Source organism: Oligoflexus tunisiensis, from assembly GCF_001748245.1.
Lineage (GTDB): Bacteria > Bdellovibrionota_B > Oligoflexia > Oligoflexales > Oligoflexaceae > Oligoflexus > Oligoflexus tunisiensis.
In genome coordinates this window covers 6673405-6730933 of sequence record NZ_BDFO01000001.1, presented here as the reverse complement: position 1 = coordinate 6730933, position 57529 = coordinate 6673405, and the positions used below count along the sequence as shown (strand labels likewise).

At 55.5% G+C, this 57529-nt stretch carries 52 protein-coding genes (2 of these 52 running past the window's edge); 27 read left to right on the top strand and 25 right to left on the bottom strand.

Features of this window, described 5'->3' with window-relative positions:
• Window positions 1–320, top strand: partial view of a TatD family hydrolase gene (locus tag OLTU_RS27950; RefSeq protein ID WP_176737032.1) — the final stretch only. Its footprint begins 478 nt before the window's first position; 320 of the gene's 798 nt are visible here — the last part of the coding sequence; its start codon lies off the left edge, out of view; it ends in the stop codon at window positions 318–320.
• Window positions 321–332: 12 nt separating this feature from the next.
• On the opposite strand, the gene OLTU_RS27945 is transcribed toward OLTU_RS27950, so the two are convergent.
• Window positions 333–950: a hypothetical protein gene (locus OLTU_RS27945; RefSeq protein WP_141736015.1), complete on the bottom strand. Its 618-nt coding sequence runs from the start codon at window positions 948–950 to the stop codon at window positions 333–335.
• 538 nt (window positions 951–1488) lie between these two features.
• Between OLTU_RS27945 and OLTU_RS27940 the strand changes: the two genes are divergently transcribed.
• Together OLTU_RS27940 and OLTU_RS27935 are read left to right on the top strand one after the other, a co-directional pair.
• Window positions 1489–2376, top strand: a complete 888-nt coding sequence (locus OLTU_RS27940) for an MBL fold metallo-hydrolase (RefSeq protein WP_218110329.1) — start codon at window positions 1489–1491, stop codon at window positions 2374–2376.
• 89 nt (window positions 2377–2465) lie between these two features.
• Window positions 2466–2777: a helix-turn-helix transcriptional regulator gene (locus OLTU_RS27935; RefSeq protein ID WP_141736014.1), complete on the top strand. Its 312-nt coding sequence runs from the start codon at window positions 2466–2468 to the stop codon at window positions 2775–2777.
• Here OLTU_RS27935 and OLTU_RS27930 read toward each other — a convergent pair.
• The 3 genes from OLTU_RS27930 to OLTU_RS27920 form a co-directional block, all read right to left on the bottom strand.
• Window positions 2724–4712 carry a biosynthetic peptidoglycan transglycosylase gene (locus OLTU_RS27930; RefSeq protein WP_141736013.1) on the bottom strand — a complete coding sequence of 663 codons (1989 nt, stop codon included), beginning with the start codon at window positions 4710–4712 and terminating at the stop codon, window positions 2724–2726. The two genes, OLTU_RS27935 and OLTU_RS27930, sit on opposite strands and share 54 nt — an antisense overlap.
• A gap of 69 nt (window positions 4713–4781) precedes the next feature.
• Window positions 4782–7208, bottom strand: coding sequence for a leucine--tRNA ligase (gene leuS, locus OLTU_RS27925; RefSeq protein WP_141736012.1), 2427 nt, complete (start codon window positions 7206–7208; stop codon window positions 4782–4784).
• Between the two features lie 132 nt (window positions 7209–7340).
• Window positions 7341–8093 carry an MlaE family ABC transporter permease gene (locus OLTU_RS27920; RefSeq protein WP_281181273.1) on the bottom strand — a complete coding sequence of 251 codons (753 nt, stop codon included), beginning with the start codon at window positions 8091–8093 and terminating at the stop codon, window positions 7341–7343.
• Window positions 8094–8211: 118 nt separating this feature from the next.
• Here OLTU_RS27920 and OLTU_RS27915 point away from each other — a divergent pair, with 118 nt between their 5' ends.
• Window positions 8212–9165, top strand: a complete 954-nt coding sequence (locus OLTU_RS27915; protein ID WP_141736010.1) for a hypothetical protein — start codon at window positions 8212–8214, stop codon at window positions 9163–9165.
• A gap of 12 nt (window positions 9166–9177) precedes the next feature.
• Here the strand turns inward: OLTU_RS27915 and rdgB are convergent, their stop codons facing one another.
• The gene (rdgB, locus tag OLTU_RS27910) at window positions 9178–9771 is read right to left on the bottom strand and encodes an RdgB/HAM1 family non-canonical purine NTP pyrophosphatase (RefSeq protein ID WP_141736009.1); all 594 of its coding nucleotides are present in this window, start codon (window positions 9769–9771) and stop codon (window positions 9178–9180) included.
• A gap of 67 nt (window positions 9772–9838) precedes the next feature.
• On the opposite strand from rdgB, the gene OLTU_RS27905 reads away from it, so the two are divergent.
• Window positions 9839–10066 (top strand): BolA/IbaG family iron-sulfur metabolism protein, encoded by a 228-nt coding sequence (locus tag OLTU_RS27905; protein ID WP_218110328.1) that lies wholly within the window; start codon window positions 9839–9841, stop codon window positions 10064–10066.
• Window positions 10067–10110: 44 nt separating this feature from the next.
• Here the strand turns inward: OLTU_RS27905 and OLTU_RS27900 are convergent, their stop codons facing one another.
• On the bottom strand, window positions 10111–10395 hold the full coding sequence (locus OLTU_RS27900; RefSeq protein ID WP_141736008.1) for a hypothetical protein: 285 nt from the start codon (window positions 10393–10395) through the stop codon (window positions 10111–10113).
• Between the two features lie 259 nt (window positions 10396–10654).
• Between OLTU_RS27900 and fabR the strand changes: the two genes are divergently transcribed.
• On the top strand, window positions 10655–11356 hold the full coding sequence (gene fabR / locus OLTU_RS27895; protein ID WP_141736007.1) for an HTH-type transcriptional repressor FabR: 702 nt from the start codon (window positions 10655–10657) through the stop codon (window positions 11354–11356).
• Between the two features lie 75 nt (window positions 11357–11431).
• Here fabR and OLTU_RS27890 read toward each other — a convergent pair whose 3' ends face one another.
• Complete coding sequence (locus tag OLTU_RS27890; protein WP_141736006.1) at window positions 11432–11944, bottom strand: hypothetical protein; 513 nt, start codon at window positions 11942–11944, stop codon at window positions 11432–11434.
• A gap of 231 nt (window positions 11945–12175) precedes the next feature.
• Between OLTU_RS27890 and OLTU_RS27885 the strand changes: the two genes are divergently transcribed.
• Entirely contained in the window at window positions 12176–12415 is a 240-nt protein-coding gene (locus OLTU_RS27885; RefSeq protein WP_141736005.1) for a hypothetical protein, read from the top strand.
• A gap of 4 nt (window positions 12416–12419) precedes the next feature.
• Here the strand turns inward: OLTU_RS27885 and OLTU_RS27880 are convergent, their stop codons facing one another.
• Window positions 12420–12794 carry a response regulator gene (locus OLTU_RS27880; protein ID WP_141736004.1) on the bottom strand — a complete coding sequence of 125 codons (375 nt, stop codon included), beginning with the start codon at window positions 12792–12794 and terminating at the stop codon, window positions 12420–12422.
• Between the two features lie 173 nt (window positions 12795–12967).
• On the opposite strand from OLTU_RS27880, the gene OLTU_RS27875 reads away from it, so the two are divergent.
• Together OLTU_RS27875 and OLTU_RS27870 are read left to right on the top strand one after the other, a co-directional pair.
• Window positions 12968–14152: a tetratricopeptide repeat protein gene (locus OLTU_RS27875; protein WP_141736003.1), complete on the top strand. Its 1185-nt coding sequence runs from the start codon at window positions 12968–12970 to the stop codon at window positions 14150–14152.
• 15 nt (window positions 14153–14167) lie between these two features.
• Window positions 14168–15562, top strand: coding sequence for a response regulator (locus OLTU_RS27870; RefSeq protein ID WP_141736002.1), 1395 nt, complete (start codon window positions 14168–14170; stop codon window positions 15560–15562).
• A gap of 2 nt (window positions 15563–15564) precedes the next feature.
• On the opposite strand, the gene OLTU_RS27865 is transcribed toward OLTU_RS27870, so the two are convergent.
• Window positions 15565–16668, bottom strand: coding sequence for a bifunctional chorismate mutase/prephenate dehydrogenase (locus OLTU_RS27865; protein WP_176737031.1), 1104 nt, complete (start codon window positions 16666–16668; stop codon window positions 15565–15567).
• A gap of 34 nt (window positions 16669–16702) precedes the next feature.
• Between OLTU_RS27865 and OLTU_RS32550 the strand changes: the two genes are divergently transcribed.
• Together OLTU_RS32550 and OLTU_RS27860 are read left to right on the top strand one after the other, a co-directional pair.
• Window positions 16703–16927 (top strand): hypothetical protein, encoded by a 225-nt coding sequence (locus OLTU_RS32550; RefSeq protein WP_218110327.1) that lies wholly within the window; start codon window positions 16703–16705, stop codon window positions 16925–16927.
• A gap of 10 nt (window positions 16928–16937) precedes the next feature.
• The gene (locus tag OLTU_RS27860; protein ID WP_218110326.1) at window positions 16938–17366 is read left to right on the top strand and encodes a hypothetical protein; all 429 of its coding nucleotides are present in this window, start codon (window positions 16938–16940) and stop codon (window positions 17364–17366) included.
• Here the strand turns inward: OLTU_RS27860 and OLTU_RS27855 are convergent.
• Window positions 17363–18934, bottom strand: a complete 1572-nt coding sequence (locus tag OLTU_RS27855; protein WP_141735999.1) for a YifB family Mg chelatase-like AAA ATPase — start codon at window positions 18932–18934, stop codon at window positions 17363–17365. The two genes, OLTU_RS27860 and OLTU_RS27855, sit on opposite strands and share 4 nt — an antisense overlap.
• A 156-nt stretch (window positions 18935–19090) precedes the next feature.
• Between OLTU_RS27855 and argS the strand changes: the two genes are divergently transcribed.
• The 6 genes from argS (at window position 19091) to OLTU_RS27825 (ending at window position 25669) form a co-directional block, all read left to right on the top strand.
• On the top strand, window positions 19091–20878 hold the full coding sequence (gene argS / locus OLTU_RS27850; RefSeq protein ID WP_141735998.1) for an arginine--tRNA ligase: 1788 nt from the start codon (window positions 19091–19093) through the stop codon (window positions 20876–20878).
• A 4-nt stretch (window positions 20879–20882) separates the two neighbouring features.
• Window positions 20883–22850 (top strand): NAD(+) synthase, encoded by a 1968-nt coding sequence (gene nadE, locus OLTU_RS27845; protein ID WP_141735997.1) that lies wholly within the window; start codon window positions 20883–20885, stop codon window positions 22848–22850.
• Window positions 22851–23012: 162 nt separating this feature from the next.
• Window positions 23013–23570 (top strand): type IV pilin protein, encoded by a 558-nt coding sequence (locus OLTU_RS27840; protein ID WP_141735996.1) that lies wholly within the window; start codon window positions 23013–23015, stop codon window positions 23568–23570.
• A gap of 246 nt (window positions 23571–23816) precedes the next feature.
• Window positions 23817–24854, top strand: a complete 1038-nt coding sequence (gene fba, locus OLTU_RS27835; protein ID WP_141735995.1) for a class II fructose-bisphosphate aldolase — start codon at window positions 23817–23819, stop codon at window positions 24852–24854.
• A 63-nt stretch (window positions 24855–24917) separates the two neighbouring features.
• A complete protein-coding gene (locus OLTU_RS27830; RefSeq protein ID WP_141735994.1) occupies window positions 24918–25295 on the top strand; it encodes a DUF423 domain-containing protein in 378 nt (125 codons plus the stop codon).
• Window positions 25296–25408: 113 nt separating this feature from the next.
• Entirely contained in the window at window positions 25409–25669 is a 261-nt protein-coding gene (locus OLTU_RS27825) for a hypothetical protein (RefSeq protein ID WP_141735993.1), read from the top strand.
• A 13-nt stretch (window positions 25670–25682) separates the two neighbouring features.
• On the opposite strand, the gene OLTU_RS27820 is transcribed toward OLTU_RS27825, so the two are convergent.
• Window positions 25683–28169: a GAF domain-containing hybrid sensor histidine kinase/response regulator gene (locus OLTU_RS27820; RefSeq protein ID WP_176737030.1), complete on the bottom strand. Its 2487-nt coding sequence runs from the start codon at window positions 28167–28169 to the stop codon at window positions 25683–25685.
• A gap of 224 nt (window positions 28170–28393) precedes the next feature.
• Between OLTU_RS27820 and OLTU_RS27815 the strand changes: the two genes are divergently transcribed.
• Window positions 28394–31180 carry a 7TM diverse intracellular signaling domain-containing protein gene (locus OLTU_RS27815; protein WP_141735991.1) on the top strand — a complete coding sequence of 929 codons (2787 nt, stop codon included), beginning with the start codon at window positions 28394–28396 and terminating at the stop codon, window positions 31178–31180.
• Between the two features lie 9 nt (window positions 31181–31189).
• On the opposite strand, the gene OLTU_RS27810 is transcribed toward OLTU_RS27815, so the two are convergent.
• Complete coding sequence (locus OLTU_RS27810) at window positions 31190–31843, bottom strand: DUF4360 domain-containing protein (protein WP_141735990.1); 654 nt, start codon at window positions 31841–31843, stop codon at window positions 31190–31192.
• Between the two features lie 20 nt (window positions 31844–31863).
• Window positions 31864–33171 carry a vanadium-dependent haloperoxidase gene (locus tag OLTU_RS27805; RefSeq protein ID WP_176737029.1) on the bottom strand — a complete coding sequence of 436 codons (1308 nt, stop codon included), beginning with the start codon at window positions 33169–33171 and terminating at the stop codon, window positions 31864–31866.
• Window positions 33172–33394: 223 nt separating this feature from the next.
• On the opposite strand from OLTU_RS27805, the gene OLTU_RS27800 reads away from it, so the two are divergent.
• Genes OLTU_RS27800 through OLTU_RS27790 form a run of 3 tightly spaced genes read left to right on the top strand, consistent with a single transcriptional unit; the run spans window position 33395 to window position 37059 of the window.
• Window positions 33395–34249, top strand: coding sequence for an SAM-dependent methyltransferase (locus tag OLTU_RS27800; RefSeq protein WP_141735988.1), 855 nt, complete (start codon window positions 33395–33397; stop codon window positions 34247–34249).
• Between the two features lie 16 nt (window positions 34250–34265).
• On the top strand, window positions 34266–35282 hold the full coding sequence (locus tag OLTU_RS27795) for an SDR family oxidoreductase (RefSeq protein WP_218110325.1): 1017 nt from the start codon (window positions 34266–34268) through the stop codon (window positions 35280–35282).
• A 22-nt stretch (window positions 35283–35304) separates the two neighbouring features.
• Window positions 35305–37059, top strand: a complete 1755-nt coding sequence (locus tag OLTU_RS27790) for a thiamine pyrophosphate-dependent enzyme (RefSeq protein ID WP_141735987.1) — start codon at window positions 35305–35307, stop codon at window positions 37057–37059.
• Here the strand turns inward: OLTU_RS27790 and OLTU_RS27785 are convergent.
• The 6 genes from OLTU_RS27785 to OLTU_RS27760 are packed head-to-tail and all read right to left on the bottom strand — an operon-like array spanning window position 37056 to window position 43722.
• On the bottom strand, window positions 37056–37925 hold the full coding sequence (locus tag OLTU_RS27785) for a cytochrome c oxidase assembly protein (RefSeq protein WP_141735986.1): 870 nt from the start codon (window positions 37923–37925) through the stop codon (window positions 37056–37058). The two genes, OLTU_RS27790 and OLTU_RS27785, sit on opposite strands and share 4 nt — an antisense overlap.
• Window positions 37925–38290, bottom strand: coding sequence for a hypothetical protein (locus OLTU_RS27780; RefSeq protein ID WP_141735985.1), 366 nt, complete (start codon window positions 38288–38290; stop codon window positions 37925–37927). Before OLTU_RS27780 ends, OLTU_RS27785 begins: the two co-directional genes overlap by 1 nt.
• Window positions 38291–38299: 9 nt before the next feature.
• Entirely contained in the window at window positions 38300–40822 is a 2523-nt protein-coding gene (locus OLTU_RS27775) for a cbb3-type cytochrome c oxidase subunit I (RefSeq protein ID WP_176737028.1), read from the bottom strand.
• Window positions 40819–41790 (bottom strand): cytochrome c oxidase subunit II, encoded by a 972-nt coding sequence (coxB, locus tag OLTU_RS27770; RefSeq protein ID WP_218110324.1) that lies wholly within the window; start codon window positions 41788–41790, stop codon window positions 40819–40821. Before coxB ends, OLTU_RS27775 begins: the two co-directional genes overlap by 4 nt.
• A gap of 10 nt (window positions 41791–41800) precedes the next feature.
• Window positions 41801–43243, bottom strand: a complete 1443-nt coding sequence (locus OLTU_RS27765; protein ID WP_218110323.1) for a menaquinol-cytochrome c reductase cytochrome b/c subunit — start codon at window positions 43241–43243, stop codon at window positions 41801–41803.
• 2 nt (window positions 43244–43245) lie between these two features.
• Window positions 43246–43722 carry a QcrA and Rieske domain-containing protein gene (locus OLTU_RS27760; protein WP_141735981.1) on the bottom strand — a complete coding sequence of 159 codons (477 nt, stop codon included), beginning with the start codon at window positions 43720–43722 and terminating at the stop codon, window positions 43246–43248.
• A 135-nt stretch (window positions 43723–43857) separates the two neighbouring features.
• Between OLTU_RS27760 and OLTU_RS32145 the strand changes: the two genes are divergently transcribed.
• From OLTU_RS32145 to OLTU_RS27750, 3 genes are read left to right on the top strand one after another with little or no spacing between them, the layout of a single operon-like run.
• Complete coding sequence (locus tag OLTU_RS32145) at window positions 43858–44331, top strand: c-type cytochrome (RefSeq protein WP_176737025.1); 474 nt, start codon at window positions 43858–43860, stop codon at window positions 44329–44331.
• A 13-nt stretch (window positions 44332–44344) separates the two neighbouring features.
• Entirely contained in the window at window positions 44345–47209 is a 2865-nt protein-coding gene (locus OLTU_RS27755) for an FAD-binding and (Fe-S)-binding domain-containing protein (protein WP_141735980.1), read from the top strand.
• Between the two features lie 13 nt (window positions 47210–47222).
• A complete protein-coding gene (locus OLTU_RS27750; protein WP_141735979.1) occupies window positions 47223–49031 on the top strand; it encodes a glycoside hydrolase family 15 protein in 1809 nt (602 codons plus the stop codon).
• On the opposite strand, the gene aac(6') is transcribed toward OLTU_RS27750, so the two are convergent.
• Window positions 48995–49447, bottom strand: coding sequence for an aminoglycoside 6'-N-acetyltransferase (gene aac(6'), locus OLTU_RS27745; protein ID WP_141735978.1), 453 nt, complete (start codon window positions 49445–49447; stop codon window positions 48995–48997). The two genes, OLTU_RS27750 and aac(6'), sit on opposite strands and share 37 nt — an antisense overlap.
• Before the next feature lie 109 nt (window positions 49448–49556).
• On the opposite strand from aac(6'), the gene OLTU_RS27740 reads away from it, so the two are divergent.
• From OLTU_RS27740 to OLTU_RS27730, 3 genes are read left to right on the top strand one after another with little or no spacing between them, the layout of a single operon-like run.
• Window positions 49557–51023 carry an alkaline phosphatase D family protein gene (locus tag OLTU_RS27740; RefSeq protein WP_141735977.1) on the top strand — a complete coding sequence of 489 codons (1467 nt, stop codon included), beginning with the start codon at window positions 49557–49559 and terminating at the stop codon, window positions 51021–51023.
• A 58-nt stretch (window positions 51024–51081) separates the two neighbouring features.
• Window positions 51082–52185, top strand: a complete 1104-nt coding sequence (locus OLTU_RS27735) for a metal-dependent hydrolase (RefSeq protein WP_141735976.1) — start codon at window positions 51082–51084, stop codon at window positions 52183–52185.
• A complete protein-coding gene (locus OLTU_RS27730; protein ID WP_141735975.1) occupies window positions 52182–52586 on the top strand; it encodes a VOC family protein in 405 nt (134 codons plus the stop codon). The genes OLTU_RS27735 and OLTU_RS27730 overlap by 4 nt, the downstream gene beginning before the upstream one ends.
• Before the next feature lie 163 nt (window positions 52587–52749).
• Here OLTU_RS27730 and OLTU_RS27725 read toward each other — a convergent pair whose 3' ends face one another.
• The 5 genes from OLTU_RS27725 to OLTU_RS27705 form a co-directional block, all read right to left on the bottom strand.
• Window positions 52750–53142, bottom strand: a complete 393-nt coding sequence (locus OLTU_RS27725; RefSeq protein ID WP_141735974.1) for a BC1872 family protein — start codon at window positions 53140–53142, stop codon at window positions 52750–52752.
• 98 nt (window positions 53143–53240) lie between these two features.
• The gene (locus tag OLTU_RS27720; protein WP_141735973.1) at window positions 53241–53900 is read right to left on the bottom strand and encodes an RNA polymerase sigma factor; all 660 of its coding nucleotides are present in this window, start codon (window positions 53898–53900) and stop codon (window positions 53241–53243) included.
• A 129-nt stretch (window positions 53901–54029) separates the two neighbouring features.
• Window positions 54030–56831, bottom strand: coding sequence for a 7TM diverse intracellular signaling domain-containing protein (locus OLTU_RS27715; protein ID WP_176737023.1), 2802 nt, complete (start codon window positions 56829–56831; stop codon window positions 54030–54032).
• Between the two features lie 73 nt (window positions 56832–56904).
• Window positions 56905–57252: a SpoIIAA family protein gene (locus OLTU_RS27710; RefSeq protein ID WP_141735971.1), complete on the bottom strand. Its 348-nt coding sequence runs from the start codon at window positions 57250–57252 to the stop codon at window positions 56905–56907.
• A gap of 23 nt (window positions 57253–57275) precedes the next feature.
• Window positions 57276–57529, bottom strand: partial view of a PAS domain-containing protein gene (locus OLTU_RS27705; protein WP_218110322.1) — the end only. Its footprint extends 2935 nt past the window's final position; only the last 254 of its 3189 coding nucleotides appear in the window; its start codon lies off the right edge, out of view — the gene reads right to left on this strand; its stop codon occupies window positions 57276–57278.

The following is a 57529-nucleotide window of genomic DNA, read 5'->3' as shown; positions in this document are numbered from 1 at the left end:
AGCGGGTGGATTTTCACTGCTATGGCGGCAAGAGCAAACTCGCCCTGCGCGCTGCCGAACAGCATGGCTGGTATTTTTCCATCCCGGCCAATGCACGGAACAACGAATCCTTTCGCAAGCTCCTGCGAGAGCTGCCGCAGGACCTCGTGCTGACGGAAACGGATTGCCCGTATCTGGCGCCCGTGCGCGGTGAACGCAATGAACCGGCCAATGTCGTGGGAACGGTGAAACTGATGGCGGAACTGCGGAACTGGTCGGAAGACCAGGCCCGTGATCAGATTTGGACGAATTATAAGCGGCTTTTTCAGGTTGGGACGTGATCCAGACCTGGGTCAGATCCAGATCGCCAGGCCGAAGCTGAGACTATCCGTGTTGGAATGCATCTCCTGCAGATCGAGTGAACCACCGGAAGCCGTATGGCGGGTGGTGGAGCGTTTGCCGAGGAACTGCACGGAAAACATCTGGCTCACGAAATAATTGAAACCCATATTGAAGTAATGGCCGGTGCCGACATAGGCGCCGCTTTTTTCATAGTTCTGATAGTCCATCTGCGAGGCAATCACACCGAGCCCGAACTGAATATTGGTGATCGGAGCGCTGAAGGCAAAGGTGACTTCACCTGAGAGTCTGCTGCCGCGCATGTTTTCAAGACTGGAATCGCGCGAGCGCAAATTCACCAGCGTATGGGACAGGCTGAACTGGGTAAACTTGAAGAGCTCGACGCCCACCCCGTTGCGAATTCCATAGCCACGCCAGGTCTGGTTGACAGTTTCCGGCTGGCTTTTGAAGGACTTCTGAATCCTGCCGTATTCTCCATCAATGGACTGGAAAATAAAGACATTGGCCCGTTCTGACGAACGATTGCGATCGACCAGGGCATGCGACTGGGCCAGGGCTGTCTGGGCTCCCAGAAGCAGGCACAGGCTCGCAAAATAATTGCGAAAATACATAACCACCTCTCCACTCGAACAGTTCCGTTCCAGAAAAACAACGACCATTACGACAAGGAATAAGTAGCAATATGCATGCCTTCATGACATGTCAATCATGACAGTTAGATAATAATTTTAAAAACTGTTTAAAGACATGACAGGCAGGGGTTTCAGGAGGGTCTTTCGCAATTTTGAAGTCGGTGATGGGGCCTTGCTATTATTTGATTAATCCGTTAAAAACCTACCCAAATTCCAGGTGATTCAACCACTTAGAGGTGCCGAAAAGGTGCTGGGTGGATTCCGGGGAAATTTAAATTTGTAACGGTTTATGCCAGTCCTTGTAAACGTCCTAAATTATCCACAGTCTCTGTGAATAATATGGGGTTAACCCCCTTGTGTCCCGCGCTCTCAGGCGTGTCGATGGGAAAGATGAATTTTTGCGCAGCCATCTTGAGCCCTCTGAAAGCCTCTTCTATCAAGCCCTACAGAGTGTTAATTAAATCTGAAGTGAATCCTGCTTCCTCTGTAATCCGACAATTCCGAAGGAGTATGCGTCATGCCGCGCTACACAGATATCCGTGTGTCGTCCGTACTTGGCAATTCCCAGTTGCTGGATGGCGGTGCCATGTTTGGAAATGCACCCCGTCCCCTGTGGGAACGTTGGGCTAAACCGGACGCGTTAGGACGCATCGCACTCGCCTGCCGCTGCATGCTGGTGGAGTGGGGCAGCGTAAAGATGCTCTGTGAGACCGGAATTGGTGCTTACATGGAGCCGGCCATGGCCGAACGCTATGGCCTCATGGAATCCGATCATCGCCTCCTGGCCAATCTTCAGGCCCTTGGTGTGAAGCCGGATGAGATCGATTATGTGATCCTGTCTCATTTGCATTTTGATCACGCCGGAGGGCTCCTGCCTGCGCATGCCGACATCGTGCAAGGCCGTGATGATCTGGTGTTTCCCAAAGCCAAATTCGTGGTGGGACGGGAAGCCTGGAATCGCGCGCAGAAACCGCATCCGCGGGATCGCGCCTCGTTCATTCCCGGGCTGAGCGAGAAGCTGGAGAAGTCCGGACGTCTCGTGGTGATCGAAGGGGATTCGCTGCCTGAGTTTCCGCGCGAGCAGCTCTTTTTCCGGTTCAGTCACGGTCACACGCCGGGACATATGCACACCGTGGTCCGTGGGCCGCGGGAAACCATAATTTTTGCCGGTGATTTGATCCCGGGCAAGGCCTGGGTCCATCTGCCGATCACGATGGGTTACGATCGCTTCGCCGAACAGGTCATCGATGAGAAACAGGACCTCTATACCGTCGCTGTTCCCGAACACTGGACTCTTTTCTACACCCACGATAGTGAGGTGGCGGCGAGCCAGGTGACGAAAGACAGCAAGGATCGTTACGTTCCCACGAACGAACAGCCCACCCTGGTGCGGCATACGCTTTAATGAGTGGGCAAAATCTTCTACTCCGCCAAAGGATCTGCGACAATGGATAGTATTCATGAGTCATAGACTGGCGAGAAGGGGATGCCTGCATGGAGATAGGCAATTTTGTGCGTGCGGAGCGCAAACGGCAGGGACTGACCCAGCAGCAGCTCGCGGCGCGTTCCGGTGTCGGGCTGAACTTTGTTTATCAGCTTGAGAAAAACAAGGCTTCGGTGCAGCTCGATAGTGTGAATCAGGTGCTGCGGGCCCTGGGTTATCAGATTGGTGTGATTCGCGATTTCCGGCCCTGGGATCAGGATTATACGGTGCCGCGGGCCGGGGCGACGGCGGCCGTGGATGAGGCGGACCTAGAAGCGGGAGCCGCCCGCTTCCTTCCGCCGGCTGATCTGGAGTTTGGATGAACAGCGGCCATTCCCTTGAAAATAGAGACGCCGGACGGAATCCTGATAAAGAGTGAGCAGGGGCTGGCCGGGCTGCATCGTGGCCAGGCCGTTCGCCACCTTCTGCATGCGTTCCTGAAGTTCCTCGCTCAGACGACCTTCGCAATAGCTTTCCCGATAATGCCGGTTCGGGCTCGGCAGGATGGACGATAAAAACAGGGCTTCCGCCGTGGTGAGCTGAGATGGTTCCTTGCCGAAGTAGGTTTGACTCGCGCGGCGGATGCCGTAGACGTTCGGCCCGAATTGAATGATGTTGGCATAGACTTCCAGAATATCCTTCTTATCGAGGGTCTGCTCCAGGGCCCAGCTGATGAGAAGCTCCTGCAGTTTCCGGCTCAGAACCTTTTCATGACTCAGATAAAAGTTTTTGACCATCTGCATGGTGATGGTCGAGCCCCCAAAGAGCACCTTGCCGGCCTTGAGGTTCGCCTGGAACGCGGCGATGAGGGCACTGGTCCGCACCCCTTCATGCTGCCAGAAGGTGGCGTCCTCGGCGGCGATGATGCCCCGAAGAAAATCCTCGGAGATGCCGGTGATGGGGACAAAGTCCTGGCCACGCATGGTTTGCACGCGCTGACGGATCCAGTTTTCGGTGAAATTTTCGGGAACGCGGGTGATCCTGCAGGCAAAGGTCTGCTGACCACTCGGGAATTCAATCGCCCGGCCTTTTTCGGGCAGAAGCTCGATATTCGCCGTCAGTTCCACCTGGCCTTTGACCTGAAAGCCTTGCAGGAGCGGGAAATCCTGGCGAGGCAGGATATCGAGGATGTCCTGACAGTCGGTTTCCGCCAGCTTCCAGTTCAGGCGCCAGGGGTCCTCGGTCATGGGTTTCAGAAGATCATTCTTGGCGAGAGTGAAGCTGCTCTTCATCTGAGCTTTTTGCGCCGCCTGCAGAACATAGATCAAGCCGCGGCGGACGGAGAGCGAACCGCGTTCCGGATTGAAATCACCCTGGGCGCGAATGGTGAACGGCCAGGGACCGACCTTGTCGCTGCTCAAGAGAGGGTGATTGATTTCCAGGTTGTTGCTCGCGATCTGCACATCGAAGTCCAGATTCTGACCTTTTTTCAGGCCAGCCACTTCCAGTTTCAGGAGAAGCTCGAGGCGATCCTTGGGTTCGATCGAACGCAGCCAGGGCTGCCAGCGCGAGGGTATGCCCATGCGTTTGTGACGAAGTTCGAGGGAATCGAGATCCGCGCTGATCGCGCCCTGAAGCTGCCAGGGTTCGCTGCCCTGCTCCCGTGCGGTGACAAAAAAGGGCAGGCGGCCCTGCTTCTCCTGCAGGATGAGCTGGCCGTTGAGACCCTGGAGGATTTCCCGGCCTCGATAATGAAAGCCCTGCAGCTGCATCTCCACATGCTGCTCGACGGCAGACAGCGTGGCGTCCAGGCGATTGATGTGCATCACGCGTTCGCGTCGCGCATCCAGCACCTCGAGGCGGACTTTTCTGAACTGCAAATTGATGCCCGGTTTCAGCAGCTTTTGGAGGAGCGTGAGAGACGCGGCATCCACCTGAGGCGCCGAACCCTTGCCTGAGGAGGATCTGGCTCGGACCGTTTCCGGGGAACGCAGAAGGGCCACCCGCGCGTGATCGAGCGTCACCCGTTCCGGACGTCCAAAGCCCGGCCCCGGCCAGAATCGAAAGGCCACCTCAACCGCTCCATGCACCCGCATCTGGGGTGATGTGCAGGCCAGTCCTTCGACCCGAAAGCCGTCCCACATGAGGCTGATGTCTTCGTATTGAACCCTAAGGTCGGTCTGTTTCAAAAGGCTGGCGAGTTTGCGTGTGGCGTAGGCCTTGGCCTTGGGTTTCAGCCAGGCCTGTGACGCCAGGACAACGAAGCAAAGCCCTGAAGCCAGGGCCAAAGGCATAAGAATTTTCGCGGGACGCAGCATGGGATTCCGTGGGGGAAGTTGGTGCTTCCATTATATCACGGTCCCCACCCGCATCGGAGCATCCCCTCGTCATCCCTTCACAACGAAGTTGATGATCTTGCCAGGAACATAAATCTCCTTAAGCAATTCCTTGTCTTTCATCTGCTTCGCCACCGCCTCGACAGCCTTGGCCTGGGCAAAGATCGAATCCTTGTCCGCGGTCTTGAGCACCTCAATGGTTCCCCGCATTTTGCCGTTCACCTGAATGGAAAGCGTCACGGTATCATCCACGCATTTCGCAGGATCATACGAAGGCCAGGGTTCATAGGTCATCGACTCCTTGCCGCCATAGCGTGACCAGAGTTCTTCAGCCATGTGCGGCGCATAGGGATTCAAAAGAATCATCATGGCCTTCGCCGCATCCGGGCCGATCACCGGCTCCTTGAGCCCCATGTTGACCAGTTCCATCATCGCCGCGATCGCGGTGTTGAAGCGCAAGGCTTCCGTATCCTCACCCACCTTCTTGATGGTTTTATGCAGCTGCTTCTCAAAGGCCTCGCTCGGCTTGCCCGCCTTTTGCGCCAGCTCCCCTTCCGGTGTGATCATCAAACGCCAGAAGCGGGACAGGAAACGATGGGTTCCCACGATACCGTCCGACTTCCAGGGCTTCACAGCTTCCAAAGGACCCATGAACATCTCATAAAGCCGGAACGCATCCGCGCCCCACTGTTCGATCACATCATCGGGATTCACGACATTGCCGCGGCTCTTCGACATTTTCTCGTTATTTTCGCCGAGGATCATGCCCTGATTGATCAGTTTCTGGAACGGCTCCTTGGTTGAAACCAGACCGGCATCATAAAGCACCTTATGCCAGAAACGGGCGTAAAGCAGGTGGAGCACCGCATGCTCCGCGCCGCCCACATAAAGGTCGACCGGCATCCAGTAGCTTTCCTTCTTCTTATCCCAGGCGGCTGCCTTGTTCTGCGGATCGATAAAGCGCAGATAGTACCAGCACGACCCCGCCCACTGCGGCATCGTATTGGTTTCCCGGCGCCAGACTTTTCCATCGCGCTCATATTTGAGCCAATCGGTGGCCTTCGCCAGGGGGGATTCCCCGGTTTTCGTCGGTTTGAAATCATCGAGGTCGGGCAGCATGAGCGGCAGCTCGGATTCCTTGATGGCAATTTCGTTGCCATCCTTATCGAGGGCGATCGGAATGGGCTCGCCCCAATAACGCTGCCGCGAGAACAGCCAGTCGCGCAACTTGTAGGTGATCGTACGCTGGCCAATGCCGATTTTCTCCAGATGCTGTACCATCGCTTCGATGGCCGCGGATTTTTGCATGCCGTTCAGAAAACCGGAATTCACCAGAACGCCATCACCCGTGTGGGCCGCTTCCTCGATCGGCTTGTCGCCGCCTTCGAGCACACGCTGAATTTTGATCCCATATTTTCTAGCAAATTCATGATCGCGTTCATCATGACCAGGAACCGCCATGATCGCGCCGTGGCCATAGGAAATCAGCACATAGTCGGCGATATAGATGGGAATCTTTTCCTTGTTCACGGGATTGATCGCATAGGCGCCCGTGAACACGCCGGTCTTTTCGGTGCTGGTCATGCGTTCACGTTCCGCCTTGTTCTTCGCGTGCTCCACGTAATCGCTGACCGCAGCTCTTTGGGCAGCACTCGTGATGTTGGCGACCGCAGGATGTTCGGGCGCCAGCACAAAGAACGTCGCTCCAAAGAGCGTGTCCGGACGGGTGGTGAAGATCTTGATTTTCTCGCCATGACCATCCACCGCGAATTCAATCTCAGCGCCCACGCTCTTGCCGATCCAGTTTCTCTGCATCTCCTTCAGGGATTCCGGCCAATCCAGGCCGTCCAGATCCTCGAGCAGGCGATCCGCATAAGCGGTGATCTTCAGAATCCACTGCCGCATCGGCTTTTTGATAACGGGAAAGCCACCGACTTCCGATTTGCCGTCGATCACCTCCTCGTTGGCGAGGACCGTACCCAGCTCCTCGCACCAGTTCACGGCCTGTTCAGCCTGATAGGCCAGACCGCGTTCATAGAGTTTCAGAAAGATCCACTGGGTCCACTTGTAGTAATTCGGATCGGTCGTATTCACTTCCCGATCCCAGTCGTAGGACAGGCCAATCGCCTGGATTTGACGCCGGAAATTGTCGATGTTGGTAATCGTGGTGTCGCGCGGATGGGTTCCGGTTTTTACCGCATGCTGCTCAGCCGGCAGACCAAAGGCATCCCAGCCCATGGGGTGCAGGACATTAAAGCCCTTCATGCGCTTATAGCGAGCCACGATATCGGTGGCGGTATAACCCTCCGGGTGACCCACATGAAGACCGGAGCCGGACGGGTAGGGGAACATATCAAGCACGTAGTACTTGGGCTTGGTGGAAAGGTCGGGAGTTTGGAACGTCTTATTTTTTAGCCAATGCTCCTGCCACTTTTTTTCCACGTTTTTATGATGGTAATCGTGTTGATTTTGCTCCATGAAAATGCCGCCTCCTTGGGTCGATCGAGTCCAGAGGCCCCACCTTAACATAGAATAAATGGACTTTGAAATGTCTGAGCCAGGCTCGTTTGAGCGGCTCAGGTCGGAGGCATCACACCAACCTGACACCGTTCAGTTGCTCTGAAATTTGAACTGAATATATGTAATGAAAAAGTCGAGCACGAGTATCGTGACATAGGACGTCACCACCGCCTGGGTGGTGGCCCGGCCGACGCCTTTGGCCCCACCGCGGGCGCGGTAGCCTTCAAAGCAGCCGATGGAGGAAAAGACAAAACCAAAGAGCGCCGCCTTCTGCATCCCCATGAATAGATCCTCAGTATCGACGATCCATTCAAGTCGGGAGAAAAAATCCGCAACATCAATATCATAGAAGGTGACGCCAACCACGAACGAGGTCACCACCCCGGCAAAAACCATCACAATGGCAATCAGCGGCATGGCGATCATGCTGGCCAGGATGCGCGGTGCCATGAGATACGAGAAGGGGTCAACCGACATGACACGCATGGAATCAATCTGTTCATTGACCTTCATCGACGCGATCTCGGCAGCCATGGCCGATCCGGCTCGTGCGGTAACCAGAAAGGATCCGACGATCGGGGCCAGTTCGCGTGCCAGCGCAAAACCCGTCGAGGCGCCGATCAGCGATTCTGCGCCGAAGATCGCAAAGATCTCGCCCAGCTGAAAACCGAAAATCCCGCCGACCATAATCCCGGCCATGACCGCGATCACGAAGCTGCGGCTGCCGACAAATTCAAGCTGGGCCAGCAAAAGACGGAGGTCGACGCGGGGATGCGCGATGCGCAGGAGGGATTGCCCGACAAAAACCATGTAGTGTCCAACGAGTTGGACTGTCCTTTCCACTACTCCGCCGATAAAGCTGGTTATCGGAACAACAGGCACAGGCACTCCCGTCCTTGGTTTTGTATGTCTAGTTGACTATAATGCAAGAAAACCTCTCGCGACCCATGGAGTTTGTCCCGTGAAAATCATCGGCAGCCTTGGTGCCCTCGTCCTGCTTCTGACCAGTCAGCCTCTGGCCGCAGTCTGTGCGAGTCTGGTGCGTGGACAGGTTATGCTTGATATCCAATCCTGCAGCAACATCCAGCCCGAAAAGGCTTTCGCGTCTCCTGAGCCTAAGTATAACTTCATCAGGGATTTACCACCACCCCAGCGTAAGGCATTTCTGGATTCGTACCGCGGCCTGTCCGTCAAGGCCAAGGTTGCCCGCTCGTTTGCGGTGCGCAGCGGTCTCAGTCCTGAGCAGGGTGCCCTGTCGGGGGAAACGATTCGAGCCTTTATTCCACCGCAGGCTTTAACCTGCGGGGCCATCTCCGGCAAGCGCATTCAGGCCGTTATGGATGAAACCTGCTGCGAAGGCGGCGGCGAGGTGCCCTGCCTTTTGGGAACGAGCTACGTGCTGAAAAAAGCCGCGGTGCTCGGTGGCGCCAATACCAAGGCGGGGCGCAGCGACGCTCAACTGGCCAGGGACCCCGATTACATCCAGGCGCAGAAATTTCTGAGCCAGCGGGATTATAAAAAAGGGACGGCGCTCCTCGAAAAACTGAATCTGAGTGAGAAACTGGATGTGCAGGGCAAATACCTGCTGGCCGCGGCTTATCGGGACATGGACAAGTGTCCCAGGGCGATTCCGCTGCTCGAAGCGCTCTATCAGAAGTTTGAAAGAAATGATTTCTGGACCGATGATGAACCCTACATTCGGCGCGCGAATTTACTCTATGCGCGTTGCCTGTCGATGCAGGTCAAAGCCGGGGAAGCGGTGATGATCCTGCAGGGTTTTCTGGTCGAACCGAAGAAGTTCCGGAAGGAAATCCTGGAATCGTTTTCGCATCCGGACTTTGGCTATATCAAGACGTCCAAACCCTACATCGAGTATCGGGAGGCGGCGTCCCGCGCTCTGTCGGCCAGGCAGTGATCCCGCGCAGGTTCACTGATTCCTGGTGATCAAAAATTCCTGAAAGGCCAGCATCGCCCGATTCCGATGACTGATGCTGTTCTTCTCCTCAGCTGTCAATTCCGCAAATGTTTTCTCAAGACCATCCGGAACGAAGATCGGATCATAGCCAAAACCTTCGGAGCCGCGCGGGGTATCAATGATACGGCCTTCGCAGCGGCCTTCAAAATAATGCGCGATCCCTTCGGCATCCAGATAACAAAGCACACAGACAAAGCTGGCCCGACGCTGGTCTTCCGGCACACCTTGCAGCACGCGCAGGAGTTTGTAGAGATTATCCCGATCGGTGGCATCCGGCCCGGCATAACGCGCGGAATAGACGCCCGGCGCGCCTTCCAGGACATCGACTTCGAGTCCGGAATCATCCGCCAGCACGGGAGATGGTGTGAGGGTGCGCAGGGCCTTGGCTTTGATCAGCGCATTAGCGCGAAAAGTCGTGCCGTTTTCATCCCAGTCGAGCTGCGGGTCCAGCTCGCTGCTGGGTGCCACCCGCCATTCTGCGCCCAAAATGGCCTGTATTTCCTGCGCCTTATGCGCATTCCGCGTCGCTAAGTAAAGTGTTGGCATCTGGTCTTCCCGCTGTGGTAAATAAGAGCCGCTCAAAGTACTCAAGCTATCTCACCTGGAGGTCCGCGTGAAGGCCGAAGATATCATCAACCGCATACGGGAAACCATGCCGTCCGCAGAGGTCAAAGCCTATGATATGACAGGCGGCGGCGACCATTGGCAGCTCACCATTCAGGCCAGGGAATTCAACGGTCTGAATCTCGTGGAGCAGCATCAGCTAGTCTATAAAGCCTTGGGTGAGTGGATGCATGGGCCCATTCATGCCCTGAGTCTGAACACGCGCTCGGTGGACTGAGTGTCGGAAGGGCGAAGGAACACGGGCCCTGAGCGGCCCGCGGGTCATTCAGGACGGCGGCTTTGCCGGCGAACCATTTCCTGCATCTCGGCTTTCTTTACCAATTGGTAGATATCTGGCGAGTTTTGAAGCCACACCATCAGTGTCTCCTTGAGTTCCGCTTCCATTGACGGTAATACGGCAAAGATACCCATTTCACGAAAATAGCTCACAATCATTTTCTGAAGCTGTTCTGGCTCAACGCGCCAGTTTTCCGTGATATTGGTGATCGTTTTCTCCGTAAAACGGGTGGCCACAAAGATTTCGATTGGTAAGGGTTCGGTGAGCATTTCACCAGTCTCCTTCTACGCTGAATCAGCTTATTCATCGGAATAATGATAAGTAAATTAAGCGTAGTCCCTTGTCGGCGAACACCAGCGGGGTTTGCACGCGTGTTTGCGGAGTTTGTTTGTGTTTCCCTTCAGTTTTGTATAAGAATTCAGCAAATAGCAGGTCACGCGTGATCCAAAGCCAGGACAAGGCCTCGGTTTAGGCAGAGAGGGGCTCCCTGGGATCGGTAGGTGGGCGCGCACACGTTAAGGGGGTAACATGGGAACTCGGGCTGAAAAAAAAGCCAAGACACGCAAGAACATCATTGGAGCGGCGCTTTCTCTCAGCACAAGCAATGGATTTGCCTGTTTGAGTTTGCGCGAGGTCACACGGAGCGCAGGGATTGCACCCACTTCGTTTTACCGGCACTTCAAGGACATGGAAGACCTGGGACTCGCCCTGGTCGATGAAGTGTCGCTCACGCTGCGGCAGCTCCTGCGTCAGGCACGCCGGCGTGCACGTGTGCGCCGCGGTGTGATCCGGACGTCCGTGGAAACATTCATGGAATACCTGGAACACAACGAACAGCATTTCCGTCTGCTGATTGGGGAGCGTCTTGGTGAGCAGAAGGGTTTCCGTAAGGAGATCAAAAAGGAAACCCGGCGCTTCGTTGAGGAACTGGCTGAGGATATTCAAAAAGAGTCGGAAGCCTCACGACGCGAAATCATCAACCCGGATCTGGTGGCTGAAACCATGATCACGGTCGTGTTCAATATTGGTATGGAAGCCCTGGAGTTCCCGCCCAAACAAAGGGTGGAGTTTGCCGAGCGCATGGTGCAGCAGCTGGAGATGATTCTGCTGGGTGCCGAAGCGATGTCGAAAGGCTGGAAGGCCAGTTCCGGCGAACGTCTGCCGCGCGCAGCTGTCGCTGACTATGGACCGGTGGCTGAAGATGCCGAATACGCGGCGACCCCCATGTAATTCACGGATCGGAGGCCTGGGCAGCCGGGCCGAGCCGAGACCGCTTTTACTCGGGCTGTGCGCCGCGGATGGCGTTCAATGTCTGGGATTGAGAAGGTCGAGATGAGCCTTGATGCAGCGCACATGCTCCTGCAGTTGAGCACGATCGCGATAGGGGGCTTCGCTTAATGCCAGGTAGTAGCGCCGGCGCAGAGCTTTTTCCAGGCGGATGCAGCTGGTGAGATTGGTGCGACGTGCCATGTACTCAGGCAGGTGGCGCCCGATCCGGCTGGCAAAGAGGGAGATCTCGGACGGAAAGGAAAACTTCTCCTTATCCGGGATTCCGCGGTTGCTGATGATCATCACGGTCAAGGCCTGAGCGTGATTCTGATGCTCCGTGGCAAAACGCTCTGCATCAATCGACGGAATGTTGAGGGCGCAATGCTGGTAAAGCTCGACCGCCCCCAGTTCCATCAGAAGAGTCTGATTCAGGAGTCGAATGTAGTCATTATTTTCAAAGAGGCTGACGTTGGACATCGAACGGGATCTGGGAAACCGCAGGGTTATCATCGACCCCGCATCCTGAGCAAGCCATCCCAAAGAGTTCATGAGCGACCTCCCGAAAGAGCAGTCCTTATAGCGCATGCCCGTCAAAATTTCAAAGTCTTTCTAAAAATGAACCATATTAGGACATTAAAACAAGGTCCGGGCGGCGCAACGAGGGCCGTGTTTCCAAACTAGCCTGCTTCGCGTTATCACGCAAGAGGCAGAGCCGCCCGATTGCCTGGCTGGCGCTCTTGAGCTAAGGTTATCCGGCATTCATTTTTGATGGGATTTATCATGTCATTCGAAGAGGAACGCAAATTTCTGCATGATGTCGCCAATCCCCTGTCGATTGCTCATGGCAATCTCAAAATCGCTCTTCGCAAAATGGATGGCATGAACGATCAGGATCCCATCCTGCGGGACGTGTTGGAAAGGTTGCATAAGGCCATGGAAGCCTGTGAAAAAATGGCAAAACAAGTGGGCGATCGCCGTCAGGCGCTCATGGATGATCAGGGAAGCCCAGGCGCGACCTAAGAGATCAGGACGCTTTCTTGGTAAATTCCTGAATGAGGGTGATCAATCGATTGAAATCGATCGGTTTGCTTTCGTAGGCGACACAGCCCACGGCCAGGGCCTGGTCACGGTCCTCCTGCAGACCATTGGCACTCACACCGATCACCGGAATGGCCCGGGTCTCCTTCAACTCTTTCAGCTTTTTTACCGCGGTCCAACCATCCATGATGGGCATGCGCATATCCATCAGAATCAGGTCCGGCTTTTCGCGGCGGGCGATCTGCAGCGCATCCTCGCCGTTCGAGGCGGTCAGGACTTCGTAATTCCGCTTGAGCAAGCGACGGACCAGCATGTCACGGTTCAGCTCATTGTCTTCAACCACGAGAAGAACAAAACCCATGTTGAACTCCGGATTCCCGCTGTGCGTCCAGCCACTTAGGGTAAGGCGAGGCAAGTATTACCTCCCAGTATTGTCCCAAATTCAGGAGCAAATGGAAACATCCTAAACTTCGGTTCGCCACCATCCGATAATCTTCTCAGGCTAGAGCACACGCGTTACATTGGTGAACAGGCATGGACAGGGTTTGTCTGCTGGTTGACATTGATCTCAAGGGACTGGATCAGACCTGGGCGGTACAGGCTGAAGACCAGACATTTCCTTTGACTCTCAGCTACGTGACCATGGATGAAGTCCGGCCTATGTTCGAAACGGGCTCGGTGGCCGCCATGGTTATTTTTGCCGAGACTTCCCATCCTGATGTCATGACCTGCCTTGAACTTTTCAAAAAATTTGTGGGACCTCTTGCGGAATTTCAGGCCATCGTCACGAGCGATCCTGATCCTGAGTATATGTCCGAGGTTTTCGAATACGGCATCGAACGCTTCTTCCTGCCGGACAACTGGGCGCCGGAAGCCCAGGCTCTCTGCGAGCATGTGGTGGCCTGCGTCAGCGATCGCACGAGCATCGAGAGCAAGACCATGCAGCTGAACCATAGCATCGTCTATGGTGATCAGGCTCAGATCAATCAATCCCAGGAGGATTTGGGCGATGCCCAGAACTGGGATTATGTCGCCGCCTATGTCAAGGCCAATGCCCTGCAGGCCGTGGGCAAATTCAATGAAGCGGCGGAAGCCTTTCGTTCCTCCCAGACCATGAACAGAATGTTTCGCCAGGCGTCCAACGGTCTGGGTGAAAGCCTTCTGGTGATGGGCAGGGTGGACGAGGCCATCGAAATCCTCGAACGTCTGGAAAAACAGAACCCGCGGCATGTGGAGCGCAAGGCGCACCTGGCCACGGCCTATATGGAAAAAGGTGACAAGGCCAAAGCGGAAGCGCTGCTGGCCGAGGCGGAGGCCATCTCACCCGATCATCCCCGACTGCTCGAAGCCCGCGCGGAAATCCTGCTGGTGGAAGGCAAGGTCGGTGAAGCCTTCAAGATGATGGACAACCTGCACGATGTGGGGCCGTTCTTCGCCGCCAAGCTTAACGAGATGGGTATCAAGCTCTCTCAGCAGGGCAAGGGCAAGAGTGCGATGGCCCTCTATAAGAAAGCGCACAAGATCGTACGGCATGAACTCCAATACAAAATCAGTTTGAACGCAGCCCTGGCCTGTTATCGGATGGGAGAATATCAGATTGCGCTCCAGTATCTGGCCAGGACGGAGAAGGAATTTGGAGACCGTTATGAAAAAGTCGACAAGATCCGTGGTGCCATCAAGAAGGTTTTAAGCAAGGGCGCCACGAAACAAGTGGGTTGACAGGAGAACAGCGCGATGGAGTTCGCCAAAGGACTCACACCTCACACCATTCTGATCCTCGTGGACAAGTCTGAGAAGATTGTCACGATGGGCGCGCTGTTCCAAAAAATGAACTTCAAGGTGGTGACTGCTATCAGCCTCTACGAGGCCCTCAAGATGATTGATCAGGAGATGCCGCATCTGATCATTTGCGATGCGATCATCGCCGATGGCACGGCCGGCAACCTCTACGACCGCATGCAACAGCAGGCGCTGTTCAAGAATATTCCCATACTCGTTCTGGTGGCGAACAAGACCAAGGAGCAGCTCAGCCCGCTCAGAGGCCGGAAATTCGCCGGCTTCATGCTTGGCAAGTTCGATGGCCGGGCCCTCACCACCAAGGTCAAGGAAATCCTGGAAGGTCATGGGGATATCTCGCCGTTCTTTGTGCCAGCCGACCAATGTCACCTCGCAGGGGACTGCACGCTCGCGATCAACGCCAAGGTCATCGGACGCGTGGGCGATCAGATGGTCTGCCAGTCGGAGGCCGAGGTCGATGGTGAGGCCGCTCTGCTTTGCCAGCCCATGGACAAGTCCAAGGGGCCGGCGCTTTTGAAAATGGGCAGCAACGTTCTCAAGGCGGGCGTGCTGTATAACCTTTTTCCCATGAATGTGATCCGTGGCAGCGGCCGCGGCTGGATCGGGCATCTGCCGGAAATCAATTTGGATGCCATCAATGCGAGCACGGATGGACGTCGGGTCATGTTCTATGATCCCAAGCCGGAGCGCTTTGAGCAGTTTAAAAAGGTTCTGGCTGGTTATGAAATCGAACTGATCCATGCCGGCAATCTGCAGTCCGCAGCGGCCATGATCATCCGTGAATCGGATGGGACCCTCGGCTGTGTGTACCTGGATGAATTGCCCGCCAATTCCTCGGGTATCGCCATCAAGGAGGCGATTGCCAGGATGAATGACAAGGCGCGACCGCCCGTGATTGCCGGAACGACTTCGCTCAACGCGAAGTCCACCCGGGAAATTCGTTTTCTGAAAAAACCATTTGGCCTTGGCCTGCTGGTGGAATCCATGGATCAGGCCTTCAAGTCCCGGACCAATTTTGCGGAAGGGGCCAGTGCCAACATCGAGGTGCAGTTTCAAACACCAGCCAAACTCCTGGGGCTCGATGAAACCGGCGGCATTGTGCAGCTGAAGTTCCCGGTTGTCGCGAATAGCAAGCTCTACCTCACGCATCCGGTTCTCAATGAGCTTTGGGGTGGCAAGAGTGAGGTTCGTATCATCAGTGCCATGCGCCTGGAAAACAGCAATGTCTGGCAGGCAAAGTTCGAGAATTTCGCTGCTCAGGGCAGCAAGTCACGCTACTGGGAACGTCTCGCCAAACAGATCGCTCAGCGACTCGTCAGCGCTTCCGCCTAAACTCAATCTCCGAAGTAAACCTGCGCCCGCCCCATCAGCCTCCGGAAAGCCTTGCGATCCTTTTCCTCAATCGCCTTGCGCCAGGCATCGAGCAGCGTTTGAAATTCCTGCAGCAGCATCGGCGTTTCATCATTCAGCGCCTGAATATCGAAGTAGAGGTCCTGATTCTCCTCGACGACCTTGCTCGTCACCTGGGCTTGCTGCAGGAAGGTTGTGCCACCCATGCTTTTGAGTTTCTGCAGGGATTCGCCTGAATCGCTCAGAATGCTCGCATAGAGGAGATTGATCAGGTGCGAGGAGCCGAGCACGTAGCTCATGAGGCGGTCATGCTCCTGCAGGTCGAGTGCGATCAAATGGGCTGAGGTTTGTTGAAAATGCAGCTGCATGACCTCTTCCGATACGAGCCCATTGGCTGTACAGAACAGAATATTCTTGTCCGCCAGCATTTCCGCATCCGGGCCAAACATGGGATGAATGGAGGCCACCCGTATGCCCTGAGCCGCAGCTTCCAGCAGCGAGTCGATGACCGGGGATTTGAGCGAGCAGATTTCGATGATGAGGCCGCGTGGCTTCAAACTGATCAGCTGCTTCAGAATCGCATCCGTGGACAGCATCGGTGTGGCAAGGACGATGAGATCATACTGATTGATGTTCGCATCCAGATCCGCGACCACAGGATAGTTGTGTTCGGTCGTGCTGGCTGGATCATAAACGGAAACGGAGAATCCCATCGACTCGTAAAACTGCGCAAACCATTGTCCCATTTGGCCGCCGCCACCCACGATCACGGCCTCCTGGCCAAGGCCGGCGGGCATGGTCACACTCTTTCGCTTCAACTCGTCCTGCCTGAGGACGGAATATTTGATGATCGTCGTCATCAGATCTTCCGCCAGGGAAGGATAGAGTCCCAGTTGAGCCGCCTGATCCCGGGATTTTTCGATGATCTGCTTTTCCACCCGAAAATCCTTGACCGGCAGGTTATGCTTTTGTTTATACGAGCCAATTTTTTGCGCCAACTGCATGCGCTCGGCCAGCAGTTCCAGAATTTTGGCATCGATATCACGGATGCCCTGGCGCCAGGGGTCCAGCTCGTTTTGATGGCTCATGGAGTCCTCTATTGTCCAGCAATTTGACAGGCGTATGCGCCCTGGAAAGAAACAGGCCCATGATTCCATTTTAACACTTGAAAATCAATGGAAGGGATTTACTCACAGCTGGCCTTCAAATTGCAAAACACAGTGCGGTATGTCCTGTTGTGGAGGCCCCTCTGATGCTGCTCTGTGGATTGCGGAATTCAATACTGACTCTTCTGACCTTGATATCTCTGCCGGTCTGGGCACAAAACCCAACGGAATGTTTGAATGAAATAACGGCGATGGAACAAAGCTCGGCGTATTTGCAGGCGTTCACGGCGCTGCCGACGCCGCCCTTTGTGCCGCTGATCACCCAGGGCGAAGCCCGCTTTGTGAGTACCGCCTCACTCTTTGCCGAGGTCATTGAGGTCCCGGCGAAATCCATTATTATCAATGAAGTTGATGAATTGCGGTTCATATCCTACACGCTGGCAGGAACCTCCCTGCTGCTCGTCCTCAACTCCGCTCCCGACTGGACGGCTGAAAAAAGTCACAAGGTGGTCGCGGTTGCCAATCTCATGAACATTACTCTTTCGCTGGTCTGGGTGGATGATCGTCCAGTGCCCCCCCAGCTCGTTTCAACCATCCTTGAAACCAACGGTCGCGTCGTTCGCCTCAATGAACTGACCCGCGCGGTCTTTGAAAAGTTCTGCGTCTCGCCTGCCACCTAACTTTCACCCCGTTCCCGGGCGGCCATGACCGCCTGCCAGGACACGGCTTTCCGGACATGACTCGTCCGGATGGTTTCGCTGCCGTCGAGGTCAGCCAGCGTCCGCGCCACCCGCAGACTGCGAAGAATCGCCCGGTTTGACAGGCGCAGAGGCACGAAGATTTCCAGCAGAGTTTCAAATTGTTTGGCGTCACAGCCGGAAGCCGCCGGCATCTGATCCGCACTGATTTCGGAATTGGCCCGTACACCGAGCGCCACATGACGAGCTGCAGCAAAGTCCCCGCAGCGTTCGACAGCTGCCCGCAATCTTTGTGTCTGACCCTTGGGCGAATCATGAGAACTCGCAAAAAGTTGAATCGCCGGTTGATCCGGTTCCGGGACATTGAAATGGATATCGATGCGATCCAGGATGGGCCCCGAGAGACGGCTCCAGTAAGCCATCAGACGATTGCTGGGGCAGCGACACTCATGGCGGATGGAACCATACCAGCCGCAGGGGCAGTTGTTGCAAGCGGCCAGAAATTGCACGCGGGCCGGCCACTGACATTTTTTCTGCGCGCGCGAAATATTCACCAGCCCATGTTCCAGGGGCTCGCGCAACGCTTCCAAAAGATCCCGTCGAAATTCAGGCAGCTCATCCAAAAACAAAACCCCACCATGCGCGAGACTTAAATCTCCCGGTTCCACGGCTGTGCCGAGCAGGGCCTGCGGACTGGAGCTGTGATGCGGATGCCGGAAGGGTGGGCGTCCCTGAAGAATGGCGGCGGGGACGAAACTTTGATGCATGCTGTAGGTCTGCAGCGCTTGAAAATGTTCCTGACGATTCATCGGCGGCAGGATGGAGGGTAGACGGGTGATGAACATGGATTTGCCGGCGCCTGGACTGCCGCGCAGGAGCAGACTATGACGTCCGGCGGCGCAGGTGACGGCGAGCTCCTTGAGTTCAGGCGGAAGATGCATGTCATCAAAATCCGGTCCCGTTAGGGAAGCCCCTGCCGGGGCTTCATCCTCCGTGGCCTTGATCGGACTCTGATCCTCATAAAGCCAGGCAAGGACATCGCGGAGCTGATCAAAAAAAAGATAGTCGACCGCCGTCCGGGACTCGGTAAAAAGCCGCCGCATGGCTTGAATTTCGGGAGCATTGGCCCGCGCGAGCACGATCCCTTTCAGGCCATTTTTCAGTGCCGCCAGCGCCAACGGCACCGCAGCCCGAATGGGTCGCAGCTGTCCGTCCAGGCTGAGTTCCGCCGCAAAGAGGTAATCCGCCGGCGGATGCCGGGGCGGCTTTTCACTGCTCAGACAGGCCAGACTCAGAGCGATCGGCAGATCAAAATGATTGCCTTCCTTGCGCAGGTCGGCCGGGGCCAGATTGATCAAAATCCGTTTGTGACCGAGCTTGAAGCCCAGTTTTTCCAGCGCGGTTTTGGCACGTTCCTTTCCATCCCGCAGGAGTTCACTCGTATTACCGACCAGCTGCAGGCCGGCAAAGCCGCTTGTTGTACAGCATTCCACGTCAATGATGATGGGATCGGGACCTTCCAAAGCGGCGGTCCGGGTCAAAGTCTGCATTGAGGATAACCTCCTTGCCGCCAACCCTAGCGGGATGAGGGCGAAAAAGGAGCTGACATCTTCCCGCCCGTACTGACATTGAAGCCCACCTTGTGCTAGGCTGAGGGGGCTTTTCGACCTGTTTTGCCCGAACCTTTTGGAGTTATCAAAAGCATCATGACTTCATCATCCACTCCTTTATCCACGATTGATTTCGGCCGGACGACTTTGTCCGAGGCTTTGCATAAGGCGCTTGCCTCCATTACAGATAACGCGGTTCCCGAAGCGATCACACCGGCCATGCTCCATACGGCTCTGGAACGCCCGCCTGAAGCGCATCTGGGTGATTATGCCTTGCCCTGCTTTCGCATGGCCAAGGACCTGAAACGAAAACCACCGGAAATCGCAGCGGCTCTCGCGGCGGCCCTGCCTGCGGTCAATCCCGAGTGGATTGAAAAAGTGGAAACCGTCGGAGCGTTTCTCAATATCACGCTGCGGCCGGCTGCTCTGGCCAAAATCCTGGTGCCCCAGCTGCGCGAAGGAACCTATTTTTCGCGGCTCCAGGCTCCCGATCGACCGCGCGTGATGATCGAATATTCCCAGCCCAATACACACAAGGCCTTTCATGTGGGTCATATGCGAAACCTTGCGCTGGGTGATGCACTCGGCCGCGTGTATGAAGCCTGCGGCTATCCCGTGGTCATGGCCAACTATATCGGCGATGAAGGCGCGCATATCGCGAAATGCCTCTGGTACATTCATAAAACACAGCAGAAAGCTCCGGCCGAGCGTCGCGGCGAATGGCTTGGGGAAATGTACAGCCAGGCGACCATCGCGCTCGAGGATGCTCCACCGGACCAGGTCCCGGCGTTGAATGCCGAGGTTTCCGGCGTGCTGCGGGCGATTGAATCCAAGCAGGGGCCCATCTATGAAGAATGGAAGGAAACCCGGGAATGGTCGCTGGCCGATTTCAATGACATCTATGCCTGGACCGGGGCGCGCTTTGATCACGTCTTCTATGAATCCGAAGTGTCCGAGGAAAGCCAGCGCATCGTCGATGAATACCTGAAGTCCGGCGTCTTCGTTCCGTCCGATGGCGCCATCGGCCTCGACCTGAAAGAGGAGAAGCTGGGCTTTGTCATCGTGCGCAAGAGTGATGGCAACACCACCTATGCGACCAAGGATCTCGCCCTGGCCCGGGTGAAATTCCGGCAGTATCAAATCAAAAAATCCATCTATGTCGTCGCCTCGGAACAGAATCTGCACTTCAAGCAGGTCTTCCGGACCCTGGAAAAGATGGGCTTCAGTGAAGCCAGGGACTGCTTCCATCTAAGCTACGGCATGGTCACCCTCCCCGATGGCAAGATGTCATCAAGGAAAGGCAATGTGATCAAATTCCGTGAGCTGCGGGAGCGCATGGAACAGGAACTCGATAAGAACCTCGAAAAATATCGTGGCGAGTGGAGCGAAGCCGAAATCCTGGACATTCGGCGCAAGCTGGCGGTCGGTGCGATCCGCTACGGCATGATCTGTTCCGATCCGGCCAAGGATATCGTCTTTGATTTGCCGGACTGGCTGTCGTTCGAAGGCAACACCGGCCCTTATTTGATGTATACTTACGCCCGGACCCGTTCCATTCTGCGCAAGGCTCAGGAGCAGGCTTTCCTGCCCTCTCAGGCCCATCTCGAACTTTTGCAGGGTCCTGAGGAACGCGAGATGCTACGCTATTTGAATGATTTGAATGGCGTGATCCAGCAGACCCTTGACCAGAATAAACTGAGCCTGCTCTGCCATCACGTTTACAATACCTGCAAGGTCTACAATCGCTTTCTGGCCCAGGTCCAGGTTCTCAAAGCTGAATCGGCCGAAGCCCGTGGGGCGCGCCTCGCTCTGCTGGATGCGTTGAGCCAGGCCTTGAGATACAGTCTTAAACTTTTGGGCATCGAACCACCGGAAAGGATGTAATCCCATGGATCGACTGAGAATCGCCGGGGCGAGTATCAACCAGACCCCCATGGATTGGGAGGGCAACGTCGAGCGTTTGACCAGCCTGATCCGTGAAGCCCGGGCGCACAAGGTTCAGGTGATGTGTTTTCCCGAACTTTGCATTACGGGCTACAACTGCGAAGACACGTTCTCATCGGTTCATACCGCGCGCCAGTCAGTGCTGGCCCTGGAGCAATTGATTCAGGAAACGGAAGACATGACCGTGGTCTTCGGTCTGCCTGTTTATCATCGCGGCAGCATGTGGAATTGCGCGGCCGTGGTGCAGAATCAAAAGCTCCTGGGCATCAACCCGAAAAAACTTCTGGCCCGCGAAGGTGTGCATTATGAACCCCGCTGGTTCCGCTCCTGGCCCTTCCATCGGGTGGATGCGATTTCGATGCTCGGGCAAAACGTACCGTTTGGGGATGTCACCTACCAGCTGGGCAATCTGAATCTTGGTATCGTGATCTGTGAAGAGGCCTGGTCGGCCGAAGGCACGGCCTCCGATTCCGCATTGAGTCGCTGTGAACTTGTCGTCAACCTGAGTGCTTCCCATTTTGCTTTGGGCAAGGCCCGGGTGCGGGAAACGCTGGTGGCGGATGCCAGTCGCGCGTTTCAGACCCATTATCTTTATACCAACCTTCTGGGATTGGAAGCCGGTCGCTGCATCTACGACGGTGAGATCATTCTCGGGGAATGCGGTCGCATCACCACGCGGTCGGAACGCTTTCAGTTAAGTGATGGCTGCCTCTTGATCCGCGATGTGGATCTGGATATGGCTCGCGTCGCCAAGTTGAAATATCGCTCCGTGCTCGCCAACATTCCGGATCATGCGGAGCGTGTGATCAACGGCCAGCCGGTCATCAGTTTGGGCAAGGCGGCCTCCGAAATTCCCGCAGCTTATCTAGGCTCCAATCTGGACCCTTATAACAGTCCCGAGCTGGAATTCCTTCAGGCTGAAAAGATCGGACTCTTCGATTACCTGCGGAAGTCCCGCAGCAAGGGGATGATGATTTCTCTTTCGGGTGGCTGTGATTCCAGTGTCATCGCCGTGCTGTGCGCGCACATGATCGCCGAAGCCCTCAAGGCCCTCGGGCCTCAAGGCCTCAGTGCGCGGCTGAACTGGCCCATCCCGGAGGGAGATGCCAATGATCCCTACAGCTGGATTCGTGAGCATGTGAGCACGATTTATCAGGGCACGGGGCAAAGTGGTGAGGTCACCCGTCGGGCAGCCTCGGAACTCGCGACCGCTCTTCACTCGGATCATCATGAAGTTCAGGTGCAGGATCTTGTTGATGCTTATGTGAGCAAGGCGGAAGCCCTGGTCGGGCGCCAGCTCGATTGGCAAAAAGATGATCTGCCTTTGCAAAATATTCAAGCCAGGGCGCGTGCACCCATGGTCTGGCTCATGGCGAACCTGAAGGGTTTTTTGCTGCTGGCAACCAGCAACCGCAGTGAAATCGCGGTGGGTTATGCCACCATGGACGGAGACACCGCGGGTGGTCTGGCGCCGATCGGCGGCATCGACAAGCACTTCCTCAGGAAATGGCTGCGCTGGGCGGAGCATGATTGCCCGCTCGGACTCGGCCGTATACCGGCATTAAAATTCGTCAACGAGCAGGAGCCAACCGCTGAACTGCGGCCGGCTGCAGCGGGGCAGAAGGATGAACTCGATCTGATGCCTTACGAAATTCTGAACGCCATCGAAGCTGCCTTCGTTCGTGATAGAATGGAACCAGAGTCCTTGCTTAATACCTTGCGGGAACGATTCACAGCCTATTCCGAGAAGCAGCTGCGGGATTTCCTTGCGCGATTCTATCGACTTTGGAGCCAGAACCAATGGAAACGCGAGCGTTATGCCTCGGGTTTTCACCTCGATGACTACAATCTGGATCCAACTTCGTGGTGCCGTTATCCCATCCTTTCGGTCGAGTTAAAGATCCCCGATTGAGCCTCGCCCTGGGGAAATTTTAAGATCCTAACTTCTCGATATTATGGCTTAAAATGTTGGATCCCGGGAGCACCCCGGGATCCTTCTAAAGAATCGGCCCCCTATACCCGAAATGTATATATAAGCCTTTCGACGAGATTTAATTTTAGGGGAGTCTGCAAGATGAAGTTTTCAGCTTTCAAAAATCAGAAAGGATTCAGCCTTGTCGAGCTGATGATCGTGGTTGGTATAATTGGTATTCTCGCAACGCTTGCGCTGCCCCGTTTTAAGCAGTTCCAGGCGAAGGCGAAGATGGGTGAAGCGAAGAACATTCTTTCGCATATTTATACGCTGCAGCAGACTTATTCCCTCGACAATAACACATTTGTGCAGATCACCCAGAACATGGGTGCCGCCCCTGGATCTCTGACCGGTAACGAGAATTGCCAGGATGCCACGATCCCTGCAGGAGCCCAGGCGATCGGCTTCCGTCTTGATCCTTGTCTGCCCAACGCTCCGGTTCCACGTTATGGTTACAGTGTGCAGACCGCGACCGCTGCTGCCTTTATCGCATCAGCTGTGACGGGCAACATGGAGTTCAATCGGGTTTGTCCCGGGAATAACACACACCACTATGCCATCAACGAAGGCAACGTCATCTGGGGTGGTACGGGTGGAGCTCCTGCCAGTCTTCCAGCCACACCTCAGGAACCCAATGTTGGTGCCGTCTGCGGCAAATAATTGTAACGTAATACGACATTCATAATACGAAGCCCCGGATCCCCGGGGCTTTTTCATTTCCCACGGCCGTATTGGCCTCCACCCACCTTGTACTTTTCCTTCCAACTCGCTATAGCTGGGATTGTCGTGCCTTGCAGGCCTTTGCGGAGCAGGGTAGGATGCGGCGAAACCATCAAAGCCTTCCGCCCAAACAGTCGAAAAGGCTCTTTTCCAGCGGAAGGTGCGATCCAACGAAGGAGCGGTATTATGGCCTTGATTCCCTTGAGAGCATTGCTTGATCACGCGGCAGAACACAACTACGGCGTGGCCGCCTTTAATGTCAATAATATGGAACAAATTCAGGCCATTATGGAAGGCGCCCGGGAAACCGATAGCCCGGTGATCATCCAGGCTTCGCGTGGGGCCCGCAAATATTCGCAGGACGCCTACCTCGTGGGATTGATGCGTGCGGCTGTCGAGCTTTATCCCGAAATTCCCATCGTCATGCACCAGGACCACGGCAACAGCCCGGAAACCTGCTTTTCCGCCATCCGCAATAACTTCACGTCGGTGATGATGGACGGCTCGCTCAAGGAAGACGGCAAAACCCCGGCTGACTTTGACTACAACGCGCGCATCACCCGCAAGGTCGTTGAAGTCGCGCATGCCTTTGGCGTTTCAGTGGAAGGTGAACTCGGTTGTCTCGGTTCGCTGGAAACCGGCAAGGGCGACAAGGAAGATGGCCATGGGTTTGAAGGCACCCTGGGTCATGATCAGCTGCTCACGGATCCGGAAGAGGCCGTGCGTTTTGTGGAGCTGACCAAGGTCGATGCCCTGGCCATTGCGCTCGGCACCAGCCACGGCGCTTACAAGTTCACCCGCAAGCCCGACGGCAAGATTCTCGCCATGGATCGCGTGCGGGAAATTCACCGCCGTCTGCCCAATACCCACCTTGTGATGCATGGTTCCTCGTCGGTGCCACAGGATCTTCAGGATATCGTCAATCAATTCGGCGGCAAGCTCAAGCAAACCTGGGGCGTTCCGGTGGAAGAGATCCAGGAAGGCATTCGGCACGGCGTGCGGAAGATCAATGTCGATACCGACAACCGCCTGGCCATGACCGGCGCCATTCGCAAGGCTCTGGCCGAGAAGCCCGAAGAATTCGATCCTCGCTACTACAACACGCTGGCCCGCGACGCGATGAAGAAGGTCGTCAAGGAACGCATGATTCAATTCGGTCAGGCTGGCAAGGCATCGAAGATTCGTCAGGTGACTCTGGCGGAAATGGCGAAAATTTACGGTTGATGACCCGGGGGCGGAGACAGACTCTGATCTGGCTCCGGACCCTGTCGCGTCAGGAGACAACGTATGCTCTGGACCCTTTGGGTTGGTCTTGGCGCTCTCTTTGCGGCGATCGGTGTGGGGCTCGGTGCCTTTGGAGCGCATGCTCTGAAAGTGCGCCTGAGCCCTGAAGATCTGGCCATTTTCGAAGTGGGCGTTCGTTATCAGATGTACCATGCTCTGGCTTTGATCGGGGTTGGGGCCGTGGCCATGAGGATTGATTCGGCCCTTGTCAAAGGTGCCGGCTGGGCCTTTGTCCTCGGCATTCTGATTTTCTCGGGCAGCCTCTATGCGCTCGTGGGAACCGGTGTCCGCGTCCTCGGAGCCGTCACTCCCATTGGGGGCGTCGCCTTCCTTGCCGGCTGGCTGATGCTCAGCATCGCGGCCTTCAAGACGCAGCTTTAATCGGAGAACGAGGGGATGAAAAACCCCTCGTTTTCGCAATAACGGTCCACGCTTCCGAAAAAGTCTCTGCTAGAAATTGTGACGTACAGCACAATTTATCTGGGGGAAACTCTATGGAACAGTCCAAAGTTCAATCCGTAGCCACGCCTGACAACACCACAGCACCTGCGAGCAAAATCAAAGTCCTTCCCGCTGCCGTCATCAAGGAAATCGAGCAACAAAACAAGGCCCGTCGTTTGATGGGATTGAGTCCAATTGATATCAAGATCCGCAACTGTCTGCATTGCGGCGGTCTCTTTCAATCCGCCGGTCGTCGCACCTGCGGTTGCAACACGATTCATACGTCCAGCCTCGCAGGCGTTGAGATTATCTGATGCGCAACGGGTGTCACGACCCGGCTTCATGGGCCGCGGCCGTGTATTTCCGGATGGCCTCAATGAGACCCGCCCGATCGATAGGTTTGACCAGATGATCCTGAAATCCGGCGTTGAGACTGTTTTCCCGATCACCACTCATGGCGTGTGCGGTTAAGGCCAGAATTGGCTTGGCATAGGACTGCGAGCGCAGATAACGCAGAGCGCCGAAGCCATCCAGTTCCGGCATCTGAATATCCATCAGCACAATATGAAATTCCCGCTGCATCGCCAGCTCCACTGCCTGAAGTCCGTTGGCTGCGGTTTCGATCACAGCACCCGCGGAGGCGAGAAAACTGCTGATATAGGTGCGGTTGTCGGGATTGTCATCCACCACCAGGATATGCAGACCCTTCAGCTCCTGCGCGCTGGCTCCTTTGCGCTGCGGCGCAGAGGGAGACGCGGGTGCGATGGGCGCGGTCGTCCCAATATTGATGGTGAAGGAAAAGGTGCTGCCTTCGCCGACGACGGATTTCACCAGGTGCAGATCCCCGCCCAGGGCCTGCGCCAGACCCCGGGAAACGGCCAGCCCCAGGCCTGTGCCTCCGAATCTGCGGGTGGTGGAGGAGTCGGCCTGCAGGAAAGGTTCAAAGATGCGGGACTGCTGAGATTCGGGTATGCCCGTGCCCGTGTCCACGATGGTAAAACGCAACTGCGCGCCGCTGTCCGGATTGCGATCACAGGACAGGCGAATTTCAATGCGACCCTTGTCGGTGAATTTGATCGCATTGCCCAGGAGATTGATCAGAATCTGCCGGAGCCGCGTGGGGTCGCTGTGCACGATTTCAGGCAGGTGGCCAACCGCGGCCAGGATCAGCCGCAGGTTTTTTTCCTGAGCCTTGAGCTGCAGAAGGCCGATGACATCCTGCACCAGGGGGATCACGGCAAAGTCGATTTGTTCAACCTCGAGCCGCTCCGATTCAATCTTCGAAAGATCCAGAATATCGTTGATCATATCCGCCAGAAGATGGCCGTTGCGCAGAATGCGGGCGTTGCAATCCCGGCGTTCCTCGTCGCTGATCCCTTCCTCATTGAGGAGTTCGGCAAAGCCAATCATGGCGCCGAGGGGCGTGCGGATTTCATGGCTCATGCTGGCCAGAAATTTGGATTTCGCTTTGTTGGCGGCTTCGGCTTCCTGACGCGCCGAGCGTTCCTTTTCATAGAGTCTGGCCCGTTCAAAGGCCTGCGCGCACTGGTCGGCAAAGGTCAAAACAAAACGCTGAAAGTCGCTGTCGAATTCCTGCGGCTGCTCGTATTCGAGAGTGATGATGCCGAGCAAATCCTGATTCAGGATAACGGGAATGCAGGAGAGCGAGCGGGGCTCCTGTTGAAAAAAAGGCTGGCTGAGAGCCTGGGCTTGCGGCCGAGCCCCTTCATCATAACCATGCGCCAGCACCAGCTCCAGATTGTGTGGTGATGCGGAAGGACGATGCAGCGCCACAGCCTGCGCGTTCAGATTTTGCGTGGCGAAGTCCTTGATGATGGTCGCGACCTCGTGCCAGGTCATCGCCCTGGCCAGCTGTGATCCAACGTCACGGAGCTGGGTGGCAATCCGTTCCGCCCTTTTACTGTCGGTGATATCCACGACGGTGCCGCTCATGCGGAGTGGCTGGTCCTGCTCGTCAAAGAAGACTTCCCCGAAGGCGTGCACCCACCGGATGGATCCATTGGCCAGAAGCCGATAGTCAGCAATAAATCGACCGTGGGACGGTTTCAGCGCTGCCGTGATGAGGTCCTGAACGTGCGACCGATCGTCCGGATGTATGGCATTCCGAATATCATCCATGGTGCGGTCTCCCTGAAGGGGGAAACCAAAAATATGTTTGGCCCGATCCGACCAGAACAGCTCATTGGTCGCGACGTTCCACTCCCAGAGGCCGACACCACCGGCGTCCGACGCCATACGCAGACGTTCCTCACTGCGCCGCAGCTGCTCGCGGTTTTCCACTTCCTTGGTGATATCCTTTTGCATGCCCCAGGCCCCGATCAGCCAGCGATCCTTGACAATGCCGATCAGGTTGTTGCGGAAATGCAGAACGTTCCCGTGCCGATCCCGTTCCACGGACTCCACATCGACCATGCGATAGTTGTTGTGAATGAAGGCCTGGAGATAGAGGCGATTCTCTTCATTCTCCGGGACAAGAAGCTGATGGAGGCGGGCGCCCATCAAATCAGAATGGTTGGCATATCCGTACATGCTGGCCATGGCCCGGTTGCATTCCGCAAGATAGGCCTTTTCCATCATCAAATTCAGCTGTTGCTCGGCGGGCAGCCGAATGTCGATGGGCTCGTCCAGCTCAAAGAGCCAAATGCCCTCGTTGCTCTGTTCGACCAGTTCCCGATAGCGGTCATGGCGCCATTTGACTTCATCGCGCCAGTGTCTTGGGCGGGCGCGAACCTGAAGGAGCGGGTTCATTTGGGAATACGAAACACGCTTTTTAGCGGCCCGAAGTTTTTTCATAACCAATACCTCTGGCTGGGCGGCAACGTGCCAACCCTGGGCTGTCCCATGAAAATCGATAGCTGTGATTCCGGTGTTCGCCCCCATACTAAGGTTAAAAATGAAGCCTTGTCCACGCTCGTCTTTCGCTGTCATTTCGATCAGATAAGGTACCCGGCAGCTTTCGCCCGGTCCCATCCTGCTGGCCAGGCCCTAAAATAATAAAGGACCCTTGCGGAAATCGAATGATGCGACTTTGGTTCTTCATTTTCAGCGCGCTGCTGTCCTTCGCCGTCCAGGCGCAAAGCCCGGATGCGGTGATTGATTTGCACGGTCGCGACTTCAATGAACCGTATCGCCTGGTCGAGGAGGGGCGTTTTTATTGGAATGAACTGTTGGAGCCAGGACAGGAGCCAGAGGGTGAGGGCATCGCCGCACCCCCGAAGGTCTGGAACGGCTGGTCCGTGCCGCAGTATGGCCCCATCCCGAATCATGGATATGCCACCTATGAATTCCGCCTGCGCGGCTTTGAGCCCTCGCGCCTGGGCTATCAATTTGGTCTGAGAACGGCCGCTTCAGCCTTTCGCATGACGGCCTGGCCTCAGGGGCGGCCCGAGGAGGCTGTTTCCGCGAACTCAGGGCGCGTGGGAACGTCGGCGGAAACCATGGTCCCTTCGCAGCGCTATGCGATCGTTTCGCTTCAACCCAAAAGTCCGGATGAAGTCTGGATCATCCGCATCCAGGTTTCCAATTATTTCCATAAACGCGCGGGTCTCTGGCAGAAACCTTTCATCGGATCCGGCAATACCGTCGAGCAGATATTCCTGAAGAATGAGCAGAAGGATATGTTCTCGCTTGGCTTTATGATGCTCATGACCTTTTACTGCCTGATGCTCTATGTGCGCCGCCGGGAGGATATGGAAAGCCTGACGCTGGCAGCGACTTCGGCCATGGCCTTTGTCCGTACGCTCTCCACGGGAACCATCTATTATTCCTCCCTGGCTCAGGACAGTGTCAGCGCCTTCATTCTGCAGTTCCGGCTGGAATACATCACCCTGGGCGGCGGTCCCCTCAGCTATATGCTGTTTGTCCACTTTGCTTTTCATCAGCAATCCAACAATCGTTTGGCCTTTATCGTGACCATGGGAAGTCTCTTCAATATCGTGATGGCCATGGTCATGCCGATGCAGATATTTACAGGACTTTTGCCTCTCTATCAGCTCAGCGTTTCCTCCATGCTGATCTATTTTTATGTGGTCCTCTTCCGAGCGTGGCGCGCGGGTCATGAGGGTGCCGGCACAGCACTGCTTGGTGCCATTGTCGTATCCATTACCGCGGCCTATGATGTCCTCGTGAATTTGAATATCGTGCCTCAACCCTACACTACGGTGTATGGCGTCGGCATCTTCCTCCTGATCCAAAGCCAGGTGACAGCGGGCCGCTTCGCCACGGCCTTCCGCACAGCCGAGCGTTTGCAGCGCGAACTGCGCAGCGAGGTGGAACGGCAGACCGCGGAGATTCGCTCACTGATGGAGAATGTGCCTCAAGGGATTTTTATACTGCAGAGCGATCTACGGATTCAGGGCAATTATTCGCTGTATCTGGAACGCCTCCTCGGCTCGGATGATCTCGCCGGAAAGGATGGGATTGAGGTGCTGTTTACAGGATGTGAGCAGAGCAACGAGCAGAAATCCATGGCCATGAGTGCGCTCATCGCCGCCATGAATGAAGAGAGCCTCGTCTGGTCGTTCAATGAAAGCTGTTTGCCACGCGAGCTGCGACGCCGTCATCGCAGTGGGGAAACCCATATCCTGGAAATCGACTGGCATCCCATCATCAATGCCCGGGATCAGATTGAGCGGGTGCTCGTGACCGTTCGCAACGTGACACGCGTCAAGGAACTGGAAGCGGAAAGTCGTCGGCATCAGGTGGATTTTGATATTCTGACAGAAATCATTCAAGCCGGCCGTGCCGATGTTCTGCGCTTTTTGGAGCAGGGCCGTCTTTACATGACGCGCTGCCAGGCTCTTCTGCAGGATGAGCAGGAGAACATGGAATCGGTCGCCAGCAAAATCTTTCTGCATATCCATACGCTCAAGGGTCTGGCCCGGGCGCTCGGCCTCCGAACGATGACCACGCAGATCCATGATCTGGAGCAGGAGCTCAGTCAGCATCAAAAAACCAGGTGGCAGTCCTGGACGCGTTCGCGTGCGGCTGAAGTGGTGAAATCCACCGGCTCGGTGTTTGCAGCCTATCAATCCATCATGGAAGAAAAACTGCACTGGGGGGGGGAACACGGCGGTGAAATGCTGGGTGAAGGCGAACTGAAGGACATCGATCGGGAGATCAGGCGCCTTCCGCCTCTGGCCTCACTGCCGGCTGCGATGCTGCCGCTGGTGAAGAAAGTGGACAGGATAGTCACGCGTCTCGCTTATCATGAAGTTTATGCCCTGCAGGATGATCTGAAGCGCGAGGCGCGATCTTTGGCCATGGAACTCGGCAAGCCGACACCGGAAGTGATCTTTGAAGGGGAAGGTATCCTTCTCAATCGAACCGCCGAGAGTCTTTTGCGATCGGCTCTTGTGCATCTCGTTCGCAATTCCCTCGACCATGGTCTTGAATCCACCGATGAACGGCGGCTCCTGAAGAAAAAGATTGAAGGCCGCATTCAACTGACCTTCGAACATCACCACGATCGCCTCCGCATGCGCTACGCGGATGACGGACGGGGTTTGAACCTGGAAGCGATCCGCGCCCGGGCCTTGAACCTCGGTCTGCTGACGCCCGAGCAGCAGCTTCCACCCGAAAAAATGGCTGAATTTATCTTTGAGAGCGGTTTCACCACCAAGACCAGAGCCGATATGATATCCGGCCGTGGTATCGGCATGGATGCGGTCCGGCATCTTTTTGAAGAGGCCGGGGGCCGCATTTGGATTGAGTTGCCTCGGGATGGTTCCGCCCCATTTGTTATTCGGGGTGAACTGCCGGCCAGCCTCTATCGCCTGACCGATGTCATGCAAAAAGGGGCATGATCGGCTTATTCAGCGTTTCGCCTCTTCCGCTTTGCATATCTGATAATCCCAACCCCAGTATGCGATCGGAGCCTTTTTCTCCGAGGCGGCACCGAGATTGGCCTTGCCGATATCAATCAAACTTTGCTTTTGCAAGGGAAACGAACTGGCCCCCAGGGAGAAACTGCCTTTAAAGACCGCCGTTCCACCACAAGGTGAAAACGGTCTTGGGGCGGTCCATAGCTCCTCTTCCAGAAAGGAATTGGAGACAAGACCGGCGTCGGTATTGGACCAGTAACGCTGCAGGACTATCCTATCCGCTGCGCCTTCCAGAGTATAGTGGGCATCCAGAGTGATGCTGCCTCCATCATCAAACTGATAGTCTCCTTCCACGGTGAGTCGCGAAGGGGTCATGGCCAGACCAGGGGGAAGATCCACCTCAATCGTCAGATCGCAACTGGCGGTATCTGTGCCCATGGTATGGAAGGTTTCGAACTCCACACTGCAGTCACCATTCCTGGGATTCAGAACGAAATTGATTTTACCGCAGGTGGCTTCATCATAGATAAAGCGAAAGTTCTGCAGCTCAAAACCCTCGGGCACGCTATTTGAAATCATGGCTTGTTCAGACCCGGCATAAGCCAGAAAGGGAAGACCGAGAAGGAAAAAGGCGGCCAGTTTCATCGTGTTTCTCCTATAAAGCGTTAGCGACAGACTCGACCAGCCGCAGCAGCCTTGGAGCCGGGCCGCGGTGGAAGTGCCTGAGCGTGATAGACCTGACCCAGACTTTGTGCCAGATGCAGACCATCCTGCCCATCGAACTCATAATGTATGCCTCCATAGACGCGGCTCCGGGCCGCATCATGGGCTGCTGCAGCAAAGTCAGGGTATTGCCTGACAACGGGCACAACTTCGGAGGTCACACGAACGGAAGGCAAACGATCCTGGAAAAAATCCGTCAGGACCACGGCTGCCGTTCCACTCACAGCGGCGTGGCCGCTGACATAGGCGGGAAACGGAGGTGTATCGAGCAGGGATTCCCAGGAAGGATCCGGTTCGGTGAAAGGATTTCCGTCCTGGTTCGCCTCACGGATGGCCGTGATCGGGCGCCAAAAATAAAAATGCCACTTGGAATCCCAGGCGGCAATGCAGGCATCGGCCATCGCCATATTCAGGATCGCATGGATGCGGGTGATTTCAACCAGATCGTTGTCACACTGAGCGAGATGATCCTTAAGAATTGTATTCCAGTGCCCGGGTGGTGTGGATGTACCGGCACCATCGGCCCAAAAAAATGCCGTTTCGGTTTGCTCCGCGGTTCGCTCCGTGGAGTTTTTGGATCCCAGGCGTCTCACTTCATCCAGAGCTGCGGCATAGGCAGCCGAATTCAGAGCCGGCGGACCCAGAGGCCGGAGCGCTTCACCTTTTTCCAGAATCCAGGGCTGCAGTCTGCCCCAACCGGGCAGGAGATAAGGTCCCTGCAGCGGTGGTGTGGGAACCCAATAACCCGGTCCCACGGGAAAGGTTTGGGATGGAGACGTGGTGCCCGGATCCGTGAGACGTTCGCTGATGATGCGATCACTCAAACGATAAGCCTCTTCCATGGCATTCAACTTCATCTCTTCAGGTAGGGTCGTGACGAGAGACTCCTCCTGCAGAGTCTGGGCCGCTTTCTCCTGAATTCCAGGTGGGGCGAAATCCTTCAACACGCGAAACGCGGCGGCGGCCGTTTGCAGACGCTGCAGCTGCAAATTCCCGGGAGAGGATTCCACGGGAACATTCATCAGGCTCAGGTAGCTTCCGCTCGAGCGATTGGCCGCTTCAAACATGGCCAGATGCATCGCAGCCAAATATTGGACGGCCAGCGGCGGCACGATTCTCCGTTGCCTTATGCTGTCCAAAGCAAACTCATTCCATGTCGTGACAAACTTCATGTCCTCGGATTGCGGTGCGTGGGCGAATCCTGGAACAGAAAGGACCATCGAGACCAAACAAAGGATGAAAACACGCATGCCTTTGCTCCTTTTAAGGAATGGATAACCTGTGTGGTAGCACGATTTTTTTGTTGACGAACTCGGTGCGATTCCCAGCATATTTCCTCTGAATTTTGATGAACTCGGGTGAAACGTAGGCAGGACGATACATGCGGAATAGTTTGTAATAGCGATTTTTTACCACTTTGCCATCACGTGTGATATCTTCACCCCAAGTTCTTGCTCAGCATGGGGAGCTTTCATGGAATCAACGCACGCGCCGCCCAGCACAGAAGCCATTGCCGCTCATTATGATAATTTGGACCGTTTTTACCGCGATATTTGGGGTGAACATGTTCATCACGGACTTTGGGAATCCGGAGAGGAATCCGCCGAAGAAGCCGTCCTGCATCTGAGCCATCGAATGGCCCAATTGGCACAAGTTGGGCGCGGGGATCAGGTCGTGGATGTGGGCTGTGGTTACGGCGGCACCTCGCGAATTCTGGCTCGTGAGTATGGAGCCAGCGTTACCGGATTCACGGTTTCGCGCCAGCAGTATGAATATGCGATCGCGCAGATCGATGAAGGCGAGCCCCTGCAGTATTATTGCGAAGATTTCCTTACGCATGATCTGCCTGATGACAGTTTTCAGGCGCTAATTTCCATCGAATGCCTGGAGCATATTCAGGATAAGAAGGAATTCTTTCGCCGGGCCTGGCGCCTTTTGGAACCCGGCGGTCGCTTTGCGATATCCGTCTGGGCCGCCGCGGAGGATGCGTCCGCCTGGCAAAAAAAGGCTCTCCTGCGTCCCATTTCCGAAGAGGGACGCATGCCGGATTTGATTCCCGGTTCGGAGTGGAAGCGGCTTATGGAAGAGGCCGGTTTTGAGCTGACCTTGGCTCAGGATGTAGCCCCTCAGGTCAAGAAAACCTGGGCCATCTGCTGCAGCCGTCTGGCAAAAAAGGTGGTGACGGATAGCGCCTATCGGAAATTTTTATGGAATCACCCGGCCAAGGACAAGGTCTTTGCGCTGACTCTTTTTCGGCTTTATGCCGCGTTCGAAACTCATGCCATGAGTTATTGGATCTTTGCCGGGCAGAAACGATTGCTGGCCTGAAGAAGGACGTGCTTGTATGCGAATGCAGGATAGGGAAGTCGTGGTGATAACAGGGGCAAGCGCCGGCGTGGGCCGGGCGACCGTGCGTGAATTTGCCAAACACAAGACCATCATCTGTGCGCTGGCACGGGATGAAAAGCGCCTCAAGGAAACCCAGGATGAAATTGAGGGCCAGGGAAGCATCGCCCGCATTTTTCCGGTGGACGTGGCGGATCATGAAGCGGTCATGGCCGCGGCGGATAAGATTGTGGCTGAGTTTGGCCGCATTGATATCTGGATCAACAATGCCATGGTCTCTGTATTCTCGCCCTTTCATGAAATGACACCCGAGGAATACCGTCGGGTCACCGATGTCACCTATCATGGCTTCGTTTATGGAACCATGGCCGCATTGAAACACATGCGCCCCCGGAATCAGGGCACCATCGTTCAGGTGGGATCCGCGCTGGCTTATCGCGGCATTCCCCTTCAATCCGCCTACTGTGGGGCCAAACATGCGATTCAAGGTTTCACGGAATCGGTGCGCTCGGAACTTTATCATGACAACGTGGATATCTGGTTGACCATGGTCCAGCTGCCAGCGGTCAATACTCCGCAATTTGAGTGGACAAAATCCCGTCTGCCCCGACGTTCCAAGCCGGTTCCTCCGATTTATCAGCCGGAAATCGCCGCCCGTGCCATTCACTGGGCTGCTCATAACCGGCGCCGTGAACTCAATGTGGGAATCACGAGTTCGGTGGTCATCTTCGGCAATAAATGGGCTCCGGGTTTGGGGGATCATTACCTTGCGGCCCAGGGCTATGGCTCGCAGCAAAGGGACGAGCCGGCCGATCCCAATGCCCCCGATAATCTCTGGAAACCCGTGCCGGGAAATTATGCCGCTCACGGAGTTTTTGATGATATCGCCATTAAACGAAGCCCTCAAGTCTGGATGAACACGCATCGGCCTCTGGTGGCTGGACTTGCAGCAGGCGCTGCTGTTGCAGCTTATGCTTTTCTGCGCAAGGAGCGAAGCCGCCCCTTATGGTCATGACTCTTCGCAAGGAGTGTTGCAAATGAAAAAGACTGCCGCTGATGTTCTGATCGAGCGTCTGATAAGCTGGGATGTGGATGTTATTTTTGGACTCCCTGGCGATGGGATCAATGGCATCATGGAGGCCCTGCGCACGCGTCAGGATCAAATCCGCTTTATTCAGGTTCGTCACGAGGAAAATGCAGCCTTCATGGCCTGCGCTTATTCCAAGTTCACCGGCCGCCTTGGTGTGTGCCTGGCCACGTCGGGTCCTGGAGGCATCCATCTTTTGAATGGACTCTATGATGCCAAGCTTGATGGCCAGGCCGTGCTCGCCATCACAGGCCTGCAATTCCATGACCTCATCAACACCCATACGCAGCAGGATGTCGAACTCGATAAGCTCTTTCAGGACGTTGCCATCTACAATAACCGTATCATGGGGACGACTCATGTTGAAGGAACGGTCGACCTCGCCTGTCGCACTGCTTTGTCCTATAAAGGCGTCGCTCATATCACCTTCCCGGTCGATATCCAAAGCATGACGATGGACAAGGACCAGCGTTCCGAACGCAATGTTCCCCACCATGGGTCCACGGTGCAGGGACTGCGGGAACGTCTGCCCTCCGAGCAGGATCTGCGGGCTGCAGCGGATGTCCTGAATTCAGGAAAAAAGGTGGCGCTGCTTGTCGGGCGTGGGGCCCTGGGTTGCGTGGATGAACTCGAAATGGTGGCCAAAAAACTGGGCGCACCGATCATCAAGGCCCTGCTTGGCAAAGCGGCTGTGCCGGATGACAGCCCTTATACCACGGGCGGCATTGGGCTTCTGGGGACCAAGGCCTCGCAGGAGGCTCTGGAAAATTGCGATACCCTTTTTATCATCGGCACGTCTTTCCCCTATATCGAATACTATCCCAAGCCCGGGCAGGCCAAGGCCGTGCAAATCGATATGGATCCCATGCGGATCGGCAATCGTTATCCCGTGGATGTTGCGCTGGTCGGGGACAGCCGCAAAACCTTGCAAAATATTTTGCCGCGCCTCCATGAAAGGGAGGATAAATCCTTTCTCGAAAGCGCACAGAAGGAAATGGCCTCCTGGTGGGAACTCATGGAGGAACGGGGAACGCGGCCCGACACGCCCATGAAGCCTCAGGTTGTGGCCTGGCAGCTCGACAAGTACCTGACGGATGATGCCATCATCTGTTCGGATTCCGGCACCATTACCACCTGGTGGGCCCGGCAGATCCGCGCGCGGCGGAACCAGATGTTCTCCTGTTCCGGAAACCTGGCGACCATGGCCTGCGGCCTGTCGTATGCCATCGCCGCCCAGATCGCTTATCCCGGGCGGCAGTGCGTGGCCTTTATCGGGGACGGCGGCTTTTCGATGTCACCCTCGGAACTGGCCACCTGTGTAAAATACAAACTGCCGGTGAAGATCATTGTCATCAAGAATAATTCCCTGGGCCAGATCAAATGGGAACAGATGGTGTTCCTTGGCAATCCGGAGTTCGGCTGTGAGCTTCAGCCGATCGACTTTGCGGCCATGGCTCGCGCCTTCGGTGTGACCGCTTACACCATCGAGGATCCTGCCGACTGCGGGCGTGTGCTGCAGGAGGCGCTGATGATCCAGGGACCGGTGTTGGTCGAGGCGGTGGTGGATCCTCTGGAACCACCCATGCCCGCAAAAATTTCCGTGACCCAGGCGAAGCACTTTGCGGAATCACTGGCCAAGGGTCAGCCTTATGCCGGCAAGATCGCCCTCACGGTGGCTCACGATCGCATTCGGGAAATGATTTAGTTGGGCTTCGCGACGGTGATCGGCTCATCAGGGTCCTTCAGGAGGCGCAAGGTCAGCCAGGCGGCGATCAGCACATAGCTGATGCCGGCTGGCATCCACATGATATAGCCTGCCACCTGCTGATCCTCAAGGGCGGTCAGACCATGAGTCCCTGTCGTATGAGCATAAAACGGATACCAGATCTGAGGCGAAAGGGCCATCAGAACACCAAGGGCCGTGGAATGCAGGCTGGTGACAAACAGATAAACGATCCCCGCTGCGGAATTCAGAGCCGGTCGTCCGATGCGCCGCAGCAGAACCTTCCAGAAAAAATAGGAACTGATAAAAAAGGCCAGATGCTGCACGTTATGAATGGCCCTGTTTTCCAGGGCCGATTCATAGAGCCGCGGCAAATGCCAGATCCAAAGGACAAGAGCATAAAGCCCGGCAATCAGCAGCGGGCGCGTGACACGATTCATGCCGCCTCCCACGAACACGCGCTGCAGGCGCCAGAGGCGGCGCCGGCCCTTTGATGAAAACCCCACGCGCATAAAGAAATCCGAATAGCTGAAAACAAAAAGCGGAGCCGCCACCATCATCAGCAGCATGTGCTGAATCATATGAATGGAAAGAAGCTCCTCGCTGAGCCGATCAATCGGTGGCAGAAGGGCCGCGAGCACCGCGAGGACGGCTCCGATAAAAAAGAGAAGAGGACCCCATTCGCGCGGGCCTTTCCGACGCCAGCCCCGGATGTAGAGAAAGCTGATCAGGCTCAGGTTTCCGATGATCAGTGCATACCAGCCGATGACATCCTGCACAGGACCCGGACCATGGGCTCTTGCATTGTCAGGCAGAAAAAAAAGAGCCGCGCAAAGAAAAGCCGGCATCAGCAATTCCTCCCGAGGATAAAAATGGGAAAGGACTGGGCCACGATGATGATCAGGAAAAGTCCATTGCTCAGAAGGCTGCTGCGCGCCATGAAAAGATTGATATCACCTTCCGCTGTGCTGAGGCTCGCGAGGCTCGCCAAATGATGGCGTCGCGCCACGTAAAGGGCGCCCAGGGTTATCGCCGTGGCGAACAGAGTGAGAAGGCCCACACCCCAGTGCATCAGGCTCAGTCCCAGAAACGATGTTCCGAGGAAACCGCCGCGACAGTACCCTTCACTGATGCCATAGGTTCCCATCAGGTGGAGTGTCCACGCCAGGGCTCCTCCGAGAAAGGCATACCATATCCTGAACCTTTGCCCCATAAGCTGACCTCAAAAAAGTCGGGGTGAGAGGTAAAGCGTCGCGAATACCAGGACACCGACGGCGATCATGAAATACCAGGCCAGTGCTGTGACCTGCTGATGTAGAATCAGGGTGCCGGACAAGGACTCCTTGCGATCACGGAATATGTGCAAAACCAGGGAAACCAGCACCGCGAGTCCAGTCAGAACCAGCGCCACCATATGCCAGGTGATGGCGTGAAAGAGCGAGGCATAGGCATTGAGCGTGGGAGAGTATCCCGCAGCCACCGACTCCATCACCACCAGAACTCCCGCAACAAGGCCCAGGCCACAGCAGACGATCAGCGGCAGGAGCGATGATTGCCCCGCACGCAAACGCTTCTGCCCGATGAAAAACAGGGGACCACTGGCGAGCAGCATGCCATAGGCCAGTCCGGAGCGCAGAAAGCCTGGCAGCGGCAGATCACCCTGAGGCCAGTCCAGGGAATAAACCCGCAGATAGAAATAGGAATAGAAAAGAACTCCAAAGATCGTGGCCATCACGGTCAGGACCCCGGTCATTGCCCACCAGCCGACTGCCTGGGTTCCGGTGGGTTCCACCGGCAGTCCTGTGAGGCGGGTGACATCGCTCTTCCGCATTTTTTCCAGCTCAGCGGAACGGGGCCAGAGCCAGTAGGCGACCACACCCAAAGTGAAAATCAGGCCGACGGCGGCAACGATATAGGCTTTAAACAGCGTGGCAATGGACATAATCACAATGCCCGAGGCCGCTGTGATGGGAATGTAGGATGGGCCGGCCACACGCTGGATGGCCTGCGGTTCGCCCGTGATGACATCGGTGACCAGCGTGGCCCGCCAGGCCGAGGGCTGATTTTCCATGGCAGCGGCGAGGTGGACGAGGTGCTCGGGCTTTTTCCCCTGGGTCTCATCGAGAGGCTCACGACTGGAAATGATCGGCGGCTTGTTAAAGATATAGTTCGGCATGTCGACCGTCACGGCCCATTCCAGCGAGCGTGCTCCCCAGGGATTTTTTTCAGCCCGTTTGCCTCGCATTCCAAAATAGAAAATATTGTAGACCACCATAAGAAAACCAAGGCCCATGAAAAAGGCGGCCACCGTGGAGAGCAGATTCAATTCACCGATGCCGAGGTTCGCTGAGTAGGTGTAAACCCGGCGGCTCATCCCCAAAAGTCCGGTGATATGCATCGGAAAGAATGTGAGATTAAAGCCGATGAAAATGGTCCAAAAGCTCCAGCGTCCCAGTCTTTCATTGGGGAGATAGCCCGTAATCAGAGGCAGCCAGTAATGAATGGCCGCCAGGATGGGAAAGACGACACCACCAATCAGAACATAATGGAAATGCGCGACCACAAAATACGTATCATGAGCCTGCAAATCAAAGGGCAGCACCGCGACCATGACACCGGTCAACCCTCCCAGTACAAAGATAAAGAAAAATCCGAGGATAAAAAGCATCGGAGTTTTCAGAGCGGGTGAGCTGCGCCAGAGCGTGGCAATCCAGGAAAAGATCTGCACGCCGCTGGCCACACCAATCATGATGCTGGCCGCCGCGAAAAAACCCGAGGCGATCGGTGGAAGACCCGTCGTAAACATGTGGTGCGCCCAGAGACCAAAACTGAGAAACCCGGTGATCAGAACCGCGACCACAACCATGCTGTAGCCTGCTAAAGGCCGTCTGGCAAAGGTTGGCAGGATCATCGACACAAAACCGGTGGCCGGCAGAAACATGATGTAAACGTCGGGATGCCCGAAGAACCAGAAAAGATGCTGCCACAAAACCGGATTGCCGCCCGCTTCGGCCACGAAGAATTTGGTGCCAATGGCCCGATCGAATTCAATCAGGACCGTTGCGCCGAAGAGAGTGGCAAAGGCGATAATGATCATGACTCCCGTGACCAGCCAGGTCCAGCCAAAGAGCGGCAGGCGTCCGAGGCTCATGCCAGGCGCCCGCAATTTCAGGATGGTGGTGACGATTTCGATCCCGGTCCCGACGCCTGCGATTTCAATAAAGCCGAGTCCGACCAGAAGAAAGTCCACCCCAAGACCGGTATAGGATTCCAGGGAAAGCGGCGCATATACGAACCAGCCGGTGTCCGGCACGGCATTGAACAAAAAACCGGTAAAGAAGATGAAGCCTCCCGAAATAAAAACCCAGAAACTGAAGGCGCTCATGCGGGGAAATGCCATCTCGCGGGCTCCCACAAAGATGGGCAGCAAATAGATCGCCAGCCCTTCAAGGAAGGGCAGGATCACGAGGAACATCATGGTCGCGCCGTGCATGGTGAACAGGCGATTGTAAGTTTCCGGACCAACCAGATTATTATCCGGGACCGCCAGCTGCAGACGCATGAGAAGAGCCATCATGCCGGCCAGCAGGAAAAAGACCAGAGAGGACACCATGAAACGATTGCCAAAGGGCTGGTTGTTGACGGTGGCAAACCAGGAGGCCATCCCGGTCTCCGGAGCCGTCCAGACCTTTTCAAATTCCTCCTTGTATGAGGCGGCGCTTGGGGCGCTGTCTGATAGGTTCATTCGAGACTCATAAGATAGGTGATGAGAGGATGATAGTCCTCCGCTTTGATGTAAGAGGGTGGCATGCGATTGCCCGGTTTCAAAGCCTGCGGATTGGCCACCCATCCTGCGAGTGAACCATAGCTGTTCGCGATCACGCCGGCGCCGAGGGAACTGCGACTGCCGATGTGAGTCAGATCCGGTCCGACCTTGCCCTGGGCTGGGGTGCCGCGAATCGTATGACACTCTCCGCAGCCTTCATCCATAAAGGCCTTCTGTCCCTGCTGCAGAGTAGGATTATCGGCCAGAATCTGCGGCTTCTGACGTTGAGCGACCCAGGCTGCAAAATCTTCGGGCGTGACGGCAATAACCATCAGAGCCATGCGCGCATGCTGCAGTCCGCAAAACTCGGCACACTGCGCGCGATAGCTGCCGGCCTGATCCACCTGAAGCCAATGTCTTGTGATCTGTCCGGGAATCAAATCCGTTTTGCCCGAAAGACTCGGCGGCCAGAAACTATGAATGACATCCCCCGACGTCATCTCCAGACGAACCGACTGCCCTACTGGCACATAGATTTCATTCGCAATGGTGATATCCTGGTCCGGATACTGAACATCCCACCACCACATATAACCTGTCAGACGAATGACCAGAGCCTCCTCGGGCGGATGCAGCTTGCGGGTGACCAGCAGCGTATAAATCAAAAGTGGGATCAGGATCACCACCGGCATCACGAGTCCGCCGAGAGCAATGAAGGTGGTATCGCCCAAGGGTGGCCTGGGTGTGGTTTGCCAGCGCCGGCGCAGGATGGCCAGGCTGAGCAGAATCAAGACCAAAAGAAAAATACCGCCAAAGACGACGAGCATGATCCACAAAAGATCGGAGATCATGGACGCAGCGGGACCAAAGGGATTCAGGGCGGACGATTTCGCCTCCAAAAACTCCTGAATGCGATCAGGCGCCGTCTGTATATGGAAATCCATCATTCTCATGCCGCTAATATTTCCGGGGGAACGTTTGAGCCACCAGAACAAAATCCACCAGGGCATCGATTTCGTCGTCCGCCAGGCGTTGCCCGTAGGCTGGCATGGCCACGCCCTGCGGCGGTTGCCGGATGAATTGCCGAAGTTCATCCGCTGAGAGCCGCACCTTGAGATCGGTCAGCTCCGGCCCCACCTTGCCGCCTTTCCCTCCTATGGCATGACAGCTGATACAGCTGTACTGCGTGAAGAGCTGATGACCCCGCTCCGCACTCGGAGAAAGTTCCGCCTGAGGGGGCAGGGGGGCCAGCTCCTCGGTCGGCCATGCCGTCCAGGGCGAACGCATCCGCAGGCCCGTCAGACCCAGGAGTGCAATGATGATGGCAACAATCGTGCCGACAGCCAAAGGCCGGCGACGCAGGCCGCGATTGGCGCCATGATCCACAAAGGGAATGAGTATCAAAAAGAAAAAGAGCAGGATCGGAAAGCCCACATAGAACCAGGACGTCAAAGCCGGGGGCAGGTAGGCAACCAGAGCGCTATACCAATGAAACCACCATTCCTCAGCTGGAAACGATGTTTCGGTGAAGTTGGCTTCCGGCATGAGCTCCCTCGGGCCCAGGGTCAGAGTCAGCGCCAGCACCACGCAGAAGATCACGAACGCAAAGAGCTGGGATTCCACCATCGTGTAAGGAAAAAAGGTGGTCCCTTCCTTATGGCTATGCTTCAGTTCTTCATAGAGTTCCTTCTGCTCCTCCGCTGTTTCCACGGGTTCAATTCGTTCCGGGATGGTCGTGACGCCATGGAAGACCACGAGGTACAGGTGATAACCCACGAGCCCCAGAAGAAGAACGGGGACGATGATCACATGCACGGCAAAGAGCCGACTGAGAGTGGCGCTGCCTTGTGTCCAGCCACCCTGAACGAAATAAACCAGTTCATCTCCGATCCAGGGCACACGATGAAACATATTCAGGGCCACGCGAATCGCATAAATCGAACGTTCATCCCAGCGCAGGGTATAACCAATATAAGCATTGATAATGATGAGAAAGAACATGAGCACACCGATGACCCAGGTTCCTTCCCGTGGCGGCAGATAGCCACCGATGAGAATATGGCGAAAAAGATGATAGAGCACGATCACTACCATCATCCCCGCCGACCAGTAGTGCATGCCTCGCACGAACCAGCCCATGGCCTGGTGTTGGGTGATATGAAGGACACTCGCATATGCCGTCTCGGGTGACGCCGAATACATGAGTGCGAGGGCAAAGCCGGTGATGATGAGAATGCCGAAGAGGAAGAGCAGGCTGGCGCCATCCCCGTAGTACCAGCGTGCCTTCGGCACGCGCCTTGCGAAAAACCTGCGCCAAACGGGTCCGAGTGCCAGACGATCAATCACGGCATGAATGATATTATCGGTTTTCTGTTCATCGTCTGTCATGCCTTCACTCATGATCATGCCATGGGAGGAACGGAGCGCACGTTGATTTCAAGCACTCCATCCTGAATGCGCGTGGCGTATTTCCAAAGTCCCCGTTTGGGTGGGCCCGCCCGCCGTTCGCCTTCCTTGTCGAATATTCCGCCATGGCAGGGACAAAAGAACCATTCACTGCCCTGGTCCCAGACGATGGGACAGCCGAGATCGGTGCAGGCTCGGGAGTACACCACGAATTCCTGATCGCTGCGGCGCCATACATAAAGCGAGCGGCGGCTTAGATTTTGATGCTCCTTCTGATCGGAAATCACCACCTCCCGGTTCTGCATCGCGCCGATCGGGAAGTCACCCAGCGGGCCGATCGGGCGCCAATCTTCAACATCATCCGCGGCGAAAGCGGGCGCCAGCATGTTAATCAGGACCGGAACACCAACAGCACCAGCGATTGCGCAGCCTGTTCCCGCAACGGTTAAAGAGAGAAGCTTTCTTCGATCCATGGCTGTCTCCTTTTCACTCGTTTGTATCTAAATAATTTTCGGGAATTTAGAAATGCTGGATTACTTGTACAGGAGCATGGAATTTGCATTCACTTCAGCTGTCGTCCACCTCAGAATCCACAGGTTGAAAACCATATGCAAGGATTTAACGTCTCTTTCCTTTGGATCATCCTGATTGCAGGCGTTCTGACCCTTTTTTTGATATTGGGTAATTTCTTTGGTTTGGGCCTGCATCGCTTCCCGGGAGAGCCGCGACGTTATTCCCTTGTTGGAAATTCACAACAGGGGAGGGTGGCTCTGGAACAATACGGTTGTGGATCATGTCACATCATTCCTGGCGTCAGGGAAGCTCATGGGCGTGTAGGGCCCAGTCTCGCCAGAGTGGATGAACAAATTTATTTGGCCGGACATTTGCCGAATGATCCGGAGAATCTGATGCGGTGGATTATGGATCCGCAAAGCGTTGATCCGAAAACTCTGATGCCTGATCTGAATGTAAGTCGGTCGGAAGCTGAAGACATGGCTGCCTATCTCTATGAGCAGCCACGAACTCCATTGGAACGTTTCAAGCGGGAACTTCAATACATGAGTTCGGAAAACATCCCCTGAGTGAGGATGAACCATGATGGACTGGCAGGATATGCTGAAGGAACGTGTCAAAGGACCTGTATGCTTTGATGATGGAAGCCGGGCGCTTTATGCGACCGATGCCTCCAACTACCGCCAGATGCCGCTCGGCGTTGTGCTGCCCGAAAATGTGGACGATGTGATAGCCACCCTCGATGTATGCCGGACCTTTGATCTGCCGGTGCTGTCCCGAGGGGGAGGAACCAGCCTTGCCGGCCAGTGCTGCAATGAAGCCGTCGTGCTCGACTTCAGTCAACATATGACCCGCATCTGGGATTTTGATCCCGAGGCGAAAACCATCTGGGTTGAGCCTGGTGTCGTCCTGGATGAACTCAGGGACGAGGTCCAGCCGCATGGTCTCACCTTTGGCCCCGATCCTTCCACGCACAATCACTGCACGCTGGGCGGCATGATCGGCAATAACTCCTGCGGTGTGCATTCGGTTCTCGCGGGCCGTACCGCTGAGAATGTCCTCGAACTTGACATCCTCACTTATGAAGGTCAAAGGCTGCGGGTGGGCCGTGGCCATGATGCGAACGATGGAACGGCGGCAAACCTTTACCGTGATCTCAGACTGTTCGCGGAGAAGTACGGACCTTTGATCCGGAAGAAGTTTCCAAACATTCCGAGACGGGTGTCCGGCTATAACCTGACCGCTCTTTTGGACGAGAATGGTTTTGATGTGGCCCGTTCGCTGGTTGGCTCCGAGGGGACCTGTGTGGTGATCCTTGGGGCCAAATTAAGGTTGATTGATTGGCCTCCTTCGCGGTCCATCGCCATTATTGGGTTCTCGGATATTTTTACAGCCGCTGAGGCGGTTCCTAACGTGCTCGAATACAAGCCGATCGGTTTGGAAGGCATGGATGACTACCTCATCGAATGTCTACGTAAAAATAAATTGGCCGAGGAAGGTTTGAAGATTCTTCCTCAAGGCAAGGGCTGGCTTATCGCCGAATTTGGCGGTGATTCGGAAGAGGAATCCCATGCGAAGGCTCAGCATCTGCTCGATGGCCTCCGCACCAAAGGCCGGATCGTGGACGGCCGGGTTCTCAGGACGGAGGATCAGGAGGAAAAGATCTGGAAGATCCGCGAATCCTCGCTCGGAGCCACAGCCCGCATTCCGGGTGAGCCGGATACCTGGGAGGGCTGGGAGGATTCCGCAGTCGATCCCAAACGCCTGGCGGAATATTTGCGGGAACTGACCAAACTCTATGGAAAATACAATCTCAAAGGCTCGCTTTATGGGCATTTTGGAGATGGCTGTCTCCATACCCGTCTGAATTTTAATTTTGCGACAGAGGAAGGGATCGCCTCGTATCGCCAGTTTATTTATGAAGCCGCTCATCTGGTCAACCGGATGGGCGGCTCCTATTCGGGCGAACACGGGGATGGGCAGTCGCGCGGGGAACTTCTGCCTCTCATGTTTGGCGAGGAACTGATGGAAGCCTTCCGCCGCTTCAAAGCCATTTGGGATCCCCGAGGGAAAATGAATCCCGGTAAACTGATCGATGCTTATCGCATGGACGAAAACCTGCGTTTGGATGAAGCGCGCCATATCCCTGAGGTCCCCACGCACTTTACCTTTGCCGAGGATCAGGGGCATTTCGGTCGAGCCACGCTGCGCTGTGTGGGGGTCGGCGAATGCCGGCGTGATAAAGGTGGGACGATGTGCCCGAGCTATCGCGTGACGCGTGAGGAGGCCCATACCACCCGAGGGCGCGCGCATCTTTTATTTGAAATGTTGAACGGGCATGGGCTCAAAGGGGGCTGGCACGATGAAGCGGTGAAGCATTCGCTGCACCTTTGCCTCGCATGCAAAGGCTGCAAGAGTGATTGTCCGGTGCGGGTGGATATGGCCACTTATAAGGCGGAATTTCTCTCCCACTATTATCAGGATCGGCTGCGGCCACGTCACGCCTATGCGATGGGACTCATTCGCAACTGGGCGGTTCTGGCCCGGAAAATGCCACGTTTGGTGAACGCTGTGAGTCATGCACCGGGCCTCGGGAATCTGGTCAAGTGGGCTGGTGGCGTGGCGCAGCAGCGGGAGATGCCGCACTTTGCGCCGGTGACCTTTCGTCGTTGGTTTGAAAAAAGACGGGCCCTGCCCGCCGATGGTCAGGCTGTGATGCTCTGGCCGGATACCTTCACCGATCATTTCACACCCGAGATTGCCAAGGATGCTGTTTTCGTCCTCGAAACCCTGGGTTTTTCCGTGAACCTGCCGGAGCGTGAGCTCTGCTGTGGGCGGCCGCTTTATGATTTCGGCATGCTGAAGAAAGCCAAGGAATCCCTCAGTGATATTCTGGATACCTTCCGCGATTCCGCGGCTCGTGGCCTGCCCATCATCGGGCTGGAGCCGAGCTGCGTCGCCGTCTTCCGGGATGAGTTGAAAAACTTTTTTCCCGATGATCCAGTGGCCCAGCGCCTCACCCGGCAGGTGAAAACCTTGAACGAATTTCTGAATGAGCAGGGGCGCGACATTGAACTGCCACGCATGGAAGGAACGGCGGTGGTGCATGGACACTGCCATCAGAAAGCCGTCATGGGATTCAAGGCCGATGAAAAAACCTTCGAGCGCCTGGGTCTGGATTTTTCCATTCTTGATTCCGGATGCTGCGGGATGGCCGGATCGTTTGGCTTTGAGGCCAGCAGCTATGAAGTTTCCGTGGCGGTCGGTGAGCAATGTCTTCTGCCCGCCGTGCGAAGCGCGAAACGCGGGACTTTGATCATAGCGGATGGTTTCAGTTGCCGGGAACAGATTCAGCAGCTCACAGGATGCAAGGCCCTGCATACGGCCGAGGTCCTGGCCATGGCTTTGCGTGGGCATACGCTCCCAGGCGCCTTTAACCCGAGCTGAAACAGGAGCGTTTATGCAGCAGGCCATCGAAGATTATGCTCTGATCGGCGATTGCCAGGCGGCCGCTCTGGTCGGACGTAACGGGTCCATCGACTGGCTTTGCATTCCGCGTTTTGATTCCAAGTCCTGCTTTGCCGCGCTCCTGGGAGATGGCACGGCCGGCTACTGGCGGATCGCCCCGGTTGATCCTGTGCTGCGTATTGAACGACAGTATCGGCCTGGAACGCTGATCCTGGAAACCCGTTTCGAAACGGAACATGGTGTCCTGGTGCTGACGGATTTCATGCCCCCCCGCACCGAGGAGATGGACCTTATCCGCATTGTGCGTTGCGAGCAAGGACGGGTCGCCTTTCGCATGGAGCTTTGCATTCGCTTTGATTATGGATCCTATGTTCCGTGGATCAGTATCGGCCAACAGGGAGCGCGTGCCCTCGCCGGGCCGGACAGCCTTTACCTGCATAGTGCCCTGCCGCTGCGGGTGGAAAATCTTGTGATCGCTGCCGAAGGTGAACTCCTCTCAGGCGGCAGCGAACCCTTTGTCCTCACCTGGTATCCGTCGGTCCGTGTGCCGCAAAGGGCACCGAATCCCTACGAAAGCCTCGATCATACGCAGGAATGGTGGCAGGACTGGAGTCGGAAAAATCGGGCTCAAGGCAGCTGGCAGCCCTTCATCGAACGTTCCTTGATCACTCTCAAGGCGCTCACCTATTCCCCGAGTGGCGGCATGATCGCAGCGCCCACGACCGCGCTGCCCGAATGCATTGGCGGCGTCCGCAACTGGGATTATCGCTATTGCTGGTTGCGCGATTCCGCCTTTACACTGTCAGCGTTTCTGGCCAGCGGTTTTGCCGAGGAAGCGGAGGCCTGGCATGACTGGCTCCTGCGCGCTGTCGCTGGGGATCCTGCACAGATGCATATCGTTTATGGGATCAGCGGCGACCGCATTCAACTCCATGGAGAGGTGGAACTCACGTGGCTTACCGGTTACCGGGATTCACGCCCGGTGCGGATTGGAAACAAGGCCAGCACACAGCTGCAGCTGGATGTTTACGGTGAGGTGATGGAGTGTCTTTACCTTGGCCGGAAATTTGATCTCGAACTCGATGCCACCGAATGGAATTTTCAGAAGGCGCTGCTGCACCACCTGGAGTCGATCTGGAAGGAACCGGATGCCGGGATCTGGGAAATACGGGCCAATCCGCGGCACTTTACCCATTCCAAGGTCATGGCCTGGGTGGCCTTTGATCGCGGCGTGAAAGCGGTCGAAAATTTCGGATTGGACGGTCCTGTGGATCACTGGATTCAGATTCGCGAAACCATTCGCCAGCATATTGAAGCGCTGCATTTCGATCCGAAACTGAATGCCTATGTGCAGTTTGCCGGCAGCCAGCAGGTGGATGGCAGTCTTTTGACCCTGCCGATGGTGGGTTTTATCGAGGCGAAGGATCCCCGGATGGTGGGAACGGTGAACCTGATTGAAAAGACTCTGCTGCGCGATGGTTTTGTGTACCGCTATCAGACCGACGATGGGCTGGACGGTCTGCCGCCCGGGGAAGGGGCTTTTATTCCCTGCACCCTCTGGCTTGCGGATGTTTATCTTATGCAGGAGCGTTGGGATGAGGCCATGGAACTGGTGGAGCGTATCCTGGGCATCGCCAATGATGTGGGTCTTTTGTCGGAGGAATATGATCCCCACAACCGCTGCCTCGTCGGCAACTTTCCGCAGGCCTTTTCTCATGTCGCATTGATCAATACCCTTATCCGTTTGGAAGAATACGGGATCTTCTACTCGGCCGAAACCCGGAGTTTCTTGCGGAAATAAACCACCCGCTCCGTTTCCTCGAAGCCCCAGCCTCGATGGGCTGTTTGGGAGAGCGTGTTGGTGATCTCTGTATCCGAACCCAGCTCAGCCAATCCACGGCTCTCCGCCCATTTTTCCGCAGCCTGTATGAGCTGCCGTCCTACACCCTTATGCCGCCAGTTCTCAGCAACCCAGATGCCTTCCACAAAGGCGACAGGGCTGGTATCACAGCCGTTGGCATAGGGTCGGAGGCTCACTTCGATAAATCCCAGGGGCGAACCGTTCTCTTCCGCCAGGAAAAGTCCCCAATCATTCTGGCCAATCAGGTCGTGAATTTCCTGGAGGTGCTCCTCCTGCGTGGACTGGGGCCAGAGAGCATGGCGCATGTCCGCCCAGTGCGGGCCATCGGACCTGGTGATTTTGCGGATTTGAATCATCAGCTTTCCCTTCCTTGACTGGATATTTTGTACTTACTTACTTCAATTTTAACCCGGATTCCTATAATGACCCCGAGGTTTCCTTGCATGATGGCTGTCAGGAGTTTTTATGGAATGGAAAGGCACCAATCCTCCACAGATGCCCTGGGGCGTGCAACTGGGTGATATCAGCCCGCGCAGCGTGACCATCTGGAGCGCAACCGATCGACCCGCGACGATGCTGGTGGACATTGCAGATAATCCTGGCTTTCGACAGGCGCAAACCTTCGAAGGTGCCGTTGCTCTGGCTGCGCAGGATTTCACAGCAAGGCTGGCCCTTGAACGACTGCCTCCTGCTGAACTTCTGCACTATCGCGTGCGTTTTCGCGATCTCGAAAATCCACAGCTCATCAGTGAGCCCACCACAGGAGTTTTCCGCCCGCTGCCTGCGCGCCCGCAGCGTCTTCGTTTCTGTTTCTCAGGCGACACCGCAGGGCAGGGCTGGGGCATCAATCCTGAGTTTGGCGGCATGCGCATCTATCAAGCGATGCTGCAAAGACAGCCGGACTTTTTTATTCACCTGGGCGACACGATTTATGCGGATATGCCTCTGCCGTTGACCGTCCCGCTGGATGATGGCCGCATCTGGACCAACCTCGTCACCGAAGCCAAAACGAAGGTGGCCGAGACGCTGCAGGAATTTAGGGGCAACTATCAATATAACCTACTGGATCAGCATCTCAGGCGCTTTCATGCCACGGTTCCCATTCTGGCCCAATGGGATGATCATGAAGTGCTGGACAACTGGTATCCGCAGGAAATTCTCGATGATGCGCGTTACACGGAGAAAAGTGTGGCACGCCTCGCCAGCCGCTCCCGTCAGGCTTTTTTTGAATATAACCCCATCCATCCCGAGGCCATGGCGCGGCAGCAGATTTACCGTTCGTTTGCCTTCGGTGATCTTCTGGAAATCTTCATGCTGGATCTCCGAAGCTATCGTGGCCCCAACAGTCCGAATCGCCAGACCCTCCGTTCGCCGGCGACTGAGGTCATGGGATCCGCGCAACGGGACTGGCTTAAAACTTCCCTCGCCTGTTCCAAGGCCATGTGGAAAATTATCAGCAGTGATATGCCCCTCGGTCTTTTGGTCCGGGATGGCTCCACGGATTTTGAAACCATTGCGAATGGCGATGGTCCTCCGCTGGGACGCGAATTGGAAATCGCGGATCTTCTCGCGTTCATCCTGCAGAACGATATCAGGAACGTGGTCTGGATCACCGCCGATGTTCACTATGCAGCCGCGCATTATTACAATCCGCAGAAGGCTCAATTCAAAAACTTTAAACCGTTTTGGGAATTTGTTTCCGGTCCCCTGCATGCGGGAACCTTTGGTCCCAATGCCCTGGATAATACCTTTGGTCCCGAGCTTCGCTGGAAGGGTATTCCGGATGGAATGAAGCCCAATCGTTCACCCGCTGAGGGGCTTCAATTTTTTGGTGAAATGGAAGCCTCAATGGAAACACTGCAGATCAGACAATTCGATCTTCACGGCAACGCCGTCTTTGCCATGGAACTTCCGGCAGAATCCTGGCTATAGTGGAAGTCATGGGCCAGGAATCGGCCCTTATCCATGTTCAGCCTGTGGAGGATAGCCTTTGGATCCGATCGCCCATACTCTTGCCGGAGCCACGCTGGCCCAGACGGGTCTGAAGAGGCTGACACCGCTTGCCACAGCAACGTTAATCATCGGAGCAAACCTGCCCGATATCGATGGGGTCATGAGTTTTTTCGGTTCGGACACGGCCCTTGAACATCGCCGCGGCGTGACCCATGGGATCCTGGCTCAGGCTTTGTTCCCGTTTCTCCTTTGCGCGGGGATCCTGGCTTATGACCGCTTCATTCGGCGGCGCCGCGATCCTGCCCGGCAACCCGTTCGACCTGGACTGATTCTTCTGCTCGCCTTCATCGGCGTGCTGAGTCATCCCTACCTCGATTGGCTGAATACCTACGGCGTTCGCCTGCTGATGCCATTCCATGGCCGCTGGTTTTATGGGGACACACTTTTTATTATTGATGCCTGGATGTGGCTCCTCATGGGAGCTTCCGCAGTCTTTGCCTGGTCACCGACGCGCTGGAGTCAATGGCTTTGGCTCATCCTCGGCCTCGGGGCCTCCACTCTTGTGACCGCAACGGCCTTGGTACCTCTTCCAGCGAAATTTCTATGGTGGATCGGCATCGCCGGGATCGTCATCGTTCGCCGCCGCGGCATCTCCCCGACCCGCAATCGCAAGGTGGCCCTTGGGTGTCTGGCCGCGTTTGGGATCTATCTGGGGCTGATGAAGGTGGGCAACCGCCGCATCCAGGACAAGGCGCAGGACTGGGTCCTGGCCCATTATGGTGAAACCCTGACTGATATCATGACCGGTCCATTGCCCGCCAATCCCTTTCATCGGGAAGTCGTGGCCGTGACCGCCACGCATTATTATGGTCTGCGTGTGCCGGTGCTGGATCACGACGCGATCGTGGAGCGTTATGAACCTGTGCCCCGGCCACAGCCGGATCCCATTATCCAGCTCGCTCGCGCCCAGCCTGAAATTCGTGGCTTTATCAACTGGGCTCGTTATCCTGTTTATGAAATCCAGGAGGCCGCCAGCGGGTATCGGGTCATCATCCGCGATCTGCGCTACGTGCGTCCGGATCAGGATCGTGCTGAGGGCATCGGCTTGGTGGAAACCTTTATCAACCGAGGTGAGTTATGAGCATTGAATTGAACCATACCATCGTCCATGCACGCGACAAGCATGAATCCGCCGCGTTCATGGCTGAAATTCTGGGCCTTCCGAAACCCGAAACCTTTTATCATTTTCAGGTGGTACGAACCGCCAATGGTGTGAGTCTGGATTTTCTTTCCACGGATGAGGAATTCACGCCGCAGCACTATGCGTTTCTGGTCAGTGAAGATGACTTTGACGCGATTTTTGCCCGGATTCAAAAACGCGGCCTGCAATACTGGGCTGATCCCGGGGCGCAGCGTCCCGGAGAAATCAATACGAATGACGGTGGCCGTGGAGTTTACTTCATGGATCCGTCGGGCAATTATCTGGAAATTCTCACAAGGCCCTATGGCAGCGGCGCGGCGAAGGGGCGATCGCGTTCCTGATCCGGATTGCAGAAAAGGGGTGCCCCAGGCCGTAAAATTGCGGTTCGGACGTCCTCTTCCCGGGTCTGGACCAACCAGGACACAGGATGCCTCAAGGTCCATCGTGCCCAGGAGCCGGTCCAGGTTCTGACGTGGGGGGAGGTTCCTGGGAATCTCCCCTGATTCAGCTGAGAGCCGTTCCGTCCGGAGTTGCATCCGGACGGTGTTCGAGCGCTTTCATCGCCGCCATGCAGATGGTCATGGGGGCCTTGTCGCCCAGAGCCGCTCCGGAATGGACAAAGTCCGCCCTCTGAAGATAGCGCAAAAATTCCGCCGGACTCGACCAACCGCGCTTTTCGCCTACCATGGCAAACCAGCCATCTTCCACAGGCAGGAGCGTAATCCCCAGTTTTTCCACGATTTCCCAGGCCGCTGCGATGTCCTGACTGTAGGCCCGCAAAGGGCGGGACTGGCCGGATGGGAGCTGCTCACGAATTTCCCCGGTTTCTTCATGAAAAACCTCATGACCCAGCACCTTGCTGGCCATAAAAATATCGATCTCCCGGCTCTTTTTCATTTGTTGTCGCCTTGTAGTGGACAGATTCCAGAAACGGAAAGAATCTAACCTGTACACAATGGCAAGTCCAGTGCGCAGTCCGAGGGGGATTATTTGTCTCAATTCCGCGCGTTTTCCTCCATCCATTGTTGCATGGTCTTCGTGACGATAAGACGAAAGCGGCGCAAATGAGACAGGACCGTGTTGCTCTTCATCTGGAGGCTCTGGGCGATGTCCTTGACGGGCTTATGCTCGAGGTAAAACAGTGTGGCGACGGCCCGGCGGGTGGGATCATCATGATTGTGGATCAGATCCTCCAGGACCTGCATGTGCTCCTCAAATTGCAAAAGGCTGACTTCGAAGAATTTGCGGCTTTCAGGTGATTCCGCTTCGAGGTTCAGTTCGTCCATAGGCACAAGGTACTTCTGTTGCACTTTCTGGGATCGGATGGCGTTGATGCATTGATTGCGTGCGATCGCATGCAACCAGCCCGGCAAGGCGCTCCTGTCCTTGAGTCTTGTCAAATTATTCCAGGCCAGAAAGAAAATATCCTGAACCAGATCGTCGGCCGCCGCATCCCGAAAATTAAAGAGCCGCACAACATTGCGAACCATGGAAGCATGATTCGCATAGAGCTGTTGGAAAACAAGATTCAAGTCCTCGTGCCTTGTGGCCGCCTGCATGTCAACCTCGAATAATTCAGGAGATCCGTCTGCGTCCTGCCCGCGAGGATTGATGCCACGCGAACAGCGCGTTCGCAATAGCAAGGAACCTGCCATGCTCTATATCGTGAAAATATTTGGGAGATTGTTTGGATTCCGGCGCGGGTTCTTTGTTTTCGAAGAACCTGCTTCCCGGATTTGCGCATGACGTTGAACGTGAAAATCACAGACGTTGAGAGTGAATCGTCAGGCCACAGATAATTTATCGGGACTGGTTTCACTCACCCGATCGGGGACATGCTTGGGAAAATGGATAACGAAACGAAAACTCGCAAATGAGGTTTCCTTGAGAGCGGAAGGCTCATCCAGGATGATCTCAATGCGACCTCCGACATTCTCCAGACTCATGCGGACGGCATCCATGCCGACGCCACGACCGGATATTTCGGTGATCTTGTCCGCTGTCGAGAAACCTGAAACCAGGACCAGGCCGGCGAGTTCCGCCAGTTTCGGGGCGTCGCTCATCCTGATCAACCCCTTCTCCAGCGCTTTGAGCCTGATCTTCTCAATGTTGAGTCCTCTTCCGTCGTCCTTATAATGGATCATGATACGGGTGTCCGTCTCCTCGAGTTGCAGGAAGATGGACCCTTCGATCCTCTTGCCCTTGCGCTGTCTTTCCTCGGGACTTTCGATCCCGTGATCCAGGGAGTTGCGGAAGAGATGCATCAAAATGGAACTCAGCAGCTGCTTGGAAGGTTCATCAAAGAGGCAGGGGGATTCATCAATAATCAGCATGGGCAGGCTTTTGCCCAGCCCTTCGGATATCTTTTTCAGGGCCGTCATCTGGCTTCTGGCAATCCGCGCGAACGAATCCCGGTACATGGCCTTGAGATCATGGACCCTGGCGAGGAGGGCCTCCCTGGAAATCTCCGGGGACTTCACAAGCCGCTCCAGACTGTCCACCTTGCCCGCCAGATCCGCTGAAGAGATATCAAAGAGCTGCCCCCCGCTTCTTTTGAGAACGTCCTGATCGATCCGCTGATATTCCGCAATTTCCGCAGCAATGGTGGAAACGATCTGTTTGAAAACTTCGATGCTTTGACCCGTATTGGCTTTGGTCAGGCCTTCGAATTCGTGCAGACAGGTTTCGGCTTCATGGATCTGAGTCGAGATTTCCTTGAAGCCCAGAGCTCGTGAAACACCTTTCAACGTGTGCAGGCGCCGCCAAATTTCTTCCACATCATCGGCATCCGGATTCAGAGTGCTCTTGAAAAACACCTTCCTGATGATGTCGAGACAGGTTTGTATGTTGAGAATGAAGCCCTGAAAATCCGCGCTCCTGGTTTTGACGATCCGGATGATCATCTCGTTCTCGCGCCGGGAGCGTTCGCTCTCGATCTCGATTTTCCTTAAGTCCGTCACATCCTTGATCACCAGGAGCACATCCTGAATCTGGCCATTTTCGGCAGAATAAATCGGAGACCAGATCAGCTCGAAGATCCGGCCACTGCATTCCAGTTGATCCGGCAGAAGTCCTGCATTGATTCCCCACTGTGTCTCGCTTTCGCCCACCGCGGTGGACAGAATGTTCATGATCATCGCAATGTCGTCAGTACGCAAATTGGAACGGGACAGAAGGATTTCCTTGATGCCCTGGCCTTCCTTCAATTCATGCGTGTCATTGTGAAGAATCACCTTCCTGATGAGCTGCTCCATGAATTTGGAGTGGCCCTTCCGCAGTTTGCCTTCACCATCGATCTTCAGGATGCCGAGGGGAATGGAATCCAGGATGGATTGAATGTCCTGCGTTTTCTCGCGGACTTCCTTTTCGAGGCCCTTGTTCAAAGCCCGTATGGCCTGATTTTTTTCCCAGCGCAGAGTATTGATCTTGTCCGACAGAGCGAAGGACAGGAAGATGATCTCAAAGAATTGACCGATTACGTTCGCATAGATGGTGAACGGAGACGTTGAAAGCGCCCCGTGAGCTGCAATGGCTGTCACCATCCAGCCACTGAGTGCGAAAATCCAGGCCACGATCAGATATCGTGCGGCCTTGTAGCCCTTCCGCAGGTGAATCATCGAGATGATGAGGATGATGATCGAATTGATCAGGACCTGCAGAGTGAGAGGTTTGATAATGAAGGAATAACCCAAAAAGGGAAAGAGGGGGAGATAAGCCAGGGAAATGAAAAAGCCGGCTTGCAGGATACGGTAATGGACCGGAGCTTTCGTCTTTAGAACGAGGAAATCCATGACGAAGGCGTTGACCAGACTGATGCTGATCGCCATGGAGAAGATGCCGATATATTCATTCAGCACAGGATGCTCGGGCCAGACGAACTTGTAGCCCATGCCGGCAAGATAGCTTTCCCGGATGACTGAGAGGATCACGAGCACGCTATAGACGAAATACTGCTTGGACCTTGTGGAAGCGGCGATGGAAAGATTGTAAATTCCCATGGCGATGAAGCTGCCGAAGAACAGCGCATAGATCAATGTTTCAAGAATCGCGGCTCGATCATGAGCGGACTCTGTATAGGCGAAGTGGGCGAGCTGAAGACTGCTCCCGCTCTTGATGCGGATGTAATACTTTCGGGTGCTGTCCGGTGGTTCCTTCAGGTTAAACGTGATATCCCGGCTGGGTTGAACCCTTTGGCTGGCGGGTATGCCATCGCCACTGATTTGAGTCTGGATCTGCTGAGCATCATCACGATAGTAAAGAATCACCTCGTCGAGGAGGGAATAGGGGAAACTGAGAATCCAGGTGACGTCCTGGGGACTGGGGTTGGTGACGGTCAGCAGGAACCATATGGGTTCCTTCGAGAACGCGAAGTTGGGATTCTGAATCGGTTGGAATAAGGCATCCACCTGTCCCGAATAAACCTGCTCATCCTTCAGCTCCTGGTGGTCCATCAGATACTGGGTATGGCCTGCCAGAGGCATTTTTTCAGGATTCTGGTCAATCCTGACCTGACCGACAAGACCCGACGCCGGGAAAAATCCAAGCGAAAGGATTGCAATAAGCAGGGCTGATTTTATTTTTTCCAAGTGCTGTGATATTCCTCCTGACGGTCCGAATCCTGATCGGCACATGGGGCGACAACATGAGCTGTCTTTCGTATCATGCATTCAGCCAGGCAATGGCGGACGCCAGGTCATTGTAAAAAACGCGGTGATCATCATTAAAAGCAAGCCTTGCCAGATAAGCGATTCTGGTATTGGGAACGACGATCGCCCGGCGTAACCGAATCGGTGCAATCTCCTGATCCAGCTTCCACTGGGAGAGTGGAACTTCCACAGGAGGCGCTTCCATTTCAAGCGCATCATACAGCACGCGAGCCTGCTCGGTATCCTTCACCAGTTGGATAATCTGGGTTTGAGCATCACGAAGAACGGCTTCCGTCGGCACTCCTCTGATACGCGCCACGATAATGTTACCAACCGGCTCGACCCAAAGCTGATTATTCATGTCTTTCCCTATGTGATTTGGACTCATAAGTGTTTGCCTTGCTCGACCTCTTGCAGTCGCCTCGGATACACAAACTTTTCGATAGTTTCGATTAATTCCTGGCTATTCAAAGGCTTGGTTAAATGACTATTGCAACCCGCCGCGCGGGTGCGCGCCCGTTCCTCGACCATCGCATGAGCCGTCAGCGCAATGATGGGCTTCGTATACCCATTTAGACGCAAAGCCCGGGCCGCCTCATAGCCATCCACACGGGGCATTTGAATGTCCATCAGCACGA

Bases quoted from the DNA above. Each gene is read 5' to 3' on its own strand.
- nadE (WP_141735997.1), top strand. From the start codon at position 20,883: ATGGATCGACTGAGAATCGCCGGGGCGAGTATCAACCAGACCCCCATG.
- OLTU_RS27875 (WP_141736003.1), top strand. From the start codon at position 12,968: ATGGACAGGGTTTGTCTGCTGGTTGACATTGATCTCAAGGGACTGGAT.
- OLTU_RS32145 (WP_176737025.1), top strand. From the start codon at position 43,858: ATGCAAGGATTTAACGTCTCTTTCCTTTGGATCATCCTGATTGCAGGC.
- argS (WP_141735998.1), top strand. From the start codon at position 19,091: ATGACTTCATCATCCACTCCTTTATCCACGATTGATTTCGGCCGGACG.
- OLTU_RS27870 (WP_141736002.1), top strand. From the start codon at position 14,168: ATGGAGTTCGCCAAAGGACTCACACCTCACACCATTCTGATCCTCGTG.
- OLTU_RS27865 (WP_176737031.1), bottom strand. From the start codon at position 16,668: ATGAGCCATCAAAACGAGCTGGACCCCTGGCGCCAGGGCATCCGTGAT.
- rdgB (WP_141736009.1), bottom strand. From the start codon at position 9,771: ATGCCAACACTTTACTTAGCGACGCGGAATGCGCATAAGGCGCAGGAA.
- OLTU_RS27725 (WP_141735974.1), bottom strand. From the start codon at position 53,142: ATGAAAAAGAGCCGGGAGATCGATATTTTTATGGCCAGCAAGGTGCTG.
- OLTU_RS27935 (WP_141736014.1), top strand. From the start codon at position 2,466: ATGGAGATAGGCAATTTTGTGCGTGCGGAGCGCAAACGGCAGGGACTG.
- OLTU_RS27810 (WP_141735990.1), bottom strand. From the start codon at position 31,843: ATGAAACTGGCCGCCTTTTTCCTTCTCGGTCTTCCCTTTCTGGCTTAT.
- OLTU_RS27945 (WP_141736015.1), bottom strand. From the start codon at position 950: ATGTATTTTCGCAATTATTTTGCGAGCCTGTGCCTGCTTCTGGGAGCC.
- fabR (WP_141736007.1), top strand. From the start codon at position 10,655: ATGGGAACTCGGGCTGAAAAAAAAGCCAAGACACGCAAGAACATCATT.
- OLTU_RS27830 (WP_141735994.1), top strand. From the start codon at position 24,918: ATGCTCTGGACCCTTTGGGTTGGTCTTGGCGCTCTCTTTGCGGCGATC.
- OLTU_RS27755 (WP_141735980.1), top strand. From the start codon at position 44,345: ATGATGGACTGGCAGGATATGCTGAAGGAACGTGTCAAAGGACCTGTA.
- OLTU_RS27930 (WP_141736013.1), bottom strand. From the start codon at position 4,712: ATGCTGCGTCCCGCGAAAATTCTTATGCCTTTGGCCCTGGCTTCAGGG.
- OLTU_RS27900 (WP_141736008.1), bottom strand. From the start codon at position 10,395: ATGCTCACCGAACCCTTACCAATCGAAATCTTTGTGGCCACCCGTTTT.
- OLTU_RS27730 (WP_141735975.1), top strand. From the start codon at position 52,182: ATGAGCATTGAATTGAACCATACCATCGTCCATGCACGCGACAAGCAT.
- OLTU_RS27885 (WP_141736005.1), top strand. From the start codon at position 12,176: ATGTCATTCGAAGAGGAACGCAAATTTCTGCATGATGTCGCCAATCCC.
- OLTU_RS27775 (WP_176737028.1), bottom strand. From the start codon at position 40,822: ATGAACCTATCAGACAGCGCCCCAAGCGCCGCCTCATACAAGGAGGAA.
- OLTU_RS27740 (WP_141735977.1), top strand. From the start codon at position 49,557: ATGGAATGGAAAGGCACCAATCCTCCACAGATGCCCTGGGGCGTGCAA.
- OLTU_RS27780 (WP_141735985.1), bottom strand. From the start codon at position 38,290: ATGGGGCAAAGGTTCAGGATATGGTATGCCTTTCTCGGAGGAGCCCTG.
- OLTU_RS27805 (WP_176737029.1), bottom strand. From the start codon at position 33,171: ATGCGTGTTTTCATCCTTTGTTTGGTCTCGATGGTCCTTTCTGTTCCA.
- OLTU_RS27940 (WP_218110329.1), top strand. From the start codon at position 1,489: ATGCCGCGCTACACAGATATCCGTGTGTCGTCCGTACTTGGCAATTCC.
- leuS (WP_141736012.1), bottom strand. From the start codon at position 7,208: ATGGAGCAAAATCAACACGATTACCATCATAAAAACGTGGAAAAAAAG.
- OLTU_RS32550 (WP_218110327.1), top strand. From the start codon at position 16,703: ATGCGCCCTGGAAAGAAACAGGCCCATGATTCCATTTTAACACTTGAA.
- OLTU_RS27815 (WP_141735991.1), top strand. From the start codon at position 28,394: ATGATGCGACTTTGGTTCTTCATTTTCAGCGCGCTGCTGTCCTTCGCC.
- fba (WP_141735995.1), top strand. From the start codon at position 23,817: ATGGCCTTGATTCCCTTGAGAGCATTGCTTGATCACGCGGCAGAACAC.
- OLTU_RS27840 (WP_141735996.1), top strand. From the start codon at position 23,013: ATGAAGTTTTCAGCTTTCAAAAATCAGAAAGGATTCAGCCTTGTCGAG.
- OLTU_RS27760 (WP_141735981.1), bottom strand. From the start codon at position 43,722: ATGGATCGAAGAAAGCTTCTCTCTTTAACCGTTGCGGGAACAGGCTGC.
- OLTU_RS27820 (WP_176737030.1), bottom strand. From the start codon at position 28,169: ATGAAAAAACTTCGGGCCGCTAAAAAGCGTGTTTCGTATTCCCAAATG.
- OLTU_RS27765 (WP_218110323.1), bottom strand. From the start codon at position 43,243: ATGAGTGAAGGCATGACAGACGATGAACAGAAAACCGATAATATCATT.
- OLTU_RS27825 (WP_141735993.1), top strand. From the start codon at position 25,409: ATGGAACAGTCCAAAGTTCAATCCGTAGCCACGCCTGACAACACCACA.
- OLTU_RS27890 (WP_141736006.1), bottom strand. From the start codon at position 11,944: ATGAACTCTTTGGGATGGCTTGCTCAGGATGCGGGGTCGATGATAACC.
- OLTU_RS27860 (WP_218110326.1), top strand. From the start codon at position 16,938: ATGGAACAAAGCTCGGCGTATTTGCAGGCGTTCACGGCGCTGCCGACG.
- OLTU_RS27720 (WP_141735973.1), bottom strand. From the start codon at position 53,900: ATGGCAGGTTCCTTGCTATTGCGAACGCGCTGTTCGCGTGGCATCAAT.
- OLTU_RS27880 (WP_141736004.1), bottom strand. From the start codon at position 12,794: ATGGGTTTTGTTCTTCTCGTGGTTGAAGACAATGAGCTGAACCGTGAC.
- OLTU_RS27855 (WP_141735999.1), bottom strand. From the start codon at position 18,934: ATGCAGACTTTGACCCGGACCGCCGCTTTGGAAGGTCCCGATCCCATC.
- OLTU_RS27800 (WP_141735988.1), top strand. From the start codon at position 33,395: ATGGAATCAACGCACGCGCCGCCCAGCACAGAAGCCATTGCCGCTCAT.
- OLTU_RS27710 (WP_141735971.1), bottom strand. From the start codon at position 57,252: ATGAATAATCAGCTTTGGGTCGAGCCGGTTGGTAACATTATCGTGGCG.
- OLTU_RS27750 (WP_141735979.1), top strand. From the start codon at position 47,223: ATGCAGCAGGCCATCGAAGATTATGCTCTGATCGGCGATTGCCAGGCG.
- OLTU_RS27790 (WP_141735987.1), top strand. From the start codon at position 35,305: ATGAAAAAGACTGCCGCTGATGTTCTGATCGAGCGTCTGATAAGCTGG.
- OLTU_RS27785 (WP_141735986.1), bottom strand. From the start codon at position 37,925: ATGCCGGCTTTTCTTTGCGCGGCTCTTTTTTTTCTGCCTGACAATGCA.
- OLTU_RS27795 (WP_218110325.1), top strand. From the start codon at position 34,266: ATGCGAATGCAGGATAGGGAAGTCGTGGTGATAACAGGGGCAAGCGCC.
- coxB (WP_218110324.1), bottom strand. From the start codon at position 41,790: ATGATGGATTTCCATATACAGACGGCGCCTGATCGCATTCAGGAGTTT.